Annotated in this window: 58 protein-coding genes (2 of these 58 cut by a window edge); 26 read left to right on the top strand and 32 right to left on the bottom strand. The window is 72.5% G+C overall.

Annotated features, from left to right (window positions below; all coding sequences use genetic code 11):
* Positions 1-1671, top strand: the 3' portion of a protein-coding gene (locus tag ABD126_RS13430) for an LCP family protein (protein ID WP_343934104.1). It extends 1863 nt beyond the left edge of the window; the window shows 1671 of its 3534 coding nt (coding positions 1864-3534); its start codon lies beyond the left edge, outside the window; its stop codon occupies positions 1669-1671.
* Positions 1672-1752: 81 nt separating this feature from the next.
* Positions 1753-2418, top strand: a complete 666-nt coding sequence (gene phoU / locus ABD126_RS13425) for a phosphate signaling complex protein PhoU (protein ID WP_343934103.1) — start codon at positions 1753-1755, stop codon at positions 2416-2418.
* A gap of 86 nt (positions 2419-2504) precedes the next feature.
* On the opposite strand, the gene ABD126_RS13420 is transcribed toward phoU, so the two are convergent.
* The 10 genes from ABD126_RS13420 to ABD126_RS13375 all read right to left on the bottom strand — a co-directional run bounded on the left by ABD126_RS13420 (position 2505) and on the right by ABD126_RS13375 (position 12026).
* Entirely contained in the window at positions 2505-3302 is a 798-nt protein-coding gene (locus tag ABD126_RS13420; RefSeq protein WP_343934102.1) for an ESX secretion-associated protein EspG, read from the bottom strand.
* Complete coding sequence (locus ABD126_RS13415) at positions 3299-4810, bottom strand: hypothetical protein (RefSeq protein WP_343934101.1); 1512 nt, start codon at positions 4808-4810, stop codon at positions 3299-3301. Before ABD126_RS13415 ends, ABD126_RS13420 begins: the two co-directional genes overlap by 4 nt.
* Before the next feature lie 15 nt (positions 4811-4825).
* The gene (locus tag ABD126_RS13410; protein WP_343934100.1) at positions 4826-5389 is read right to left on the bottom strand and encodes a DUF3558 family protein; all 564 of its coding nucleotides are present in this window, start codon (positions 5387-5389) and stop codon (positions 4826-4828) included.
* Between the two features lie 7 nt (positions 5390-5396).
* Complete coding sequence (locus ABD126_RS13405) at positions 5397-5744, bottom strand: hypothetical protein (RefSeq protein WP_343934099.1); 348 nt, start codon at positions 5742-5744, stop codon at positions 5397-5399.
* Between the two features lie 262 nt (positions 5745-6006).
* A complete protein-coding gene (gene pstB, locus ABD126_RS13400; RefSeq protein WP_343934098.1) occupies positions 6007-6783 on the bottom strand; it encodes a phosphate ABC transporter ATP-binding protein PstB in 777 nt (258 codons plus the stop codon).
* Positions 6784-6793: 10 nt separating this feature from the next.
* The gene (gene pstA / locus ABD126_RS13395; RefSeq protein WP_343934097.1) at positions 6794-7708 is read right to left on the bottom strand and encodes a phosphate ABC transporter permease PstA; all 915 of its coding nucleotides are present in this window, start codon (positions 7706-7708) and stop codon (positions 6794-6796) included.
* The gene (gene pstC, locus ABD126_RS13390) at positions 7705-8763 is read right to left on the bottom strand and encodes a phosphate ABC transporter permease subunit PstC (RefSeq protein ID WP_343934096.1); all 1059 of its coding nucleotides are present in this window, start codon (positions 8761-8763) and stop codon (positions 7705-7707) included. The genes pstA and pstC overlap by 4 nt, the downstream gene beginning before the upstream one ends.
* Before the next feature lie 34 nt (positions 8764-8797).
* Positions 8798-9919, bottom strand: coding sequence for a phosphate ABC transporter substrate-binding protein PstS (gene pstS / locus ABD126_RS13385; RefSeq protein ID WP_343934095.1), 1122 nt, complete (start codon positions 9917-9919; stop codon positions 8798-8800).
* Between the two features lie 194 nt (positions 9920-10113).
* Positions 10114-10995 carry a mycothiol synthase gene (gene mshD, locus ABD126_RS13380; protein WP_343934094.1) on the bottom strand — a complete coding sequence of 294 codons (882 nt, stop codon included), beginning with the start codon at positions 10993-10995 and terminating at the stop codon, positions 10114-10116.
* Between the two features lie 278 nt (positions 10996-11273).
* A complete protein-coding gene (locus ABD126_RS13375; protein ID WP_343934093.1) occupies positions 11274-12026 on the bottom strand; it encodes a winged helix-turn-helix domain-containing protein in 753 nt (250 codons plus the stop codon).
* 82 nt (positions 12027-12108) lie between these two features.
* On the opposite strand from ABD126_RS13375, the gene ABD126_RS13370 reads away from it, so the two are divergent.
* From ABD126_RS13370 to ABD126_RS13325, 11 genes are all read left to right on the top strand, one after another.
* Positions 12109-12924: an alpha/beta hydrolase family protein gene (locus ABD126_RS13370; RefSeq protein ID WP_343934092.1), complete on the top strand. Its 816-nt coding sequence runs from the start codon at positions 12109-12111 to the stop codon at positions 12922-12924.
* Between the two features lie 10 nt (positions 12925-12934).
* Complete coding sequence (locus ABD126_RS13365) at positions 12935-13741, top strand: LmeA family phospholipid-binding protein (RefSeq protein ID WP_343934091.1); 807 nt, start codon at positions 12935-12937, stop codon at positions 13739-13741.
* The gene (locus ABD126_RS13360; RefSeq protein WP_343934090.1) at positions 13738-14166 is read left to right on the top strand and encodes a TlpA family protein disulfide reductase; all 429 of its coding nucleotides are present in this window, start codon (positions 13738-13740) and stop codon (positions 14164-14166) included. Before ABD126_RS13365 ends, ABD126_RS13360 begins: the two co-directional genes overlap by 4 nt.
* 66 nt (positions 14167-14232) lie before the next feature.
* Positions 14233-14310, top strand: a complete 78-nt coding sequence (locus ABD126_RS38795) for a putative leader peptide (RefSeq protein WP_358256176.1) — start codon at positions 14233-14235, stop codon at positions 14308-14310.
* Between the two features lie 105 nt (positions 14311-14415).
* Positions 14416-14853 (top strand): DUF4395 domain-containing protein, encoded by a 438-nt coding sequence (locus tag ABD126_RS13355; protein WP_343934089.1) that lies wholly within the window; start codon positions 14416-14418, stop codon positions 14851-14853.
* 27 nt (positions 14854-14880) lie between these two features.
* Positions 14881-15726, top strand: a complete 846-nt coding sequence (locus tag ABD126_RS13350) for a sulfurtransferase (RefSeq protein ID WP_121224447.1) — start codon at positions 14881-14883, stop codon at positions 15724-15726.
* 3 nt (positions 15727-15729) lie between these two features.
* A complete protein-coding gene (locus tag ABD126_RS13345) occupies positions 15730-16029 on the top strand; it encodes a DUF1416 domain-containing protein (protein ID WP_343934088.1) in 300 nt (99 codons plus the stop codon).
* 366 nt (positions 16030-16395) lie between these two features.
* The gene (locus tag ABD126_RS13340) at positions 16396-17031 is read left to right on the top strand and encodes a heme-binding beta-barrel domain-containing protein (RefSeq protein ID WP_309109727.1); all 636 of its coding nucleotides are present in this window, start codon (positions 16396-16398) and stop codon (positions 17029-17031) included.
* 240 nt (positions 17032-17271) lie between these two features.
* A complete protein-coding gene (gene pxpB / locus ABD126_RS13335) occupies positions 17272-17877 on the top strand; it encodes a 5-oxoprolinase subunit PxpB (RefSeq protein WP_343934087.1) in 606 nt (201 codons plus the stop codon).
* Positions 17878-18188: 311 nt separating this feature from the next.
* Positions 18189-19019 (top strand): 5-oxoprolinase subunit C family protein, encoded by an 831-nt coding sequence (locus ABD126_RS13330; RefSeq protein ID WP_343934226.1) that lies wholly within the window; start codon positions 18189-18191, stop codon positions 19017-19019.
* A gap of 108 nt (positions 19020-19127) precedes the next feature.
* Positions 19128-21683 (top strand): glycosyl hydrolase family 18 protein, encoded by a 2556-nt coding sequence (locus tag ABD126_RS13325; RefSeq protein WP_343934086.1) that lies wholly within the window; start codon positions 19128-19130, stop codon positions 21681-21683.
* 39 nt (positions 21684-21722) lie between these two features.
* On the opposite strand, the gene ABD126_RS13320 is transcribed toward ABD126_RS13325, so the two are convergent.
* Positions 21723-22565: an aminodeoxychorismate lyase gene (locus ABD126_RS13320; protein ID WP_343934085.1), complete on the bottom strand. Its 843-nt coding sequence runs from the start codon at positions 22563-22565 to the stop codon at positions 21723-21725.
* Between the two features lie 34 nt (positions 22566-22599).
* Here ABD126_RS13320 and ABD126_RS13315 point away from each other — a divergent pair, with 34 nt between their 5' ends.
* From ABD126_RS13315 to ABD126_RS13295, 5 genes are read left to right on the top strand one after another with little or no spacing between them, the layout of a single operon-like run.
* Positions 22600-23037 (top strand): Fur family transcriptional regulator, encoded by a 438-nt coding sequence (locus ABD126_RS13315; protein ID WP_425542798.1) that lies wholly within the window; start codon positions 22600-22602, stop codon positions 23035-23037.
* Entirely contained in the window at positions 23034-24125 is a 1092-nt protein-coding gene (ygfZ, locus tag ABD126_RS13310) for a CAF17-like 4Fe-4S cluster assembly/insertion protein YgfZ (protein WP_343934084.1), read from the top strand. Before ABD126_RS13315 ends, ygfZ begins: the two co-directional genes overlap by 4 nt.
* Before the next feature lie 40 nt (positions 24126-24165).
* Positions 24166-25014 carry a beta-keto acid cleavage family enzyme gene (locus ABD126_RS13305; protein WP_343934083.1) on the top strand — a complete coding sequence of 283 codons (849 nt, stop codon included), beginning with the start codon at positions 24166-24168 and terminating at the stop codon, positions 25012-25014.
* A 60-nt stretch (positions 25015-25074) separates the two neighbouring features.
* Positions 25075-25656, top strand: coding sequence for an RsiG family protein (locus ABD126_RS13300; protein WP_343934082.1), 582 nt, complete (start codon positions 25075-25077; stop codon positions 25654-25656).
* A 57-nt stretch (positions 25657-25713) separates the two neighbouring features.
* Positions 25714-26868, top strand: coding sequence for an MFS transporter (locus ABD126_RS13295; RefSeq protein WP_343934081.1), 1155 nt, complete (start codon positions 25714-25716; stop codon positions 26866-26868).
* Positions 26869-26967: 99 nt separating this feature from the next.
* Here the strand turns inward: ABD126_RS13295 and ABD126_RS13290 are convergent, their stop codons facing one another.
* On the bottom strand, positions 26968-27849 hold the full coding sequence (locus ABD126_RS13290) for a DUF8083 family protein (RefSeq protein WP_343934080.1): 882 nt from the start codon (positions 27847-27849) through the stop codon (positions 26968-26970).
* Between the two features lie 162 nt (positions 27850-28011).
* Here ABD126_RS13290 and ABD126_RS13285 point away from each other — a divergent pair, with 162 nt between their 5' ends.
* Positions 28012-28203, top strand: a complete 192-nt coding sequence (locus tag ABD126_RS13285; RefSeq protein WP_309109738.1) for a DUF3073 domain-containing protein — start codon at positions 28012-28014, stop codon at positions 28201-28203.
* Between the two features lie 66 nt (positions 28204-28269).
* Here ABD126_RS13285 and ABD126_RS13280 read toward each other — a convergent pair whose 3' ends face one another.
* Positions 28270-29334, bottom strand: a complete 1065-nt coding sequence (locus ABD126_RS13280) for an NADH:flavin oxidoreductase/NADH oxidase (RefSeq protein WP_343934079.1) — start codon at positions 29332-29334, stop codon at positions 28270-28272.
* A 351-nt stretch (positions 29335-29685) separates the two neighbouring features.
* Between ABD126_RS13280 and ABD126_RS13275 the strand changes: the two genes are divergently transcribed.
* Both ABD126_RS13275 and ABD126_RS13270 read left to right on the top strand, forming a co-directional pair.
* Positions 29686-30372, top strand: a complete 687-nt coding sequence (locus ABD126_RS13275; protein ID WP_343934078.1) for a Crp/Fnr family transcriptional regulator — start codon at positions 29686-29688, stop codon at positions 30370-30372.
* A 100-nt stretch (positions 30373-30472) separates the two neighbouring features.
* Entirely contained in the window at positions 30473-31366 is an 894-nt protein-coding gene (locus ABD126_RS13270) for a hypothetical protein (protein WP_343934077.1), read from the top strand.
* 105 nt (positions 31367-31471) lie between these two features.
* On the opposite strand, the gene iolD is transcribed toward ABD126_RS13270, so the two are convergent.
* The 9 genes from iolD to ABD126_RS13225 are packed head-to-tail and all read right to left on the bottom strand — an operon-like array spanning position 31472 to position 40756.
* Positions 31472-33328: a 3D-(3,5/4)-trihydroxycyclohexane-1,2-dione acylhydrolase (decyclizing) gene (gene iolD, locus ABD126_RS13265; protein ID WP_343934076.1), complete on the bottom strand. Its 1857-nt coding sequence runs from the start codon at positions 33326-33328 to the stop codon at positions 31472-31474.
* Entirely contained in the window at positions 33325-34209 is an 885-nt protein-coding gene (gene iolB / locus ABD126_RS13260; protein WP_343934075.1) for a 5-deoxy-glucuronate isomerase, read from the bottom strand. The genes iolD and iolB overlap by 4 nt, the downstream gene beginning before the upstream one ends.
* Positions 34206-35120: a Cgl0159 family (beta/alpha)8-fold protein gene (locus ABD126_RS13255; RefSeq protein ID WP_343934074.1), complete on the bottom strand. Its 915-nt coding sequence runs from the start codon at positions 35118-35120 to the stop codon at positions 34206-34208. Before ABD126_RS13255 ends, iolB begins: the two co-directional genes overlap by 4 nt.
* Positions 35117-36043, bottom strand: a complete 927-nt coding sequence (gene iolC, locus ABD126_RS13250) for a 5-dehydro-2-deoxygluconokinase (RefSeq protein WP_343934073.1) — start codon at positions 36041-36043, stop codon at positions 35117-35119. The genes ABD126_RS13255 and iolC overlap by 4 nt, the downstream gene beginning before the upstream one ends.
* On the bottom strand, positions 36040-36819 hold the full coding sequence (locus tag ABD126_RS13245; RefSeq protein ID WP_343934072.1) for an ATP-binding cassette domain-containing protein: 780 nt from the start codon (positions 36817-36819) through the stop codon (positions 36040-36042). The genes iolC and ABD126_RS13245 overlap by 4 nt, the downstream gene beginning before the upstream one ends.
* Entirely contained in the window at positions 36816-37862 is a 1047-nt protein-coding gene (locus ABD126_RS13240; RefSeq protein ID WP_343934071.1) for an ABC transporter permease, read from the bottom strand. The genes ABD126_RS13245 and ABD126_RS13240 overlap by 4 nt, the downstream gene beginning before the upstream one ends.
* Before the next feature lie 10 nt (positions 37863-37872).
* On the bottom strand, positions 37873-38874 hold the full coding sequence (locus tag ABD126_RS13235; RefSeq protein WP_343934070.1) for a sugar ABC transporter substrate-binding protein: 1002 nt from the start codon (positions 38872-38874) through the stop codon (positions 37873-37875).
* Positions 38875-38876: 2 nt separating this feature from the next.
* Entirely contained in the window at positions 38877-39758 is an 882-nt protein-coding gene (locus ABD126_RS13230; RefSeq protein WP_343934069.1) for a TIM barrel protein, read from the bottom strand.
* The gene (locus ABD126_RS13225) at positions 39755-40756 is read right to left on the bottom strand and encodes a Gfo/Idh/MocA family protein (protein ID WP_343934068.1); all 1002 of its coding nucleotides are present in this window, start codon (positions 40754-40756) and stop codon (positions 39755-39757) included. Before ABD126_RS13225 ends, ABD126_RS13230 begins: the two co-directional genes overlap by 4 nt.
* Positions 40757-40895: 139 nt before the next feature.
* On the opposite strand from ABD126_RS13225, the gene ABD126_RS13220 reads away from it, so the two are divergent.
* A complete protein-coding gene (locus ABD126_RS13220) occupies positions 40896-41897 on the top strand; it encodes a LacI family DNA-binding transcriptional regulator (RefSeq protein ID WP_343934067.1) in 1002 nt (333 codons plus the stop codon).
* Complete coding sequence (locus tag ABD126_RS13215) at positions 41894-43384, top strand: CoA-acylating methylmalonate-semialdehyde dehydrogenase (RefSeq protein ID WP_343934066.1); 1491 nt, start codon at positions 41894-41896, stop codon at positions 43382-43384. Before ABD126_RS13220 ends, ABD126_RS13215 begins: the two co-directional genes overlap by 4 nt.
* Here the strand turns inward: ABD126_RS13215 and ABD126_RS13210 are convergent, their stop codons facing one another.
* On the bottom strand, positions 43385-43696 hold the full coding sequence (locus tag ABD126_RS13210; RefSeq protein ID WP_343934065.1) for a DMT family transporter: 312 nt from the start codon (positions 43694-43696) through the stop codon (positions 43385-43387).
* Positions 43696-44427 (bottom strand): SDR family NAD(P)-dependent oxidoreductase, encoded by a 732-nt coding sequence (locus ABD126_RS13205; protein ID WP_343934064.1) that lies wholly within the window; start codon positions 44425-44427, stop codon positions 43696-43698. Before ABD126_RS13205 ends, ABD126_RS13210 begins: the two co-directional genes overlap by 1 nt.
* A gap of 98 nt (positions 44428-44525) precedes the next feature.
* Between ABD126_RS13205 and ABD126_RS13200 the strand changes: the two genes are divergently transcribed.
* Positions 44526-45074 carry a TetR/AcrR family transcriptional regulator gene (locus tag ABD126_RS13200; RefSeq protein ID WP_343934063.1) on the top strand — a complete coding sequence of 183 codons (549 nt, stop codon included), beginning with the start codon at positions 44526-44528 and terminating at the stop codon, positions 45072-45074.
* Between the two features lie 179 nt (positions 45075-45253).
* Here the strand turns inward: ABD126_RS13200 and ABD126_RS13195 are convergent, their stop codons facing one another.
* The 4 genes from ABD126_RS13195 to ABD126_RS13180 form a co-directional block, all read right to left on the bottom strand.
* The gene (locus tag ABD126_RS13195) at positions 45254-48313 is read right to left on the bottom strand and encodes an RNA polymerase sigma factor (protein ID WP_343934061.1); all 3060 of its coding nucleotides are present in this window, start codon (positions 48311-48313) and stop codon (positions 45254-45256) included.
* 91 nt (positions 48314-48404) lie between these two features.
* On the bottom strand, positions 48405-49934 hold the full coding sequence (locus ABD126_RS13190; RefSeq protein WP_343934060.1) for a tripartite tricarboxylate transporter permease: 1530 nt from the start codon (positions 49932-49934) through the stop codon (positions 48405-48407).
* Positions 49934-50449, bottom strand: a complete 516-nt coding sequence (locus tag ABD126_RS13185) for a tripartite tricarboxylate transporter TctB family protein (protein ID WP_343934059.1) — start codon at positions 50447-50449, stop codon at positions 49934-49936. Before ABD126_RS13185 ends, ABD126_RS13190 begins: the two co-directional genes overlap by 1 nt.
* The gene (locus ABD126_RS13180; protein ID WP_343934224.1) at positions 50446-51462 is read right to left on the bottom strand and encodes a Bug family tripartite tricarboxylate transporter substrate binding protein; all 1017 of its coding nucleotides are present in this window, start codon (positions 51460-51462) and stop codon (positions 50446-50448) included. The genes ABD126_RS13185 and ABD126_RS13180 overlap by 4 nt, the downstream gene beginning before the upstream one ends.
* A gap of 133 nt (positions 51463-51595) precedes the next feature.
* Here ABD126_RS13180 and ABD126_RS13175 point away from each other — a divergent pair, with 133 nt between their 5' ends.
* Positions 51596-53134 (top strand): sensor histidine kinase, encoded by a 1539-nt coding sequence (locus ABD126_RS13175; protein WP_343934058.1) that lies wholly within the window; start codon positions 51596-51598, stop codon positions 53132-53134.
* On the top strand, positions 53131-53799 hold the full coding sequence (locus ABD126_RS13170) for a response regulator (protein ID WP_343934057.1): 669 nt from the start codon (positions 53131-53133) through the stop codon (positions 53797-53799). The genes ABD126_RS13175 and ABD126_RS13170 overlap by 4 nt, the downstream gene beginning before the upstream one ends.
* Before the next feature lie 46 nt (positions 53800-53845).
* On the opposite strand, the gene arfB is transcribed toward ABD126_RS13170, so the two are convergent.
* The 4 genes from arfB to purM all read right to left on the bottom strand — a co-directional run.
* Complete coding sequence (arfB, locus tag ABD126_RS13165; protein WP_343934056.1) at positions 53846-54271, bottom strand: alternative ribosome rescue aminoacyl-tRNA hydrolase ArfB; 426 nt, start codon at positions 54269-54271, stop codon at positions 53846-53848.
* A 9-nt stretch (positions 54272-54280) separates the two neighbouring features.
* A complete protein-coding gene (locus ABD126_RS13160) occupies positions 54281-55060 on the bottom strand; it encodes a hypothetical protein (protein WP_343934055.1) in 780 nt (259 codons plus the stop codon).
* Complete coding sequence (locus ABD126_RS13155; RefSeq protein WP_343934054.1) at positions 55057-55551, bottom strand: SigE family RNA polymerase sigma factor; 495 nt, start codon at positions 55549-55551, stop codon at positions 55057-55059. Before ABD126_RS13155 ends, ABD126_RS13160 begins: the two co-directional genes overlap by 4 nt.
* A 153-nt stretch (positions 55552-55704) precedes the next feature.
* Positions 55705-55821 carry the 3' portion of a phosphoribosylformylglycinamidine cyclo-ligase gene (purM, locus tag ABD126_RS13150; protein WP_380567169.1) on the bottom strand. The gene runs 960 nt beyond the window's last position, so 117 of the gene's 1077 nt are visible here — the last part of the coding sequence; its start codon lies beyond the right edge, outside the window; the stop codon is at positions 55705-55707.

Genomic DNA, 55821 nt, shown 5'->3' with positions numbered 1-55821 from the left:
CGGTTCTCCGCCGTCCACGACGAGTTGGCCGAGCAGGAGCGCCAGAAGAAGGAACGCCGGCAGAAGCTCCTGCCCTGGAAGCAGGACCACGACGAGGACGCCACCGTCTTCGCCGAACCCCTGGACGACGCCGACGACGCCGACCTCCCGCGCCGCCGCCGCGCGCGCACGGCCAAGCACAGCAAGATCGTGCGGACCGTGAAGGTGCTCTCGCTGACCGGCGCGGTGCTCGTCTTCGTCGCGACCGGCATCGGGTGGGGCGCGATGCAGTACATCGACAGCAAGTTCACCGAGATCGACGCGCTCAACACGAACTCCGCCGCGGTGCACGAGGCGGAGAAGCAGTTGGGTGACGAGAACTTCCTCATCGTCGGCTCGGACACCCGCGCGGGCGCCAAGCCCGAGGACGGTGTCGGTGACGCCGACAAGGAGCCGGGTGCGCGGTCGGACGTGCTGATGCTCGCCCACATCCCGGCGGACCGGAAGCGGGTCGTCGTGGTGTCCGTGCCGCGCGACCTGGAGATCACCCGGCCCGAGTGCGAGAAGTGGGACTGGAAGACCGGCGAGTACACCGGCGAGGTGCTCCCGAAGGCCAAGGGCGTCAAGGCCAACGAGGCCTACGCCGACGGCGGCCCGCGGTGCGTCAGCACGTTCATGACGGAGCTGACCGGCCTCACCATCAACCACTTCATCTCCGTGGACTTCAACGGCTTCAAGGGCATGGTCGACGCCGTCGGCAAGATCAAGGTCTGCGTGCCGAAGGTCATGGAGGACGAAGAGCTCGGCGTGATCTTCGACAAGCCGGGCCAGTACGAGATCAACGGCGAGAAGGCGCTCGACTACGTGCGGGCCCGCAAGGTCACCAACGAGCCGCTCGGCGACTACGACCGCGTGAAGCGGCAGCAGAAGTTCCTGTCCTCGTTGCTGCGCACGGCCCTGTCGTCCGAGATGCTGCTCAACCCCGGCAAGCTGAACAACTTCCTCAACGCGTTCGCCTCGTCCACCGTCGGCCAGAACATCGGCGTGAAGGACATGTTGACGCTGGCGCAGTCGTTGCAGGGCATCGAGGCCGGCCGGGTCAGCTTCGTCACCGTGCCGCACCGCACGGACGAGGGCCCGACGAAGTCCAACCACGACAACATCGAGCTGTTGCTGGAGGACGAGACCAAGGCGCTGTTCCAGGCGATCATCGACGGCACGCCGCTGCCGGGCGAGACGCCGGACGCCACCCCGACCACGCCGGCCCAGTCCGCGCCGACGTCCAACGCGCCCGCCCAGCCCAAGCAGGGCCAGGTGATCGACCCCAAGGGCCTGAAGATCCAGGTGTTCAACGGCGAGGGTGGCCGCGACGGCGCGGCGAAGCTCGCCAAGGACAGCCTGGAGGAGCTCGGGTTCAGCGTCGTCAACTGGGGTGGCGGCGAGGCCACGCCCAAGACGGTCATCCGGTACGGCATCGGCGGCGAGGACGCCGCCGCCACGCTGGCCGCCGCGGTCCCCGGCGCGACGCCGGAGTTCCGGCCGGAGATGGGCGGCTCGGTGCTGCTGCTGCTCGGGCCCGAGTGGGACCGCAAGGTCGTCGCCCCCCAACCGGGTGGCACGGCGGCCCAGCCGGGCAAGACGGCGACGCCGCCGGTCGACGTGGTCAACGCCGGCGTGGACCCGTGCGCGTGACGTGGACTGGTCGTCCCGGGTTCACCTCGGGTTCACTGGGGAATGTCGCCGCCGCGACCACCTGCACGTAGGCTGACGCCCATGCGTGAGGCCTACCACGACCAGCTCGGACAACTCGCCGACCGGCTCGCCGACATGTGCTCGATGGCCGGTGACGCCATGGAGCGCGCCACCGCGTCGCTGCTCCAGGCGGACCTCGCGGTCGCGGAGCAGGTGATCGGTGACGACGCCAAGATCGACGACGCGCGGGCGAGCATCGAGGAGCAGGCCTACGCGTTGCTGGCGCTGCAGGCCCCGGTGGCGACCGACCTGCGCATCGTGCTGGCCGTGATCCACGCGGCGGAGAGCGTCGAGCGCATGGGCGACCTGGCGCTGCACGTGGCCAAGGCCGCGCGCCGCCGGCACCCCAACCGCGTGCTCGCGGACACCGTGGAGCCGTACTTCGCGGAGATGGGCCGCATCGCGGTCAACCTGGCGCGCGAGGCCACCGAGGTCATCCGCACGCAGGACGTCGAGCGCGCGCGTTCCATGGAGGACGCGGACGACGCCATGGACGACCTGCACCGGCACCTGTTCACGGTGATCATGGACAAGGAGTGGCCGCACGGCGTGCCGTCCGCCGTGGACACCACCCTGCTCGGCCGGTTCTACGAGCGCTTCGCCGACCACGCGGTGTCGGTCGCCAAGCGCACGGTCTTCGTCGTCACCGGCCGGATGCCCGGCTACGGCGGCGACATCGACGACTGACCCGCCCCGAACGCGGCTGACCCGCTGGAACGCGACGCGCGCCCTGGTCCGAGGACCGAGGGCGCGCGTTTCGTGCGTTGTGGGGCCTAGTTGAGCAGGGCGTTCAGTTCCTGGGCGAGCTGGCCCGCGATGCGCGCGTTGTCGGCGGGGGCGTGGGTGAGCCACTTCTGGCCGTCCTGGCCCTGCCGGGTCTGCGACATGTAGCGGCCCTGGTCGTTGTCGAACCAGGCGATCTGCGGGGCGCGCTGCTCCCGGCCGTGCCGGCCGCGCACCGTGACGCCGAACTGGCCGGCGCGCAGGCGGGGGCGTTCGAACACCGCTTCCAGCGCCCGGACCTGGGAGCCGCCGGTGGAGCGGGGCGCCATCGCCTGGGTGAAGGTGGCGTTGCCGAAGTCCTCGTCCTGGCGCGGGCGGGGCGGCGGGGCCGCGGACGGCATCGCCACGGTGACCGACTGGCCGGGGCCGGGGCGTTGCGGCGGGATCAGATCCACGACGGCGCGCAGCAGCGACGACGACCGCATGGTCTCGACCTTGAGCTGCCGGTCGTCGAGGACGGCGAGGACCGCCAGCTCACCCTGCGCGCCGCTGCGGGCGAGGAGCTGGCGCTCCACGTTGCGGGCGTCCAGCGAGGCGACCGCGTTGAGCGAGTAGTCGAAGCGCACCAGGAGGTTCAGCGCCTCCTCGACCTCGGCCGAGACCCGACCCCGCGACGCGAGGCCGCGGGACTCCAGGTCCTTGTAGACGGCGTTGCGGATGCCGCGCCGCTCGTCGATCGTCTGGCCGAGGTACGGGAACTCGAACGGGTAGGGACGGCTGCCGAGCTTGAGGTCCTCCCACAGGATGTCGGCCGCCGCGTGGGACAGGGCGAACGAGAACACGCTCACCCGCCGATGACCGGGGGCGCGACCATCGTGCCGTCACCGAAGACGTCCTCGGTCTCGACCAGGTACGACGCGGACTTGTGCTCCTTGTCCTCGTCCCCCTGGCCCTTGCCGGCGCCGGCGCCCATGCCGCCCATGCCGGCTCCCATGCCCGCGCCGCCACGACCACCGGCGCCACCGCCGAGGCCACCCGCGCCGGCCGGCCCGAAGCCGCCCGCGCCGGCCTTGCCGGACTCGCCGAGCAGCCCCGCGGAACCGCCGGGCCCGAACCCGCCGGGCCCGAAGCCGCCACGACCGGCCGCCGCCATGCCGCCGGGCCCCATGCCGCCACCGCGTCCGCCGCCGGGCAGCCCACCGGGACCGCCGCCGGGGCGTCCACCGGGGCCGCCACCGGGCAGGCCGGGCCGTCCGCCGGGACCGCCGGGCGGGCGCGCACCGGGCGGCAGCGGGCCGCCGGGCGGGTAACCGGGACCGCCGGGGTACCCGGGACCGCCCGGGTAGCCGGGCCCACCGGGTCCGCCGGGCAGGCCGGGACCACCGCCGGGCGGAATGCCGGGACCACCCGGTCCGCCGGGGATGACGCCGGACTGGTTGAGGTTGCCGCCGGAGCCGCCACCGGGCATCGAGCCACCGGGCATGCCGGAGCCGCCGATGCCGCCGGGCCCGTCGGGGACGGTGGGCCGGCTGCCGATGCCGGGTGGGTTGCCGCCGGGGTCGCCGCTGCCGCCGCTGCCCTCCATCGGGGGCGGCGGGACGAACGCGGGCATCGTCGAGCCGGACTGCTGGAAGCTCGTCGACATGGACGTCATGACCTCGGCCGCACGCTCGTGCGCCTGCTGCTTCTCCTCGAACTTCTGCTCGATCTTGTCGATCGTCTCGGCCCACTTGAACGGGTTGGGCTCGGAGAAGAACATCTTGTAGGCGTCGGCCGTGGAGAACTGCACCGGCTCGGGCATGCTCGTCTTGGCCGTCTCCGCGGCCTGGCTCTGCTCGTAGAGCTTGTTGCCGGTGAGCTGCGCGCCCTGGGCGGCGTTGCCGGACCAGGCGGCCATGTTGGTGAAGTAGCCCTGGGCGGCCTCGGCGGCCTTGCCCTGCCACTCGCCCTTGCTCGCCTCGGTGGCCTTGGTGAGGTTGTTCTGCAGGTCGACCAGCGTGTTGCCGATCTTGGTCCAGGCCTCGCCCTGCTCGTTGGCGGTGGAGGGGGCCATGTTGTCGGTGACCATCGACTTGAGCTGGTCGTGCGAGTAGCCCATGTAGAAGGAGCCGGCCGTGGACATCGGCGGCCGGTAGTTCTCGACGACCTTCTCCAGGTCCTGCTTCTGCTGCTGCTGGTTCTGCGCGGACTGCGTCTTCCAGCGCAGGTAGTCGTCGATGGTGGCGAAGACGCCGAAGAACCCGCCGTTCTTCTCGGCTTCCCGCCGGTACTCGGCCTCCAGCTCGGCGTCCGTCTGCCCGGCGTAGGTGACCTTGGTCGCGTTGGGGTTCTGCTGCTGAGTGTTCGGCGGTGCCACGACTGTCCTCCTGTCCTACTTCGGCAGCTTGGGCTCGATGGCCTTCGCGACCTTCTCGGCCGCGTCACACGCTTCGTCCTGCGACGCGTTGGCGGAGGCGACGACGTCGACGCGCGACTTGGCGGTGACCTCGATCGTCACCGCGCAGGAGCTGGACGTACCGCCACCGGGCGCGGCGACCTTGCGCGCTTTGTGGCTTCCGACCGTGATGTCGGAAGGCTTCGAATCCGGACCCATGACGAAGTCGGCGACACCCAGGCTCGGGTAGGCCTTGACGCCCACGGACACCGTCGTGCCGAACTCGGCGTCACAGCCCGCCTTGCCGTTGGGCTCGATCTCGGTGAGAGGCAGTTGGCCGACAGCGGCCTGCACCGCGGCGCAGGCGTCGAAGGACTCCAAGCCACCGCCGGTGCCCGACGAGGACGTCGTGGTCGGCTTCGCGGAGGTGCCGGTCGTGGTCGGGGTGTCGCTACCGGCGGTGGGCGTCCCGCCCTGCTTCTCCGAGCAGCCGGTGAGCACGGCACCGAGCACCGCGATCGGCAGGATCGAACGGATCGCCAGGTTCCTGATCAACTGCATCCCCATCTCAGTAGCGGTTCAGGCCACTGGCAGCGGAGCCGTCGACCTGGTCGTAGTTCTCGATCGCCTTCTTCATCGCGAGCTTGGCGTCTTCGAGCGCCATCTTCAACTGGTTCAGCGCCGGCACGATGCCCGTGGTCCCGGCACCGCCGTTCGCGCTTTCCGCGTTGTAGCGGCTCATCGCTTGGGCGTCGGGACTGGTGCCGAGCTTCGTCTCCTGCGACAACTGGACGTTGTACTTGTCCAGTTGGCGGAGTTCCTTCTGGGCGTCCTCGATGGCCTTGACGTAGGCCTCGGCGCCTTCCTTGCTGATGGCGAACGAGCCGGACTCCGCGGCCTGCTTCAAGCCACGCATGCTGGTCGTCATAGCGCTCATGGATTCAGCGCTCCACGCACCCTGTGGCGCCACCACTACCCCCTGCGATCACTCAATTCCTGCCAAGCACGTTACCGCGCACGTCAGACCGTGTCCCGGCTATGACGTGATCGGAACACGCCGGGTTCCAGCGCCGCACGTCGCAGCCGCGTAGCCACCCGAACGGGTGACACATACCACAACGCGAAGGGGCCCTCCCGCCTACAGGCGGAAGGGCCCCTCTCCCCGAGGCGTGGTCGGGTCAGCCGAAGCGGCCGGAGATGTAGTCTTCCGTCGCCTTCTGGCTGGGGTTGGAGAAGATCTTCTCCGTGTCGTCCACCTCGATCAGCCGGCCCGGCTGGCCGACGCCCAGCAGGTTGAAGAACGCCGTCTGGTCGGAGACGCGCGCCGCCTGCTGCATGTTGTGGGTCACGATGACGATCGTGTACTCCTTCTTCAACTCCGTGATCAGGTCCTCGATCGCCAGCGTGGAGATCGGGTCCAGCGCGGAGCACGGCTCGTCCATCAGCAGCACGTCCGGCTGCACGGCGATGGCTCGCGCGATGCACAGGCGCTGCTGCTGACCACCGGACAGGCCGCCGCCGGGGCGGTCGAGGCGGTCCTTCACCTCGTTCCACAGGTTGGCGCCGCGCAGGGAGCGCTCGGCCACCTCGTCCAGCTTCTTCTTGTTGCGCTCGCCCGCCAGCTTGAGCCCCGCCACGACGTTGTCGCGGATGGACATGGTCGGGAACGGGTTCGGGCGCTGGAACACCATGCCGATGGTGCGCCGCACCTGCACCGGGTCCACCGACGGGGCGTAGATGTCCTCGCCGTCGAGCAGCACCTTGCCCTCGACCCGCGCGCCCGGCGCCACCTCGTGCATGCGGTTGAGCGAGCGCAGCACGGTGGACTTGCCGCAACCGGACGGTCCGATGAACGCGGTCACGTTCTTCGGCGGCACGGACAGCGAAACCCCGTCGACGGCGTGGAACTTGCCGTAGAACAGGTTGAGGTCTTTCACGTCGATGCGCTTGGCCATAACCGCCCGCTCACTTGGTCTTCGGGGCCAGCCACCGCGAGATCACGGTCGCCAGCAGGTTGAACAGCGTGATGATGAGGACCAGGGTGATCGCCGCACCCCAGATGCGCTCGAAGCCCGCCTGCGTCGGGTTGTTCCGCTCGGTGGTCATCAACAACGGCAGCGACGCCATCGGGCCGTCGAACAGGTTGTAGTTGATGAACGGCGCGTACGCCGCGAGCACGAGCACCGGCGCGGTCTCGCCCATGACGCGGGCCAGGGCCAGCATGATGCCGGTCAGGATGCCGGACAGGGCTGTCGGGATGACGATCTTGACGATGGTCTTCCACTTCGGGATGCCCAGCGCGTAGGAGGCCTCGCGCAGCTCGTCGGGGACGATCTTGAGCATCTCCTCGGTGGTCCGCACGATCACCGGCACCATGAGCAGGACCAGCGCCAACGACACCGCGAAGCCGCTGCGGCTGAACCCGATCGTCGTGATCCACAGCGTGTAGACGAACAGCGCGGCCACGATCGACGGGACACCGGTCAGGATGTCGACCATGAACGTCGTGGCGCGGGCCAGCTTGGACCGGCCGCCGTACTCCACCAGGTAGATCGCTACGAACAGGCCGATCGGCACCGACAGCAGGCCGCACACCAGCGCCTGCACCAGGGTGCCGTAGATGGCGTGGTACGCGCCGCCGCCCTGCTGCCGGGACAGCAGTCCGGACAGCGACTTCTGCCACCAGTCGGCGTCGAGGACGACCGGGAAGCCCCGCTCGATCACGGTGTAGAGCACCCAGACCAGCGGGATGATGGCGACGCCGAACGCCAGGTACACCAGCGCGGTCGCCACGCCGTTCTTGAACTTGCGGGCGCCGCTGACGCTCTGGAACGTCGGCGGCGTCGCGAGGCGGTTCAGGTCCGCCGTCTCGGTCGTCATTCGTACTCCTTGTGACCGGCGACGATGGACCGGGCGATGGCGTTGACGACGAAGGTCAGCACGAACAGCACGAGGCCGGCGGCGATGTAGGCGCCCGCCGACTTCGGGTCGTTGAACTCCGGCGCGGCGAGCGCGATCTTGGAGGCGAACGTGGCGCCGCCGTCGAACAGGCTCCAGCCGAACGCGGCGCTGGTGGTGCTGAGGATGATCATCAACGCGATGGTCTCGCCGAGCGCGCGGCCGAGGCCGAGCATCGAGGCGCTGACGTAACCGGCCTTGCCGAACGGCAGGACGGTGGTCCGCACGACCTCCCACTTGGTGGCGCCCAGCGCGATGGCGCCTTCGACGTGGGTGACGGGGGTGCGGTCGAACACCTCGCGGCTCACGGCGGTGATGATCGGCAGGATCATCACGGCGAGCACGATGCCGGCGGTGAAGATGGTGCCGCCCAGCTCGATGCTCACGTTGCCCTTGGCGAACAGCGGGATCCAGCCGAGCTTGTCCATCAGCCACTCGGCGAACGGCGTCAGCACCGGGCCGAGGACGAACAGGCCCCACAGGCCGAAGATGATCGACGGCACGGCGGAGAGCAGGTCCACCACGTACGCGAACGGCCGCGCGAGGCGGCGCGGCGCGTACTGGGTGAGGAACAGCGCGATGCCCAGGGCGATCGGCATGGCGAGGAGCAGGGCCAGCGCCGACGACACCACGGTGACCAGCAGCAGGTCGAGGATGCCGAAGCGCAGGTTGGTCACGTCGCCGGTGGACCACTCGCGGCTGGTCAGGAAGTTGACCTGGTCCAGGGCGAGCGACGGGACGGCCTGGAGGAGCAGGAACAGGCCGATGGCGCCGATCAGGACGACGATGAAGATGCCCGAACCGGTGGCGAGGCCGCGGAAGATCCGGTCACCCGGCCGGACGTGGGGTGCTGTGTTCTCGGCTTCCGTGGTCGGGGGAATCGGAGCCTCCGAGTCGGGTCGAGCGGCCGGAACGCCCTCGCGGGCACCGGGGGTTCCGGTGCCCGCGAGGCGCTGGGCCACGATGTTCTCGTTCATCGCGTTGCCGCTTGCGGGAAGTGTGCCGGCCCGCTCAGGCGATCGCCTTGATGGCGGTCAGCAGCTTGTCCTGGAAGGCCTTCGGCAGCGGAGCGTAGCCCGCCTCCTTCAGACCGGCCTGGCCGTCGGTCGCGGCCACGGTCAGGAACGCCTTCACGGCCTTCGCGGTGTCGGCGTCGTAGCCCGCGGAGCACACGATCTCGTAGGTGGCCAGCAGCAGCGGGTAGGCGCCCGCGGTGGTGGTGCCGTAGATCGAGTTCAGGTCGAGGACCAGGTCGTTGCCGGTGCCCTTGATGGTGGCGCCGTCGATGGCCTTGCCGACCGACTCGTCGTTCAGGGCGACCGCGCCGGAGCCGGTGTCGATCTTGGCGATCGACAGCTTGTTCTCCTGCGCGAAGGACAGCTCGACGTAGGTCACCGCGCCGTCGATGGAGCCGACGGCCTGCGCGACACCCGCGGACTTCTCCTTGCCCTCGCCGACGCCGCCCTTGAAGGTCTTGCCCTCGCCCTGGGTCCACGCGCCCTTCGAGGCGGCCTTCAGGTAGAGCTGGAAGTTGTCCGTCGTGCCCGACTCGTCGGAGCGGTAGACGACCTTGATGTCCTTGTCCGGCAGGGTGGCGCTGCCGTTGAGGGCCTTGATGGCCGGGTCGTTCCACTTCTTGACGGTGCCGTTGAAGATCTTGGCGGCGACCTCGCCGGTCAGGGTCAGGTCGGTGACGCCGTCGAGCTTGTAGCCGATGGCCACCGGGCCGAAGACCAGCGGCAGGTTCCACGCCGGGTTGCCCTTGCAGCGCTCGGCCGCCTTGGCGACCTCGCCCTTGCTCTCCGACAGCGGGGAGTCCGAGCCGCCGAAGTCGACCTGGCCCGCGAGGAAGTTCTTGACGCCCGCGCCGGAGCCGGAGGCGTTGTAGGCGAGGTCGGAGCCCGCGCACTTCTGCTGGTAGGCCTGGACGAACGTGTCGATCGCGTTCTTCTGGGCCGAGGAGCCCTCAGCGTTCAGCTTGGACTTGCCACCGCACTCGACCGCCACGCCGGACGCGTTGCCCGACGTCGTGCTGCCGCCCGCGGGGGCGTTGTTGTCGCTGCCACATGCGGTGAGCAGAAGCGCACCGGCCGCGATAAGGCCTGCAACGGCACCGTGCCGCTTGGTCTTCACCTGGGTCCTCCACCTGACGGAAGCGGGATCGGGCGGCGAGCACCGCCGCACGACACGGACGGTAGGCAGCGATGGTGGACAAGCGCCCAGGAGAAGATGAACGGGGGGTGAACTCCACACGGGAGGTGACCGGTGACACCGCCCTTCGGGTGATCCCGTGACCTGCACGTTTGCGTGACGTGACCGGTCTGTCACTACTTGGCGTACTGAACGTCCGAGTCCCATTTCTCGAACCCCAACCGGGTGTACACGGCCAGTGCCGGAGCGTTGTCGGACTCGACGTAGAGCATCACCTCGCGCCGGCCGGTGGACCGGAGGTGGTCCAGCCCGGCGAGGGTGAGGGCCTTGCCGAGGCCGCCGCCCTGGGCGTCCGGGTCGACGCCCACCACGTAGACCTCGCCCAGGTCACCGGTGTGCGTCTTGGTCCAGTGGAACCCGAGCAGCCGCTCCTCGGCGTCCACGGCGAGCAGGAAGCCCTTGGCGTCGAACCAGTGCTCGTGCTCCTTCTCGCGGACGTCCTCGATGCTCATCGCGCCCTGCTCGGGGTGCCAGGAGAACGCGCGGTGGTTGACGTAGACGACGGCCGCCTCGTCGCGGCCCGGCTCGAACGGGCGCAGGCGGACGCCGTCGGGCAGCTCGGGCCGGGGCAGGGTGTCGTCCAGCGGGCGGCGCAGGCGCAGCAGCTCGCGGACCTTGTGGTAGCCGAGCTTGGCGGCCAGGGCCTGCGCGCCGGGGTGGCCGCCGTGCGACCAGATGCGCAGCGGGTTGGCGCGTTCGGCGACGGCCTCGACCAGGGCGGTGCCCACGCCCTTGCGGCGGTGGTCGGGGTGGACGGCGAGTTCGGCGACCTTGTTGCCATCGGCGTCGCCGAAGAGGTCCAGGTGGAGGTAACCCACCAACGTGTGGTCTTCGCGCACGAGCAGGTGATTGCTGCCGCGGGCCCCCGGCCGGAGCCGCAGGACGACCGCCTCACCGACGGGCGCGACGCCGCCGTCGGCGTACTGAGCGGCTTCGAGCAGGTCCGCGACCTCACGGGCCTGCTCGTCGGTCAGCTCCTCAAGCCAGGTCGATTCCACACCGCCGAACCTACTAGGTGATCACCAAACCGTCAGCGGACACGGGCCGCCCACGCGCGAGGCCGCCGTCGGCTTGTCGCGCCGCCTTTGCGCGAGGCCGCGTCGGCTTGTCGCGCCGCCTTTGCGCGAGGCCGCGTCGGCTTGTCGCGCCGCCTTTGCGCGAGGCCGCGTCGGCTTGTCGCGCCGCCTTTCCCGCCGATCACGCTTTCCGATCGGCGGGAAAGGCGACGCGATGAGCCGACTCCCAGGCGGCCGAGCCGCGCGACGGAGTCGCGCCATCAGGCACGGAAGATCAGCTCCGCCTCGTCCACCGGGGCGTCCATGTCCACCACGTGCTCGACGCGGCGGGAGGCGCCCGGGCGCGGCGGGCGGACGAACTTGTAGCCCACGTTGCGGACGGTGCCGATCAGGGACTCGTGCTCGGGGCCGAGCTTCGCGCGCAGGCGTCGGACGTGCACGTCGACCGTGCGGGTGCCGCCGAAGAAGTCGTAGCCCCACACCTCCTGGAGCAGCTGGGCGCGGGTGAAGACGCGGCCCGCGTGCTGGGCCAGGTACTTCAGCAGCTCGAACTCCTTGTAGGTGAGGTCGAGCGGACGGCCGCGCAGGCGCGCCGTGTAGGTCGCCTCGTCGATGACCAGCTCGCCGAGCTGCAGCGAGCCGTCGCCGCCGGGCTGGGTGGCGCCGCGCCGCGAGCGCACCAGGCGCAGCCGGGCGTCCACCTCGGCCGGGCCGGAGGTCGGCAGCAGGATCTCGTCCACGCTCCAGTCCGAGTTCACCGCCACCAGGCCGCCCTCGGTGACCACGGCCACCACGGGCACGTCCACACCGCTGGAGTCGAGCAGGCGGCACAGGCTGCGCGCGCCGACCAGGTCGGTGCGGGCGTCCACCAGGACGACGTCGTGCGGACCGGCCTCCAGCAGCGCCGAGACCTCGGGGCGCAGCGGGCGCACGTCGTGCGGCAGCAGGGAGAGCGCGGGCAGGACCGCCTCGGGATCGGAGTCGGTGGTCAGCAGCAGCACGTCGATGCTCATCGCGGCGCCCTCTCGTTCGGCCGGTGTCTGGTCACCGGACCAGGCAGCGCGAAGTACGGTGACCGGGCCCCGTTGCCTGCGGATGTCGGAGACGATACCGGTGCTCGGCACGAAAGGCCCAGGTCAGCCGGCCAGGGTCACAGTTGTTTCCACAAGCGTCACGCGTGTTACACGCATGTCACACGACGCCGTCCTCCTGAGCGGTGTCCACGTGAGCCCCGCTCACGGGGGCTCCGACCTGGCGTTCGTCGTGGGCCACGGCTTCACCAACCACGTCGGCAAGCCGTTCGTGGCCCGCGTGCTGCGCCGCTTCGCGCGGCACGGCGGGGTGGTCGCGCTCGACTTCCGGGGTCACGGGCGTTCCCAAGGGCTGAGCACGGTCGGCCACGACGAGGTGCACGACCTCGCCGCCGGTGTTTCGCTGGCCCGCGAACTCGGGTACCGACGCGTCGTGACCGTCGGGTTCTCCATGGGCGCCTCCATCGCGCTGCGCCACGCCGCCCTGCACGCGGAGCACCCGGACGCCGTCGCCGCGGTGAGCAGCCCGTCGCGGTGGTGGGTGCGCGAGACGCCGGCCATGCGGCGGGTCCACTGGTTGCTCGAACAGCCGCACGGCAGGCTGGCGGCGCGGGCGCTGGGCGTCCGGCTGGGGCCGCCGTGGCGGACGACGCCGGAGAGCCCGCTGGAGGTGGTGCACCGCATCACGCCCACCCCACTGCTGATCGTGCACGGTGAGGACGACCACTACTTCGACCCCGCGCACGCGCGCGCGTTGCACCGGGCGGCGGGTGGCGACGCCGTCCTGTGGGTGGAACCACGGATCCGCCACGCGGAGTCGGCGATGACGCCCGCTCTGGTAGACCGGATCGCGACCTGGCTGGACCACGAGTCTTCGTAAAGGGAAGTCGATGACCGTCACGCAGACCAAGCGCCGCCCGACGCGGGGCCGCAAGCTGATCGTCGCGGGCCTGGTGGTGGTCGGCCTGCTGGTGGCGGCCGACTTCGGCCTCGCGGCGGCGGGCGAGTACCAGATCGCGCAGCGCATGCGGGACAAGCTGAACCTCAGCGAGGACCCGTCGGTGCGGATCAACGGGTTCCCGTTCCTCTTCCAGGCGGTCGCCGGCGACTACCGGGACGTCGAGATCACCGCGACCGGCGTGCCGGTGCGCGACGACCTGCGCGACCTGGAGGTGCGGGCGAACCTCTACCACACCCGCATCGGCCTGTCGGACCTGTTGGCGGGCGACACGTCCAACGCCACCATCGACCAGGTCACCGGCAGCGTGAAGATCAAGGCCGCCGACCTGAACCGGCTGGTCAACAACGTCACGCCGTTCACCGACATGGCGATCGAGCCGGACACGCGGCCGGAGGCGACGCCCACGCAGGCGTCGGGGAAGCCGGACCCGACGCGGGCCGCGGTCAAGCTCAGCGGCAACACCACGGTCGCCGGCCGCAAGCTGCGCATCACCGCCTACGGGTCGGTGTCGCTGGTGGACGGGCAGGTCGCGGTGGCGGTGCAGGACGTCGAGCTGGACGACACGTCGCTGGCGGGCCTGGCGGAGGTGCTGGGCGCGGTGCGGTCGGCGTTGAGCGTCACCATCGACCCGGGCCGGCTGCCCTTCACCGTGACGCCGACGGCTGTCAAAGTGGAGAGCGGGGCCTTCACCGTCGAGGGCACGATCAACAACATCCCACTTGATGGAGTCCGATGACCGGGGCGTGGGCGTTGCTGGGGGCGGTCGCCGTGGTGGCGGTCGTCGGGGTGCTGCTGCGCCGGCACGGCGGGAGGGTTCGGGTGACGGCGAAACCACGCGACGACCTGCCCGGCCCGGTGCGCGACCTGCTCGACCCGGCGACTCCGGTGACCCTGCTCCAGATCTCCACGACGTTCTGCGCGCCGTGCCGCCACACCCGCGTGCTCCTGGCGGACCTCGCGGACCGCACCGACGGACTTCGGCATGTCGAACTCGACGTCACGAACCTGCCCGAAGTCGCCAAGGGGCTCGGCGTCCTGCGCACGCCGACCACGCTCGCCCTCGACGCCTCGGGTGCCGAGCTGCTCCGGGTCGGGGGCGTCCCGAAGCGCGACACGCTCATTGCGGCTTTGCGGCCTCATCTGCCTCGACCGATCGGGTGAACCTGGGAACTCCCACGTTGTGGACGCCACTCCCGGCATGGGGGACGAGCGGCTAGTCTCGTGCCCATGAACAGCCTGCTGACCAAGCGACTCGCGGTGGACCTGTGCCGCGTCCGCAGCAGCCTGTGTCGCGCGGCGAGCTGACCGGGCGGAGCACCGGCCGCCGGACGCCCTTGACGGGTGGGTCCGACTGCCCCTAACACCGCCTGAAGACGGACTGCCCAGTCATGTCACCGTCAGGAGGTCGCCGTGCCGAAAGATGCCCCCGTAGATCCCCGAGGTCCCCGCTTCAGCGCCTGGATCACCGCCGCCATCCTCGCGGTCGTGCTGCTGACCGGGTCGTGGCGGCTCCTCGCGGCGCAGACCCTCTTGTTCGGTCTGTGCGCGTTCATCTCGCTCAAGCTCAACCCGTGGGGCCACGTGTACCGGTTCGCCCTCCAGCCGAGGCTGACCCCCACGTCCGAGCGCGAGGAGGCCGCCCCGCTGCGGTTCGCGCAGGGCGTCGGGTTCGTCTTCGCCCTGGTCGGCACGATCGGGTACGCCACCGGTCTCACCGCGCTCGGAGTCGTCGCCACGTCCGCCGCCCTGGTCGCCGCGCTGCTCAACGCCGCGCTCGGCCTGTGCCTGGGCTGCGAGATGTTCCTGCTCCTGCGCCGCTACGCCCCAGTCCTCGCACGCCCGCAGTAAGAAACGCAAAGAAACAGGAGCCGCTCGATGAGCCGTGAAGACGTCCTGGTCTCGGCCGCTTGGTCCGAGGAGAACCTCGACACGCCCGGCGTGGTGTTCGTGGAGGTCGACGAGGACACCACTGCCTACGACGGGGGCCACATCCCCGGCGCGGTGAAGGTCGACTGGAAGAACGAGCTGCAGGACCCGGTCCGCCGCGACTTCGTCGACCGCGCGGGCTTCGAGAAGCTGCTGTCGGCCAAGGGGATCTCCAACGACGACACCGTCGTCCTGTACGGCGGCAACAACAACTGGTTCGCGGCCTACGCGTACTGGTACTTCAAGCTGTACGGCCACCAGTCGGTCAAGCTGCTCGACGGCGGTCGCAAGAAGTGGGAGCTCGACGGCCGCCCGCTGGACAAGGAGCCGGTCGAGCGCCCGGCGACCGAGTACAAGGCGCAGGAGCAGGACCTGTCGATCCGGGCGTTCCGCGACGAGGTCGTGGAGTCCATCGGCAACCGCAACCTGGTCGACGTGCGCTCGCCCGACGAGTTCTCCGGCAAGCTGCTCGCGCCGGCGCACCTGCCGCAGGAGCAGGCGCAGCGCGCGGGCCACATCCCCGGCGCGATCAACGTGCCGTGGAGCAAGGCGGCCAACGAGGACGGCACGTTCAAGTCCGACGAGGAGCTGGCCGAGATCTACGGCGAGGCCGGCTTCGACGGCTCCCGCAAGACGATCGCCTACTGCCGCATCGGCGAGCGCTCGTCGCACACCTGGTTCGCGCTGCACGAGCTGCTGGGCCACCAGGACGTGAAGAACTACGACGGTTCGTGGACCGAGTACGGCTCGCTGGTCGGCGTGCCGGTCGAGCTCGGCAGTGGCAAGGAGGCCTGAGGTATGAGCGACGGTTGCGGCGCGCCCGTGCAGGGTGTCGAGGTCGAGGTCGGTTCGGGCGAGGTCGTGCTGACCGGCAAGGTCAGCGACTCGTCGGGCCCGGTGGGCGGCGCGTTCGTGCGCCTGCTGGACGCGTCCGGCGAGTTCACGGCCGAGGTGGTGTCCTCGCCGCAGGGCGACTTCCGCTTCTACGCGGCCCCGGGCACGTGGACCATCCGCGCCCTGCACCGGTCGGGCAACGGCCAGGCCTCGGTGTCGGCGGAGGGTCCGGGCGTCCACCCGGTCGAGGTCGCGGTGGCGTGAGTTTCGGGAGTGCACGGACGGGTTCCGGCGCTACCCCCGCAAGGCCCCGGTGGCACCTGCCACCGGGGCCTTCGCTTTGAGCGGTGAGCGCGGCGGCGGCGCGGGCGGTGGTGAGCGCGCGGCGCGGCGGCGAGGAGTTGGGTGGGCCGGCTGCGGCGGTGCGGGTGGCTGGTCGGGGGAGTCGGCAGCCGTCGGGTGGGGTTCGGCGGGTCGTGGCGTTGACCACCGTGGTCGGTGTGGGTCGCCGGCCGGGCGATAAACTCGGCGGGTGGAACACTTCTTCACAGGCCTGTTGGTCTTCGTGTCGTTGCTCGTCGTGTGGTTCGCCGGGTACGTCGTCTACCGGCTGTACTCCGACCAGCGCTGATGACCGAGAACGCACCCGTCCCGGGCAGCGGTGACGCGGCGGTCCAGGCGGCTGCCGCGCGTGCCGAGGTGACCCGCACGCGCAACCTCCCGCAGTTCGACGACCTGCCGATCCCGGCGGACACCGCGAACCTGCGCGAAGGCCCCTCCCTGCACGACGCCTGCCTGGCGCTGCTGCCCCTGGTCGGCGTGTGGCGCGGCGAGGGCGAGGTCGTCTACCCGACGATCGACGGCCCCTACCGCTTCGGCCAGCAGATCACGTTCGCGCACGACGGCCGCCCGTTCCTCTACTACGAAGCCCGCTCCTGGCTGCTGGACGCCGACGGCAACGTCATCCGCCCCGCCGCCCGCGAGACCGGCTTCTGGCGCCCGCAGGCCGACGACACGATCGAGGTCCTGCTGACCCACAACACCGGGATCGTGGAGCTGTACTACGGCAAGCCGCGCACCCAGACGTCGTGGGAACTGGGCACCGACGCGGTCATCCGCACGGCCACCGCCAAGGAGGTCACCGGCGCGCAGCGGCTGTACGGCATCGTCAACAACGGCGACCTGGCGTACGTCGAGGAGCGCGCGATGGTCGGTCAGCCCCTCCAGCCGCACACCTCGGCCCACCTGAAGCGCGTCGTCGGCTGACACCGGCCCTCGGGCGGCTGTACCCGGCCGGTGGCGTCACGCCGCCAACCCGGCTGGGCGTGCCGGCGGTGGCGACGGGCGGCCGGCCCAGTTCGCCGTACCGGCCGGTGGCGTCGGGCGGCCAGTCCGGCTGGCTGTACCGGCCGGGCCGGCGTTGTGGTTCGCCCGATCGGTCGTATTGTCGAACAGTTCTCCGATTGAATTGTTCAACAATCCTCTTGTAGGCCGTATCCTGTGTTCATGCGGCTGCGGCGTTGTGGCACCGACGCGGTGCTGGTCGAGGTGGACTCCCTCGGCGAGGTGGAAGCGGTGCGCGCCGCCGTCCGGGCCGCCGACCTGCCCGACGTGGTCGAACTGGTGCCCGCCGCGCGCACGGTCCTGATCAGCACCCGGCCCGGCGGGCTGTCGTCGGTGCGGCGCGTGCTGGACACCGTCGATCTCGAACACCGCGTCGAGGTCGAGTCGCGCGAAGTCTTGATCCCGGTCATATATGACGGGCCCGACCTCGAACTCGTGGCCGAGACCGCCGGGATCGACGTTGACGAGGTGGTCCGGCTGCACACGTCCGCGACCTACTCGGTGGCGTTCTGCGGGTTCGCGCCCGGGTTCGCCTACCTCGTCGGACTGCCGAAGGCGCTGCAACAGCCCCGCCTCGACTCGCCCCGCACCAAGGTGCCGGCGGGGTCGGTCGGCGTGGCGGGCGAGTACACCGCCGCCTACCCGCGGGCCACCCCCGGCGGCTGGCGCCTGATCGGCCGCACCGACGCCCCCCTCTTCGACCCGCGCCGCGACCCCGCCGCCCTCCTCCAGCCCGGCGACCGGGTCCGCTTCGAGGCCACCGCATGACCACCAGCCCCGCGACCGGCCCGACCAACGCCACGACGAACCCCACGACGGCGCGCACCCCGACGGCCCGCACCCCGACGGCCCGGCGAACCGGCCCCGAGAGCGGAGCCCCGGCGGAGGGCGGCCGGAGCGGAGAGCCGGAGGGCGGCCCGCGCGGAGAGCCCGAGGGCAGCCGGGGCGGCGAGCCCGAGGGCGGAGAGCCGGAGGGCGGCCAGCACGGAGAGACCGAGAGCGGCCCGCGCAGAGAGCCGGTGGGCAACCCGAGCGGAGGGCCGCAGGGGCGAGAGCGGGTCGTCCGTTCGCTCACCGTCCTGCGCACCGGCCCCCAAGCGCTGGTCCAGGACCTCGGCCGGCCCGGGTACGCGCACCTCGGCGTCCCCCCGTCCGGCGCGCTCGACCAGCCCTCCCTCCGCCTCGCCAACCGCCTCGTCGGCAACCCCGACCACGCCGCCGGCCTCGAAGTCCTCCTCGGCGGCCTCCACCTGCGCGCCGACACCGCCTGCACGGTCGCCGTCACCGGCGCCGGCACGCCCACCCTGGTCAACGGCGTCCACCGCGACTCCCCGATCCACCTCCGCCCCGGCGACGAACTCGCCCTCGGCACCCCCGCCACCGGACTGCGCGCCTACGTCGCCGTCTCCGGCGGCGTCGCGCGGGACCCCGAACTCGGCAGCCAGGCCACCGACCTGCTCTCCGGCATCGGCCCCGCCCCGCTCCGACCGCACGACGTCCTCCCCCTGGGCACCCCCACCGGCATCCCGACCGGCGTTGACGTCCTCGTCCCCGTCCACGTCCCCGACGTGCTCGACCTGCCGCTCCTGCTCGGCCCCCGCGACGACTGGTTCGACGACCCCGCCACCCGGCTCCGCCAGGGCCGCTGGACCGTCTCCGACCGCAGCAACCGGGTCGGCCTCCGCCTCGACGGCACCGCCCTGCGCAGCGCCAGGACCGGGGAGCTGCCCAGCGAAGGCCTGGTCACGGGCGCGGTGCAGGTGCCGAAGGACGGGTTGCCGGTGATCTTCCTGGCCGACCACCCGACCACCGGCGGCTACCCGGTCATCGGGGTCGTCGCCCGGGAAGCGCTCCCCCTCCTGGGCCAGGCCCGCCCGGGGACCGCGGTCCGCTTCCGCCCACAGGGCTGAACGGACGCAATTGGTCTAGACCCATTGTCATTCGCGGTCGCACGACCTACGTTCGGACGTGGCCGCCGTGGTTCTCGAACGATTCCCTGTCAATCGAGAGGCACATCCATGCGCCGACTAGCCATCGCGCTGGTGGCACTCGCCACCGCAGCCCTAGCCGTCCCCGGCGCGGCGTCCGCCGCCTCCGGCCTCACCGCCACGTTCAGCAGAACCGGCACCACGGGCAAGTTCGTGGTCGCCAACGCCACCACGGCCGCCGTCTCCGGCTGGTCGATCAAGTTCGACCTGCCGGCCGGCGTCACGGTCAGCGGCGCGCAGAACGCGACGACCACCCAGACCGGCACGCGGGTGACCCTGACGCCCGCCTACTACATCAACACCATCCAGGCGGGCCGCTCCACCGAGCCGTTCAGCCCGAGCTTCACGCTCAGCGCGGCCGTCGACCCGACCACCTGCACGATCAACGGCTACAACTGCGACGGCAGCGGCGACCCGCCCCCGCCGCCGGCCCCGGTGACCGCGGACTTCAGCCTCAGCGGCAGCACCGGCAAGTTCGTCGTCAACAACAACTCCGACGCCACGCTCACCGACTGGGCGATCACGTTCACCCTCCCGAGCGGCGTCACGGCGAGCGGCGCGCAGCACGGCACCATCAGCCAGAACGGCACCGCCGTGACGCTGACCCCGGTGCACTACAACAAGTCCGTCGGCGCGCGTCGGTCCACCGAGCCCTACAGCCCGACGTTCACGTTGAGCCGCGCCGTCGAACCGGTCACCTGCCGGATCAACAACTCGAACTGCGACGGCTCGCCGGACGTCCCGCCGACGGCCCCGACGAACCTCGCGTCCCCGGTGAAGACCACGAAGACCGTGTCCCTGACGTGGAACGCCTCCAGCCCCGGCTCCCTGCCGATCGCGGGCTACGAGGTCTACAACGGCTCGGCGCTGGCCACCACGGTCACCGGCACCACCGCGACCGTCACCGGTCTCACCCCGAACACCGCCTACACGTTCACGGTGAAGGCCAAGGACACCAAGGGCACGCTGTCCGGCGCCAGCAACCAGGTCGCCGTCACCACCAACAACCCGGCCGACGACACCACCCCGCCGACCGCGCCCGGCAACCTGCGCAGCACGGCCAAGGACGCGGGCAGCGTGACGCTGACGTGGGACGCCGCCACCGACAACAAGGGCGTCGCGAGCTACGACGTCTACGTCGGCGCCACCGTCAAGACCACGGTCACCGGCACCACGGCCAAGGTCGACGGCCTGGCGCCGTCCACGGAGTACTCGTTCTCCGTTCGGGCGCGCGACCTCTACGACAACATCTCCGGGCCCAGCAACGCGTTGAAGGTGACCACTTCGGACATCGTCGGCGGGTACGCGAAGGTCGGCTACTTCGTCCAGTGGGGCATCTACGGCCGGCAGTTCTTCGTGAAGAACCTCGACACCAACGGGGCCGCCGCGAAGCTGACCCACATCAACTACGCGTTCGGCAACATCGACCCGGTCAACCTGACGTGCCTGCAGGGCGTCACCAAGGGCACCTCGCCCAACCCGCAGGACCCGAACCAGGGTGACGGCGCGGGTGACGCGGAAGCCGACTACAGCCGGCCGTTCAGCGCGGCGCAGTCCGTGGACGGCGTCGGCGACACCGGCTGGGAGCCGTTGCGCGGCAACTTCAACCAGCTCAAGAAGCTCAAGGCCAAGCACCCGCACCTGAAGATCCTGATCTCGCTGGGCGGGTGGACGTACTCGAAGTACTTCTCGGACGTGGCCAAGACGGACGCGGCGCGCAAGAAGTTCGTCTCGTCCTGCCTGGACATCTACATCAAGGGCAACCTGCCGACCTACAACGCGGCGGGCGGGCCGGGCACGGCGGCGGGCATCTTCGACGGCATCGACCTCGACTGGGAGTGGCCGGGCGCGGAGGGCCACGCCGGCAACCACATCAGCCCGGACGACAAGCGCAACAACACGCTGCTGATCGAGGAGTTCCGGCGGCAGATGGACGAGCTGAGCCAGACCACCGGCAAGCGCTACCAGCTGACCGCGTTCACCCCGGCCGACCGCGGCAAGATCGAGGCGGGCTGGGAGCTGGGCCGGGTCGCCCAGTCGATGGACATCTTCAACGTCCAGGGCTACGACTTCCACGGCTCGGGCAGCGACAACTCGTGGGAGCCCAACCGCACCGGCCACCAGGGCAACCTTTACCCGGACGCGGACGACCCGTACCCGTTCCACTTCAGCGTCGAGGACACGGTCAACGCGTACCTGGAGGCGGGCGTGCACCCGCGCAAGATCACCGTCGGGCTCGCGTTCTACGGCCGCGGCTGGCAGGGCGTGCAGGACGGCGGGAAGAAGGGCGAGTGGCAGTCCGCGACGGGCGCGGCGCCGGGGCAGTTCCAGGAGGAGGCCGGGACGCGCGGGTACTCGAACCTGATCGCGAGCGTGCCGGGCTGCACGGTCCACCACGACGAGGCGGCGGTGGCGACGTCCTGCTTCACCGGCAACGGCGGGCAGTGGTGGACGTTCGACGACGTCTGGTCGATCCAGAAGAAGACGGCGTGGATGAAGTCGCGCGGGTTGTTGGGCGCGATGATCTGGGAGATGTCCGGTGACACCGGGACTCTGATGAGTGCCGTGGACTCGGGTCTGAAGTAGCGGGTGGTCGCTCCGGGGGAGGCCCCCGGAGCGACACCGTCAGTACTCGGACTCGTACAGCTCCACCAGCTCGGCGTGGACCCCCGCCGAGTCCGGCAACGCCTTCCCGTCCAACGTGTGCACCCGGGTCAGCTTCCGCACGCTGGACGCCAGCACCACCGCGTCCGCGTCATAGAGGTCGTCCACCGCCACCGGCTCGACCTCCACCGTCCACCCGGCCCGGGCGGCGGCCCGGAACAGCGCGGCCTGCGTGGTCCCCGGCAGCAGGCCCAGGCTGTGCGGCGGCGTCGTCAGGGTCTTGCCGCGGGCCACCACCACCGTGGACGTCGGCCCCTCCAGCACCGAGCCCGACGACGTCGTGAACACGACCTCCGACGCGCCCCGGCGTTCGGCTTCCCGCAGCGCCGCCATGTTCACCGCGTACGACAGCGACTTTGCGCTCAGCAACAGCCACGGCGCGCGCTCCATCAAGCCCGGCTCGATGCCGCGGTCCAGGGTCACCGCCGCCAGGCCCTCCGCGCGCTGCGCGTGGACCTTCGGCCCGATGTCCATGCCCAGGGCGAAGGCCGTCGGGGTGCCGTCACCACCCTCGACACCGCGGGTCATGACCAGCTTCAAGGCGATCTCGCGACCACCGGACCAGTTGGCCAGCACCACGTCCACCGCGCGCTCGAAGCCCGCGCGGTCGGGGTCGGGGAGGTCCAGCAGGGCCGCCGAACGGGCCAGGCGGTCCAGGTGCGGGCCCAGCTCCCGCGGCTTGCCGTCGACGACGAGGATCGTCTCGAAGACGCCGTCGCCGCGCATGAGTCCGAGGTCGTCTACGCGGATCAGGGGTGAGTCGGGGTCGGCCTGGGTTCCGTCGAGGAGGGCGAGCACGCGCATACCGTGAGACTACTCACGCTCTACCATCGGTTTCGTGGACACCGCGAGCGGCCCGAAAGCCCTGCGCAAGACACTGCACGACCGCGGGATGCGGATGACGCCCCAGCGGCAGCTCGTGCTGGACGCCGTGCGCGACCTCGGCCACGCCACGCCGGAGCAGATCTGCCAGCGCGTGCAGGCCACCGCGCCCACGGTCAACATCACGACGGTCTACCGGACGCTCGACCTGCTCGACCGGCTCGGCATGGTCCGGCACACCCACCTGGGCCACGGGGCGCCCACGTACTCGGTGGACGAGCACGAGCACGTGCACCTCGTCTGCCACAAGTGCGGCCGGGTGGACGAGGCCCCGTGTGACCTCCTCGACGCGGCGGCCGGAACACTGCGGGAGCGGTTCGGGTTCGAACTGGATGCGAGCCACCTCGCGCTGTCGGGCACCTGCCGTGACTGCCTCAAGGAGAACGACCAGTGAACTCACCGCTGCTGACCGCACCCGGCGCCGTCGCCCCGTTCGAGGGGTCGGCCGACCCGGGCGTGCCGTGGCACTTCGGCGACCCGTTCGCCGAACAGCGGTCGGCCGCGCGGTCGGTGGCCGTGTTCGACCGGTCGCACCGGGCCGTGCTCGCGGTCCCCGGTGAGGACCGGCTCAAGTGGCTGCACTCGCTGACCAGCCAGCACTTCGAGGGGCTGGGCGAGGACCGGGCGACGGAGATGCTGGTCCTGGACGTCCAGGGCCGGGTCGAGCACCACGCCGTGGCCGCGAACGTGGGCGGCGCGGTCTACCTCGACACCGAGGCGGCCACCGCCGGTCCGCTGCTGTCCTACCTGACCAAGATGGTCTTCTGGTCCAAGGTCGAGCCGCGGGACGCGACGGCGGAGCTGGCCGTCCTGACCGTGGTCGGGCCGGAGATCGCCGGGCTGTTCGACAAGCTGGGGCTGCCGCTGCCGGCGAAGCTGGGCGTCGCGGCGCTCGACCAGGGCGGGTTCGTGCGGCGGATGCCGTGGCCCGGGCAGGACGCCGTGGACCTGGTGGTGCCCCGCGACTCGCTCGTGGACTGGTGGCAGAAGCTGACCGACGCCGGCGCGCGACCCGGCGGGAGCTGGGCGTTCGAGGCGCTGCGGGTGGAGTCCCTGCGGCCCCGGCTGGGCGTGGACACCGACGAGAAGACCATCCCGCACGAGGTGAACTGGATCGGCGCGGCGGTCCACCTGGACAAGGGCTGCTACCGGGGCCAGGAGACGGTCTCGAAGGTGCACAACGTGGGCCGGCCGCCCCGGCGGATGCTGCTGCTGCACCTGGACGGGTCGCGCGAGGTCCAGCCGGAGACCGGGGACCCGGTGGTCGTCGGGGACCGGGTGGTGGGCCGCGTCGGGTCCGTCGCGCTGCACCACGAGCTGGGGCCGATCGCGTTGGCGCTGGTCAAGCGGTCGGTGCCGGTGGAGGCGGAGCTGCTGGTCGGCGCGGAGGACCGGGTCGTGCAGGCGAAGGTCGACCCCGACTCGGTCCCGCCGGACACCCCCGGCCTCGGCCGTGAGGCCGCCCGGAACCTGGGACGTTAGAAGGGGTTCGGCGGGGGCGTTGTGTGCCAGGATCACGGACATGTCGCGACCCGGTTCACACGGCACGCTGCTCACCGTCGCCCCCACCGGGGCCGAGCACGCGAAGGCCGACGTCCCCCAGCTGCCCGTCACCCTGGACGAGCTCGTCGCCACCGCCGAGGCCTGCGAGCAGGTCGGCGCGGCGATGGTGCACGTCCACATCCGGGGCGCGGACACGCGGCCCACGCTGGACCTCGGGCTGCTCAAGGACACCGTGGCCGCGCTGCGCGAGCGGACGTCGTTGATCGTCCAGCTGTCCACCGGCGGCGCGGTGACCGACCCCGAGTCGGACCGGCTGCGGGTGCTGGACGCCCTGCCCGACTCGGCGTCCTGCACGATGGGGACGGTGAACTTCGGCGAGGACGTCTTCCTGAACCGGTGGGAGTTCGTCGTCGCGCTGCACAAGACCATGCAGGAACGCGGGATCGTGCCGGAGTACGAGATCTTCGACCTCGGCCAGCTCGCGTCCCTGAACCGGCTGCTGGACAAGCACGGCCTGCCCGCGGGCGGCAAGGTGCACGTGGACCTCGTCATGGGCGTGCCCGGCGGCATGCCCGGTGACGTGGAGACGATGGTCGCGGCGCTGCGGCTGCTGCCCGAGGGCGCGTCCTTCTCGGCCACCGGGATCGGGCGCACGTCGTTGCCGGTGATGCTGGCGGCGTTGAGCGCCGGCGGTCACCTGCGCGTGGGCATGGAGGACACCATCTCCTACGCCAAGGGGCAGCCGGTGCGGGACAACGCGCAGCTCGTGGCGCGTGCGGCGGGGCTGGCGAAGATCGCCCAGCGGCCCCCGCTGTCACCCGCCGAAGCCCGGGAACTACTCGGCGTGCGCAGTCCGGTACAGGTTTGAGACAACTTTGGAAGCAGGTTTGTGTTGGCGGGTGGGCAGGAACTACCTCAGGATGAGTACGTGATCGAGGTGCGTCCTGGCGGGCGCCGGCGGATCGACCGGGTGCTCGCCCCCGGCTACACCGAGGGGATCGAGCGGCTCCCGCTCGCCGACGTGCGCGCCCTGCGTGACGAGGCGGCTCAGGAGGAGACCGACCTGTCGTACCTGCGGCGGCTGCTGCACGCGCGGATCGACATCGTGCGGGCCGAGCAGGCGCGGCGGACGTCGGGCGGGTCGGCGGTGGTCGACCAGCTCGCGACGATCCTCGCGTCCAACGCGGTCGGTCCCGCGACCGGCCTGGGCCGCTACCAGACCCAGGAGCCGTCCCGGGCCGAGGCGCACCGGCGGCACGTCGAGGCGCTGGTCTCGGACGTGGACCTCTCGGACGTGTCGGCGCTCTCGGACGACAAGCTGGACCTGGCGCTGCGGACGTTCATCAACGAGGAGGCGTCGGTCTCCACGCGGCGGCGGGAGGTCCAGGTCGTGGTGGACCGCCTGAACGCCGAGATCGCCGGCCGCTACCAGAGCGGCAGCGCCTCGGTGGACGAACTCCTCGCCGCCGAGCGGGGCTGGCCGACGAACCCGGGCCGCACCAAGGACTGATCCCGCGATCTGGGAGCACACTCCCGGATCGTGGGCACGACCGCCTAGCGTGCCGGTATGGGTTACCGCTGGGTGGTCTTGGCCGTCGGCGCGCTGGCGCAGGGCACGAACGCGGCGGTGTTCCTCGGGCTGCCGTCGATCAGCCCGGCCCTGCGCGCGCACTTCGGCCTGACGCTGCCCGAGGTCGGGCTGCTGCTGGGCGCGGTCAACCTGGGCACGATGCTGACCCTGGTCGCGTGGGGCGCCGCCGCGGACCGCCGGGGCGAGCGCGTCGTGATGACCATCGGCGGCGTGGGCGCGGCCGGGTGCCTGGGGTTGGCGGCGCTGGGCGGTCCCGTGGTGGCCGGGCTGGCGCTGGTGGGCGTCGGGCTGTTCGGGGCCAGCGTGAACGCGGCGAGCGGCCGGGCGGTCATGACGTGGTTCCCGGCGGGGTCGCGCGGGTTGGCGATGGGCATCCGGCAGACCGCGACGCCCCTGGGCGCGGCGTTGACCGCGGCCGTGTTGCCTGTGGTGGCCGGTCGAGCCGGGGTGCCGGCGGCGTTCCTGGCGCTGGCGGGGTTCACCGGGTTCGTGGCGGTGCTGGTCGCCGTGCTGGTCCGGGAGCCGCCCGGGGCGGTGCGGGCCTCGGCCGGGCACGGCGTGGTCCTCGCGGACCGGGCGTTGCTGCGGCTGAGCGCGGCCAGCGGGCTGCTGGTGGTGCCGCAGTTCACCGCCGCCGCGCTGATGGTCGAACTGCTGCACGACCACCGCGGGCTGGCGGTCGGGCTGGCGGCGGGGCTGTTCGCCGCGGCCCAGGTGGCGGGCGGGTTCGGCCGGCTCGCGGTGGGGGTGTGGTCGGACCGGGTGCGCAGCCGGGTGGGGCCGTTGAAGGTCGTCAGCGTGCTGGTCGCCGTCGGGTTCGCGCTGTGCGCGGCGCTGGACCGGGCCCCGGTCGCGGTCCTGGTGGTGGTCCTCGTGCCCACGGCGGCGCTGGCCCTGTGCTGGAACGGCCTGGCCGTGACGGCGGCGGCCGAGATGGCTCCGGAGGGCAGCAGCGGCACGGCCCTGGGCATGCAGAACACGGCGAACTACCTCAGCGCCACGCTCACGCCGCCGGTCGCGGGGTGGGTGGCCGCGACCCTCGGCTGGCCGGTGGCCCTGCTGGTGGCCGCCACAGCGGCCGGCGCGGCCCGGTTCCTGCTGACCAGGACGCCGCTAAGCGCCGGGCGCTAGCCCCGTGGCGTTCAGGCCGGGCCGCCGGCCCCTGGTGTCGCGGCCGGCGCTAGCCGTGGCGTTCCCGGCCGGCGCTGGCCGCGGCTTTCCCGGCGGGCGCTAGCCGTGGCGTTCGCGGCGGGCCAGTTCGCCCCAGAAGTCGCGGAGCTGCTCGTAGCGCAGGGCCACCTCTTCGGCGTCCCCGGTCTCCAGGGCGTCCACGATCGCGTTCACGTCCTGCGCCGACGTGTCTTCGAGCAGCTCCTTGTCGTCCATGAGCTGCACCAGGCCGCCGTAGTCGAGTTCCACCGCCGCGTCGGCCGCGAAGTGGTCGAGCCAGCGGGCCGTGTCCGACAGGACCTTCGCCGGGCCCTCGTCGCCCAGGGAGCGGGACACGACCTTGTGGGCCCTGGCCACCCGGCGGCGGGCGTCGGGCATGGCGGCCCGCCACGAGACCTGCCGCTCCGGGTCGTCCCGGGGGGCCAGCACGATCCGGCGGGCGTCGGGGTCCACGAGGGTGAACCACGGCAGCGGGACGGTCCAGGTCGTGGAGATCACGTGGACCGCGCCCCGGGTCAGCTCGGCCATCACCGCCGACGCCCGCGACCGGATCGCCTCCGGCGGCACGGACAGGGCCGACTCCCGGAGGACCGGTGTGGACGTGGCCAGGAAGCCCACCAGGGCCGCCGCCGACCGCGCCCGGAGGTCCAGGGGGCACACCAGCGGACCCGGGCCGACCTCGCCGGGGACCTCGGCGGGGCTGAGGGTCATCACGTCGAAGGGCGCGTCGGGGGCGACGCTCCCGTCGGACCGTTCTCCGGGGAGCAACCGGGGCGGTCGGGCCAGTTGTGACCGGAGCCACAGCTCGCGTTCGCGGGGTCCCGCGTCCGCCCGGCTCAACGGCCCCGCTTCCAGGGCTTTCCGCACCTGGTCGGCCAACGGTGCGTCAAGAGCCGACAGCGGTTCGTACACCCTGAGGTAGGCGACGAACGGTCGAGGCACCCGCGCATCCTCCCACGCGGAAGATTGGCGGCACGTCTCACGCCTACCGCGTCGCGAGGAACCCCTTCGACACGGTACGGTAGTTACCAGGAACTAGTTGTCGAGACGAGTGGGGCCGCCGTTCCCCCGGCCGCCCCCGTCCCTGTGCGAGGGGGTCGAGCCATGGGGCGCGGCCGAGCGAAGGCCAAGCAGACGAAGGTGGCGCGGGAGCTCAAGTACAGCTCTCACAACACCGACTTCGAGGCCTTGCAACGCGAGCTTTCCGGCGGCAGCAATGCCGACAACGGGCACCGTCGGAGCGATGAGCCTTTCGACGACCCGTCGGACGACGAGTACGACGACTACCGTCGCTGACGCATCCACACCGCTTCGAGGGTTGGGCTGCCGGCAACCGCCGGCAGCCCGATCCTTGATGCGGCCCTAGAACGCCCTGGCGTACTGCTTCGGCGGAGTCACCCGCACCCCGAGCTCACCGGCCGCGCGCAGCGGCCAGTAGGGGTCGCGCAGCAGCTCCCGCCCGAGCAGCACCAGGTCGGCCGCCCCGTCGGTGAGCACGGCTTCCGCCTGCCGGGCCTCGGTGATCATGCCGACGGTCCCGACGGGCACCTCGGCCTTGCTCCGGACCGCCTCGGCGAACGGCACCTGGTAACCGGGCCCCAGCGGGATGTCCGCCCGGGGCACGCTGCCGCCGCTCGACACGTCGACGAGGTCCGCCCCCGCCGCGGCGAGGTCGCGGGCCAGCACGACGCTGTCCTCGACCGCCCAGCCGCCGTCGACCCAGTCGGTGGCGGAGATGCGGACGAGCACCGGCACGTCGTCGCCGACCGCCGCGCGCACCGCCGCCGTGACCTCGCGGGCCAGGCGCGTGCGGTTCGCCAGGCTGCCCCCGTACCCGTCGGTGCGGTGGTTGCTCAGCGGCGACAGGAACTGGTGCAGCAGGTAGCCGTGCGCGGCGTGCACCTCCACGACCTCGAACCCGGCCGCGACCGCCCGGCGCGCCGCCGCCGCGAAGTCCCCGACCACCCCGGCGATCTCGGGCGGCGTCAACTCGCGCGGCACCCGGTAGGTGTCGCTGAACGGGACGGCGCTCGGCGCGACCGGCGTCCAGCCGCCCTCGGCGTCCGGCACGCCGCCGTGGCGCGGGTCGAACGGCGGGTAGGTCGAGCCCTTGCGCCCGGCGTGGCCGAGCTGCACGCCCGGCACCGACCCCCGCGCCCGGACGAACTCGGCGATCGGCCGCCACGCCTCGACGTGCGCGTCGCTCCACAGCCCGGTGTCGTCGGGCGAGATCCGGCCGACCCCCGACACAGCGGTAGCCTCGGTCAGCACCAAACCCGCGCCACCGACCGCACGCGAGCCGAGGTGTACCAGGTGCCACTCGTCGGGCAGGCCGCCCCGAGCGGAGTACTGGCACATCGGGCTGACGGCGATCCGGTTCGGGAGGGTGACCGAACGAAGCGTCAACGGGCTGAACAGCGCACTCACCTGCGTCTCCTCGGGTGGTTCCGGTACGACGACGGGTCCTTCGGGCCCCACATGGGGTCCAAGGTCCCGAGTCGGACGCGTTGTTCCCCGGCGACCGGTGTCCCACCGCACGGGAGCAGCCACATTCCATTCGATTCGGTATTGCGCGTGCATTAGCACGTGATCTTGAATAGGGGGTCGGCACGCAAAACGCTTGACCAGACAGGGTCAGTTACGCCCATTCGGGTGTACTGTCCGCAGCACGTTCGGGGAGACCATCACTTGCCGCCCACTTGAGGTCGGCAGGCGAATTCGAATGTTCCCGCCGGTCACGACAGTAACAGGATCCACATGCTGCCCATGCCGACCACGATGACAACGGATCCCGGGTGGCCCAGCAACAGCCTGCTGGGTCGCCTCCGCGACAACACCCGACAAGAGCTGCTGAACATCGGCACGGTCGTGCGGTACACGGCCGACCGGGAGGTCATCGAGCAGGACGCGAAGGACACTCATGTCCTTCTGCTGCTCGACGGCGTGGTGAAGGTGCAGACCACCGACGAGACCGGCGACACCGCCCTGCTGGCGATCCGCGTCGCGGGCGACCTGGTCGGCGAGATGGCGGCGCTGGACCAGAAGCCGCGCTCGGCCACCGTGGTGACGTGCGGTGACGTGGTGGCGAAGCTGATCACCAGCGGGGAGCTGATGAGCTTCCTGCACCGCCGCAACGACGTGTTCGTGGAATTGATCGGGATGATCAACGACCGGTTGCGCTGGGCGAACCAGCGCCGCCGCGATTTCCTGTCCCACCCGGCCGCCGAACGGGTGGCCCGGGTGTTGGCCGAATTGGTGCAGACCTACGGCCGGGAAGAGGCCCACGGGTGGACGCTGGGAATTCCGCTGACCAAGGTCGAGTTGGCCTCCATCGCCGGGATGAAGCCCCGCACGGCGGAGAAGGCGTTCAGCGACCTGCGGAAGGCGGGCGTCGTGGTGAGCCACCTGCGGCGCGACGTGCTGGTGCCCGACCTGGACAACTTGCGGAAATTCGCGGGCATCTGAGGTCGAGTCCGCAGAAATGCGGTATTGGCTTCGGTGCGCTCGTCCACAGTGGCTCTGCGCGAGAACGTGGAACCGCACCGACGTCGAAAGGCCGAGCCCCATGAGTCATGCCTCTTTCCGGCGCAGCCTGCTGGTCTGCTGTGACCTGCGGCGCTACGGCGCGGCCGACGACCAGTTGCAGCGCGACCTCCAGGACCTGCTGGTCCGGAGCCTGGACCGGGCGGGCGCCGCCGCCGGGCTCGACCGGTCGTCCTGGCAGCGCCAGCCCAAGGGCGACGAGGAGTGGGCCGTCCTGCCGGCCGACGCGGACGAGCTGAAGGTCGTCGACCAGTACGTCCGCGCGCTGAACGCGGAACTGGCCGCGGTGAACCGCTACCGCGTGCCGGAGGCGCGGGCACGACTGCGCCTCGCCATCCACCACGGCGCGATCGTGGACGGCGCGAACGGATTCCCGGGGAAGGATTCCGTACTTGTTTCGCGTTTGTTGAACAGCAAGGCGGCGCACATCGCGCTGGACGAATTCCCCGACGCCGACCTGGTCGTGGTGTTGTCCGACATCGTGTATTCGACGCTCGTGCAGCCGGGGCACACGACCCTGCGCGCGACCGACTTCCGCCGGGTCGACGTGACCGAGAAGACCTTCACCGGCCACGGCTGGATGTGGATCCCGAACGGCGACGTCCACGCCCTGCACCTGCCCGCGTCAGCCGGACCCGACCCGACCGCAGCCAACCCGACCGCAGCCAACCCGACCGCCGCCAACCCGACCGCCGCCGACCCGACCGCCGCCGACCCGCTGCCGGCCGACGCCCCACCCGGGGAGCCGGCGGCCCGCACCACCCCGCCGGCGGTGCACCAGAGCGCGACGGCCTCCGGCGGGTCGACCGTGATCCAGGCCGCCCGCGACGCGCACGTGCCGACCTGGCAGCGGGCCGAGGTGATCCAGAACTTCCACAACAACGACCAACGCGGCTCCCACTTCGGCACCGGCTGACCGCCCGCGGCCGAGGAGTGGGCTCGGGCGGGTGTGGGCTCGGGCGGGTGTGGGCTCGGGCGGGTGTGGGCTCGGGCGGGTGTGGGCTCGGGCGGGTGTGGGTGGTCAAGGGTTCAGGTAGCGGACCTGGCGGGACTTGCCGGCCGCCGCCTCGGCGTGGGCTGCGGCGATCTCGGCGCGGTGCGAGGTCTCCGGTACGCCGACCTCCCACCACGCGCCGGCCTCCGTCCACGCCGCCGGGTGGGTGCGCAGGACGACCACGGCCGGTCGGTGTTCCGTGCGCGCCACCTCGCGAGCGGCTCGGTACGCCTCGGTCAGGCCTCCCAGGTCGTCCACCGGGAAGACCGCGCACCCCATCGCCGCCGCGTGCGCCGCGAAGTCGGTGCGCGGCGGCTTCGCGTGCGGGGTGCGGCAGTCGTCGTAGAGGTTGTTGAAGGCCGCGCCGCCCTGGCCCGTCTGCAAGCGGTGGATCACCGCGTAGCCGTCGTTGTCGCACACCACGGCCACGAAACCGTGCCCCGCGAACGCCGCCGAGAACAGCTCGGAGTTCAGCATCAGGTACGAGCCGTCACCCAGGAGGGTGGTGACGACGCCATCCTTCCGGGCGATCGCCGCGCCCCACGCCCCGGCCAGCTCGTACCCCATGCACGAGAACCCGTACTCGACGTCCATGGTCGCCTCGCCGACCGCGCGCCACCCGCCGATCAGCTCGCCGGGCAACCCGCCGGACGCCGTCATGACGTAGTCCTCGGGGCCGCTCGCCGCGTTCACCACGCCCACCACCTGCGCATACGTCGGCAGCCCGGTCCCGGAAGCGCGCAGGCCGTCGACGTGGGCGTCCCAGCGCGCCCGTTCGGCAGCCGCCCGGTCGGACCACGCCGACGAGGCGCGCCACGTGCCCAGGAGGTCGGTCAGCTCGCGCAGCGCCTCGTCCGCGTCGGCGACCACGGCCAGCGCGCCGTGCTTGACCGCGTCGAACCGGGCCGCGTTGAGCGACACCAGGCGGGCGTCCGGCGCGAACACCGTCCAGGACGCGGTGGTGAAGTCCTGCAACCGGGTGCCGACCGCGATCACCACGTCCGCCTCGGCCGCCAGGACGTTCGCGCTGGTCGAACCGGTGATCCCGAGCGGACCGGCGTGCAGCGGGTGGTCGTGCGGGACCAGGGTGCGGCCGGCGGTGGTCTCCACGACCGGCACGCCGTGCTGCTCGGCGAACCGCAGCGCCCGCCCGGCCGCGCCCGAGTACCGCACGCCACCCCCGAGCACCAGCAACGGCCGGCGCGCGGTGCGGACCGCGTCGGCGGCGGCGGTCAGCGCGCGCAGGTCGGGGCGCTGCCGTTGCGGGCGGTGGACGACCGGGGTGAACAGGGCGTCCGGGAAGTCGTGCGCCTCCGCCTGCACGTCCTGGGGCAGGGCGAGGACGACCGGGCCGCAGTCCGCCGGGTCGGTGAGGACGCGCGCCGCCTGCGGCAGGGTCGACAGGAGCTGCTCGGGCCGGGTGATCCGGTCGAAGTACCGGCTGACCGCGCGGAAGGCGTCGTTGACCGTGGTGGTCGGGTCGCCGAAGTGCTCGACCTGCTGGAGCACCGGGTCGGGGGCGCGGCTGGTGAAGGTGTCGCCGGGCAGGAGGAGCAGCGGCAGGCGGTTGGCGTGGGCTACGCCGGCGGCGGTGACCATGTTCAGCGCGCCGGGGCCGATGGACGACGTGGCGACGCCGACCCGGCGGCGGTGGGTGGCCTTGCCGATGCCGACGGCGGCCAGCGCCATGCCCTGCTCGTTGTGGCCGCGCCAGACCGGCAGCTCGTCCCGGTGCTCTTCCAGGGCGTTGCCCAGGCCGAGGACGTTGCCGTGCCCGAAGATCGCGAAGACGCCCGGGAACAGCGGTGCGGTGGTGCCGTCGAGCAGTTCGGTGTGCTGGGCGAGCAGCCAGCGGACCAGGGCCTGGGCCGTGGTGAGTCTCATGCCGTCCGTCCTTCGGCGGTGGTGACCGGGCAGCGCGGGTCGAGGGCCTGCGTGCGCCAGCTGTCGCGGACCCAGGTGTGGGCGGGGTCGTCGCAGAACGCCATCGAGCGGTCCGCGCCGGGCCCGGCCAGGACGTTCAGGTAGTACATCGGGTAGCCGGGGGCGGCGACGCACGGGCCGTGGTAGCCGCGCGGGATGAGGAAGACGTCGCCGTCGCGGACGGTCACGTCCTCGTCGATCGTGCCGTCGTCGGTGTAGGTGCGGTGGAAGCCGAAGCCCTCGCGGGACGGCGTCACGCCGTCGCGGCCGGCGATGCGGAAGTAGTAGACCTCCTCGTTGACCACCTCGCACGTGTCGTCGTGCTTGTGCGGCGGGTAGGACGACCAGTTGCCGTCCGGGGTGATCAGCTCGCACGCGATGAGCTTGTCGGCGTGGTCCCAGACGCCCGGGACGCCGAAGTTCGTCACCTGCCGGGTGGCGCTGCCCGCGCCCCGCACCTCGACCGGCACGTCCTCGGCCGGGCCGTACCGCGCCGGGAGCCTGCGGCCGGCGCGGGCCATCGGCAGCGCGACCTCCACGCCATCCTCGGTGGACAGCCGCACGGTGGCGTCGCGGGGGACGTAGGCGAAGTCGGTGACCCGGGTGAACACGGAGTCGCGGCCGGCGAGGTCGAAGCGCTCGCCGTCGACCTCGACGGTGCAGGAGCCGGACAGGGGCAGCACGAAGGCCTCGAACCCGCCGGTGTCGAGGGTGCGGGTGGCGCCGGGGTGCAGGAGGAGGACGCGCAGGCCGGTGTGGGTCCAGCCGGCGTCCTCGGGGTACAGCTCCACGGCGTTCTCGCCGTCGGAGAGGGTGCCCAGGGGGCGGTGCAGGTCCTTCACGCGCTCACCTCGGTCGGAGTCGTGTCGCGGGCGGCGCGGAGGACCTCGGCGGCGGCCTCCACCGCGCCCGCCACGTCGCCGTCCGGCGGGTACAGCAGGGCGCGCCCGATGACCAGGCCGCGCACGGTCGGGTGGCGCAGCGACCGGCCCCACGACGCCAGGTCGTCCTCCGGCCGCGCCGACGGCACGCCGCCCAGCACCAGCGCGGGCAGGGTGGTCGCGTCCAGCACCTCGTCGGGCGAGGCGGGCAGCTTGAGCCACGTGTACGCCGAGGTCACGCCCAGCCCCGCCGCGACGCTGCCCGCGCGGGCCAGGGCGGCGGCGTCCTTGCGCAGCACCAGGAGCCCGTCGGCGTCGCGCTCGTAGGGCAGCGGCTCGACCATGGCCATCAGCCCGCGCTCGGCCAGGGCCGACACGGCGGCGGCGCAGCTCTCCAGGGTGGGGACGGTGCCGGGGTCGGAGTCGACCAGGCGCAGCAGCATCTTGCCGCCGTCCAAGCCGCACGCGGCGATGGCGGTCGGGTCGTAGGCGGTGAACCGGTCGTCGATCTCCCAGTCCGCGCCGGCCAGGCCGCCCCGGTTCATCGAGCCGATGACGACCTTGTCGTGCAGGCCGTCGAGCAGGAGCAGCTCCTCGATGACGTCCGGGGTGCCCAGGACGCCGTCCACCGCCGGGTTGGCCAGCGCGGTCAGCAGGCGGTCCAGCAGGGACCGGCGGTCGGCCATGGCCAGCGGGTCCGCGCCGACGCCGAGCGCGCCGCGCGCCGGGTGGTCCGCCGCGACCAGGAACAGCGTGCCCCGGTCGGACAGCAGCCGGTCGCGCCGGCGGCGGGCCAGGTAGGCGCGGCGCACGCTGCCCGGGTCGGTCGCCCGGGTCTCCAGCAGGCGCCGCCACTGCTCGTCGGTGATCACAGGTGTGCCTCGATCTCGTCCGGGGTGGGCATGGCGTCGGCGCAGGCCAGGCGGGACGCGACCAGCGCGCCGGCCACGTTGGCGTAGCGGGCGGTGCGCACGGGGTCCCAGCCCGCCAGCAGGCCGTGCGCCAGCGCGCCGCCGAACGCGTCCCCCGCGCCCAGCCCGCACACCACGTCCACGGGGTGCGGCGGCACGGTCCACCGGCCGTCCGGGGTCGCCACCAGCACGCCGTCCGCGCCCTTCTTGACCACGGCCAGCGCCACGCCGCGGGCCAGCAGCCGGTCGGCGGCCCCGTCCGGGTCGGCGGTGCCCACGGCCACCTCGACCTCCGACCGGTTGCCCACGGCCACGGTGACGTGGTCGAGCATCCACCCGATCTCGCGCCGCGCACTGTCCACATCGGACCAGAACATGGGGCGGTGGTCGAGGTCCAGCACGGTGTGGGCGCGCCTCCCCCGGTGCTCCAGCAGCTTCCGCTGGGTCGTCCGGGCCGGTTCGGCGCTCACACCGGTGCCGGTCACCCACAGCAGGGGGACGTCCGCGACCAGGTCCCACGGCACGTCCGCCTCCTCCAGCGTGAGGTCGGGGGCGATCGGCGCGCGGTAGAACAGCAGCGGCGGGTCCTCCGGCGGGTCCAGGGCGCAGAACACCACCGGCGTCTGGAGCCCCTCGGCGGTGCCGACGTGCGCCGACGACACCCCGAAGCCCTCCAGCGCCGCCCGCACGTACGGCCCGAACCCGTCCGGCCCGACCTTGGTCAGCACCGCCGACGACCGGCCCAGCCGGGCGGCGGCCACCGCCACGTTGGTCGCGGTGCCGCCCAACGACTTGGCGAACGTCCGCACCCCGGCCAGCGGCACGCCGCTCTGCTCCGGGTACAGGTCCACCCCGACCCGGCCGACGGTCAGCACCTCGATCATCCGGCGACGCCCCGAAGCTCGTGCGCGAGCGCCTCCAGCTCCGCGCCGCCCGCCATCTGCCGGGTCAGCTCCTCCAGGGTGATCTCGGACTTCTCGTAGCAGCCCAGCGGACGTCCCCGCTTGAGCAGCAGGAACCGGTCGCCCACCGGGTAGGCGTGGTGCGGGTTGTGGGTGATCAGCACGACGCCGAGGCCGCGGTCGCGGGCCTGCGCCACGTACTTCAGCACCACCCCGGCCTGCTTCACGCCCAGCGCGGCGGTCGGCTCGTCCAGGATCAGCACCTTCGCGCCGAAGTGCACGGCCCGCGCGATGGCCACGCACTGCCGCTCGCCGCCGGACAGCGTGCCCACGGGCTGCTCGACGTCGCGCAGGTCGATGCCCATCTCCGCCAACGCGGACTTCGTGATCTCCCGGCCCTTCCGGCGGTCGAGGAACTTGAACGGCCCGAACCCGACCGTCGGCTCCGAGCCGAGGAAGAAGTTGCGCCACACCGACATCAGCGGCACGACGGCCAGGTCCTGGTACACCGTCGCGATGCCCCGGTCGAGCGCTTCGCGCGGCGAGGAGAACGTGATCTCCTCGCCCTCGACCAGGAACTTCCCCCGGTCGTGCCGGTGCACGCCCGCCAGGACCTTGATCAGCGTGGACTTGCCCGCGCCGTTGTCACCGAGCACGCACGTGACCTCGCCGGCGTTGACGACGGTCGAGACGTCCCGCAGCGCGATGACGCTGCCGTAGGTCTTGCCGATGTCCCGGACCTCGATGAGCGGTGTCATCGCCGCACCCTCTCCGCCCGCCGCCGCAGGGCGTTGTTGACCAGCACGGCCGCGAGCAGCATCACGCCGAGGAACAGCTGGAACCAGTCGCTGTTCCAGTTGGCGTAGACGATGCCCTGGCGGGCCATGCCGAAGATCAGCGCGCCGATCGCCGCGCCCACCGCCGACCCGAACCCGCCGGTCAGCAGGCACCCGCCGATGACGGCCGCGATGATGAACTGGAACTCCAGCCCGATGCCCTGGTTGGCCTGCACGCTGGTGAACCGCAGGATGTTGATCGATCCGACGAGCCACGCCGCGCCCGCCGTGGTCATGAACAGCAGGACCTTGGTGCGCAGCACGGGAACACCGACCGCGCGCGAGGCCTGGGCCGCCCCGCCGACCGCGAAGATCCAGTTGCCGAACCGCGTCCGCACCAGCACCAGCGACGCCACCACGGTGAACAGGACCCACCACACGATCGACACGTAGAACGACGTGCCGGCCAGGTCGAACGTCGAGGCGAACAGGAACCCGGCGGACTCGTACCCCTCGGTGGACCTCATCCCGGAGACCTGGACGGTCCCCGTGACCAGCCGCGTCACGCCGAGGTTCAGGCCTTGCAGGGCCAGGAACGTGCCCAGGGTGACGATGAAGCTGGGCAGGCCGGTCCGCATCACCAGCCACCCGTTCAGCGCGCCCACGGCCAGCGCGAACGCCAGCGACGCGAGCAGCGCGAACCAGACGTTCCAGCCCAGCCTGGTGGCGAGGATGGCCGTGACGAGCGCGGTGGACGCGGTCAGCACGCCGGCGGACAGGTCGAACTCGCCGCCGATCATGAGCAGGGCCACCGCCACCGCCATGATGCCCAGCGTGGACGCGTCGTCCAGCCAGGTCGCCACGCCGCCGGGGCTCAGGAACCGCTCGGTGACCACCGAGAAGAACACGAACACCAGCAACGCGCCGAGCAGTGCGCCGATCTCGGGCCTGACCACGAGCCGGTCGAGCAACCTCGGCGACCCGAGCCGTTCGTCCACGAGTGGTGCTTCCGCAGCCACAGCCATCCCCTGCCCCCTACCTGGTGCCGCGCTTGGCGTACTCGGCGACCTTGTCCACGTTGGACTTGTCCACGAAGCCCGGCCCGGTGAGCACCGGCTTGCCGCCGCCGACGGTGTTGGCGTTGTCCCGGTACAGCTTGAGCATCACGACCGGCAGGTAGCCCTGCTCGTACTGCTGCTGGTCGACCGCGAACAGCACGGCGCCGGACTTGATCGCGTCCGTCACGTCGGAGTTCAGGTCGAACGTGGCCACCGCCGCCTTGGCCGACGCGCCCTTGGCCGCGTTCACCGAGCTGACCGCCACCTGCGGGTTCAGGGCGAGCACCGCGTCCACCGACGGGTCGGTCTGCAACGCGCCCTTGATGCGGGACTCCACGTCGGTCGGGTTGTTGATGTCCACCTGGAGGTTGGTGACGGTGCCGCCGAAGCCCGCGCGGGCCCCGTCGCAGCGCTGGTTGAGGCCGACGTTGCCGGCCTCGTGGATCACGCAGAGCAGCTTGGTCTTGCCCGCCGCCTTGAGCTTGCGGCCGGCTTCCTCGCCGGCGACGCTCTCCTCCTGGCCGACGTGCGCGAGCGCGCCGAACGAGGCGCTCTTGTCGCCGCCGGAGTTGATGGTGATGACCGGGATGCCGGCCTTGACGGCGTTCTCGATCGAGGTCTTGAGGGCGTCCGGGTTGGCCATCGACACCACGATGCCGCCGACCTTCTGGGACACCGCGTTGTCGATGAGCGTGGCCTGGCGGCCGGGGTCGCCGTCGGAGTTGTAGTCGACGGTCACGCCGAGCTGCTTGCCCGCGTCGGTCGCGCCGTTCTTCACCACGTTCCAGAACGCGTCGCCCGCGGTGCCGTGCGAGATCACCGCGACGCGCAGGTCGCCGGAGGGCTGGGCGGCGCCGGTGCCCGGCTGGTCGGTGGTCTGGTTCGACGCGCCGGGGCCGCTGCACGCGGCCAGCAGCACGAGTCCCGCTGCCGCGAGACCCACGCGCGGGGCTTTCCAGACAGGGCGAACGGACGTCATCGTCACTCCTCGCTGGGGTTGGTCGAGCCGGTGGACTGGGTGAGGTGCGCGAGGCTGCGCGCGGTGTCCCGCACGGGGGTGTCGGCGGGGTCGGTGTCCGAGAGAGCCGTGTCCTGCTCCAGGACGAGCCAGCCGGTGTACCCCCGGTCCCGCAGGAGTGCCACCAGCGCCCGCACGTCCACGTCGCCGTCGCCCAGCGGCACGTACATGCGCTGCCGGACGGCGGCGGTGTAGCCGGTCTCCCCGGACCGCACGGTCGCGGCGATGTCCGCCCGCACGTCCTTCAGGTGCACGTGCCCGATCCGCTCGGGGTGGCGGCGGGCCAGCTCGACCGGGTCCGTGCCGCCGATGAGCAGGTGGCCGGTGTCCAGGCAGAGCGGGAGGTCGGAGTCCGCGAGGAACCGCTCGACCTCGGCGGTGCGCTCGACGTGCGTGCCCACGTGGGGGTGCAGGACGGTGCGCAGGCCGTGGCGGGCGGCGGTGTCGCGGATCTGCGCGGCGGTGGCGACCAGGGTGCGCCACTCGTCGTCGGTGAGCGCGGGGCGGTCGTCGTAGCCGTCGAGGCCGGTGGCGGCGGCCAGAACCAGCACGTCCCCGCCGGCGGCGGCGAGCAGCCGGGCGACCCGGTCGGCCTCGTCCAGGGTGGACTCGACGTCGGTGTGCAGGGTGACCGCGAGGAACCCGCCGACGAGCTGGAGCCCGTGCTCGTCCAGGAGTTTGCGCAGCTCGTCGGGATCGGAAGGCAGGTAGTCGGGCGGCCCGAGTTCCGTGGCCTTCAGGCCCAGGGACGCCATCTCGCTGAGGACTTGCGTGGGTTCCAGGACGCGGCCCCACCCCGGTACCTCGCAGACGCCCCACGAGATGGGCGCACCGGCGATCTTCACGCCGTCACCTCCTGGTCGATGCGGACCGGGGCACCAGACCGCCGCGACCGCTCGCACGCCTCGGCGAGCTGGAGGCTGATCAGACTCTCCCGCGCCGGCGACGGGTTCGCCACCCTGCCCGCCACGACGTCGGTGAACACCGCCATCTCGTTGAGGTAGGCGCGGTGGAAGCGCTCGGGGAAGCCCGGGTAGGCGTTGTGCGCGCGGGGGCCGTCGGGTTCCAGCGAGGTCAGCGGGGTGCGCGGGTCGAGGCCGGCGGCCAGGGAGTCCCTGCTGCCCAGCACCTCGATGCGGTGGTCGTAGCCCAGCGGGTCGTGCCGGCCGCCGGCCAGCGTGGCGTGCGCGCCGCCCGCGAACTTGAGCAGGACGACCGCGTTGTCCACGTCGTCGGCCTCGGCGAACGCCCGGTCGACCAGCACCGACCCGGACGCGTACACCTCCACCACGGGCTGCCCGACCAGCCACGGCACGGCGTCCAGGTCGTGGATGAGCAGGTCGCGGAAGATGCCGCCGGAGTGCGGCAGGTAGGAGAAGTCGGGTGGGTCGGCGTCGTTGCCGACGGCCCGCACGAGGTAGATGTCGCCGACCTCGCCCGCCCGGATGCGACGGTGCAGCTCGGCCACGGCCGGGTCGAAGCGGCGCTGGAAGCCGACCAGCACCTCGACGCCGGACTCCTCCACCTCCGCGACCAGCTCCTCCATCTCGGCCAGGTCGCTCGCGATGGGCTTCTCGCACAGCGTCGGCACGCCCGCCGCGATCGCCTCGCGCAGCAGCGCGGGGTGGGTGGTGGTCGGCGTGGCGAGCAGGACGCCGTCACACGCGGTGAGCAGCTCGGTCAGGTCGTCGACGCTCTTGGTGCCCGGCAGGCCGGCCGACGCCTGCGCGGCGCGGCCCGGGACCGGGTCGAACAGCAGCACCTCGTCCACCTGTGCGAGCCCGGCCAGGTTGGTGGCGTGCATGGTGCCGATCCGGCCGACTCCGGCAACTCCGATCCGCATCCGGAGGGTCTCCGTCCTGGTAGGAGGGGCTTTGCGTTAGAGCGCTCTATTGGTTGGAGCGCTCCAATGCTGTAGCCTCCGTCACACCGAAGTCAAGGGTTGGTTTTCCGGCGGTCGTCGGACGCGAGGGGAGGTGCCAGTGGTCAGGCCCACGATGGAGGACGTCGCCGCACGTGCGGGGGTGTCCCGCGCCTTGGTGTCACTGGTGATGCGGGGTTCACCCAAAGTGAGCGACCAGCGGCGCACCGCCGTCCTGAAGGCCGCCGAGGAACTGGGGTACTCGCCGCACGCGATGGCCCGCTCGCTGGCCAGCCGCACGTCCCACGTGCTCGGCGTGATGGTGTCCGACCTGCACAACGCGTTCTTCGCCGAGGTCGTGGACGGCCTCGACGCGGTGGCCCGCGAGCAGGGCTTCGACCTGATCATCAACACCGGTGGCCGCAGCCCGGCCCGGGAGCGCCGCGCGGTGCAGAGCCTGCTGTCGTTCCGGCCGGCCGGGCTCGCGCTGCTCTCGCCGGTCGTGCCGTCGGCGGCGATCAAGTCGGCGGCCGACCAGACTTCCGTCGTGCTGGTGGCGCGTTCGTCGCGACTGTCCACTGTGGACACGATCAACGACGACGGCGAGCGCGGCATCGGCTTGGCCGTGGACCACCTGGTGTCGTTGGGGCACACCAGGATCGCCCACCTCGACGGCGGCGAGGGCACGCAGGCCGCGCCGCGCCGCCGGGGTTACCTCGCCGCGGTGGAGGCGCACGGCCTGGCACCCCGGGTGGTCGCCAGCGAGTACACCGACGCGGGCGGCGCGAAGGCCGTGCAGGAGCTGCTGCGCGGCGGTGACGTGCCGACAGCCCTGGTGTGCTGCAACGACTTCAACGCGGTCGGGGCGATCTCGGCGCTGGAGGACGCCGGGTTCCGCGTGCCGCACGACGTGTCCGTGGTGGGCTACGACAACACCTCGCTGGCCGCCCTGCGGCACGTCTCGCTGACCACGATCGACCAGCCGCGCAACGAGTTCGGCCGGCTGGCCGCCGAGGCGCTGCTGCAACGCGTGCGCGGCGAGCGCACCGAGCCGGTCCGGCACCTGCTGCACCCGTCCCTCGTCGTCCGCAACACCACCGCCGCACCTGGAGGTCCGCGTTGAGCACCACCATCCCGCACTGGATCGACGGCGCCCGCACCACCGGCGTCTCCGCGCGCACGTCGGACGTGTTCGACCCGGCCACCGGGGAGGTCGCCCGGCGGGTGGTCCTGGCCGAGCAGGCCGACGTGGACGCGGCCGTGGAGTCGGCGCTGAAGGCGTCGGTCGGGTGGGGCGAGTCGTCGCTGGCCACGCGCAGCCGGGTGTTGTTCGCGTTCCGGCAGTTGGTGGACCAGCACCGCGACGAGCTGGCCGCGCTGATCACCGCCGAGCACGGCAAGGTGCTGTCGGACGCGGCGGGCGAGGTGCAGCGCGGGCTGGAGGTCGTGGAGTTCGCCTGCGGCATCCCGCACCTGCTCAAGGGCGAGCACGCCGAGCAGGTGTCGCGCGGGGTGGACGCGTACTCGCTGCGCCAGCCGCTGGGCGTGGTCGCGGGCGTCACGCCGTTCAACTTCCCGGTCATGGTGCCGATGTGGATGTTCCCGGTGGCGATCGCCGCGGGGAACGCGTTCGTGCTCAAGCCCTCCGAGCGCGACCCGTCCGCGTCGGTGCGACTGGCGGAGCTGTTCCAGGAGGCCGGGCTGCCCGACGGCGTGCTCACGGTGTTGCAGGGGGACGCGGTCGCGGTGAACGCCCTGCTGGACCACCCGGACGTGGCGGCGGTGTCGTTCGTCGGGTCCACGCCGATCGCCAAGCACGTGTACGCGCGCGGCACGGCGGCGGGCAAGCGGGTGCAGGCGTTGGGCGGCGCGAAGAACCACATGGTCGTGCTGCCGGACGCGGACCTGGACGTGGCGGCGGACGCGGCGGTGTCGGCCGGGTACGGCAGCGCGGGTGAGCGGTGCATGGCGATCTCGGTGGTCGTCGCGGTCGGGGACGTCGGGGACGCGCTGGTGGAGAAGATCGCCGCGCGCACGCGCGAGCTGGTGACGTTGCCCGGCACCGATCCGCGGGCGCAGATGGGTCCACTGGTGACGAGTGTGCACCGGGGCCGCGTTCAGTCCTATGTGGACGCGGGTGCGGCGGAAGGCGCTTCGTTGGTCGTGGACGGCCGCGGGTACGCGCCCGACGGGCACGAGGGCGGGTTCTGGCTCGCGCCGACGCTGTTCGACCACGTGACGCCGGAGATGTCGGTGTACCGGGACGAGATCTTCGGGCCGGTGCTGGGCGTGGTGCGGGTGCCGACGTTCGAGGACGCGGTGGCGCTGGTCAACGCCAACCCCTACGGCAACGGCACCGCCATCTACACCGGTGACGGGCTGGCCGCGCGCGAGTACCAGCGGCGGGTGCACGTGGGCATGGTCGGGATCAACGTGCCGATCCCGGTGCCGATGGCGTACTTCTCGTTCGGCGGGTGGAAGGACTCGCTGTTCGGCGACACCCACGTGCACGGCGCGGAAGGCGTCCGGTTCTACACGCGGGCCAAGGCGATCACCGCCCGGTGGCCGCGCCAGCACGGCGTGGACCTGGGCTTCCCGACGCACGGCTGATCACAGCACCTTGAGGCCGACCACGCCGGCGACGACGAGCGCGAGGCACGCGAGCCGCGCCGGCGAGGCGCTCTCCCCCAGCGCGAGGACGCCGACCGCCGCGACCCCGACCGCGCCCAGGCCGACCCACACGGCGTAGGCGGTGCCCAGCGGCAGGTGCCTGAGCGCGAAGGTGAGCAGGGCGAAGCTGGTCGCGGCGGTGACCAGGCCCAGCGCGGTCGGCCACGGGCGGGTGAACCCGGCGGAGTGGTGGAGGGCGGTGGCCCAGACGACCTCCAACAGGGCCGCCGCGACCAGCAGGAACCAGGCCATCAGGCGGTGACCCCGGCGTCGACGGCGAACTCCGCGCCGGTGATGCCGCGCCCGCCGGGGCCGGCGAGGTGGGCGACGGTGGCGGCGACGTCGTCCGGGTCGAGGTAGCGGCCCAGGGCGGTGTGGCGGCGCTCGGCGTCGGCGTCCGGGCCGTCCGCGGGGTTCATGTCGGTGTCCGTGGAGCCGGGGTGGACGAGGTTGACGGTGATGCCGCGCGGCCCGAGGTCGCGGGCCAGGCCCTTGGTGAGGCCGATCAGGGCGGACTTGGACATCGCGTAGAGGGTCCAGCCGGGGAGGGGCACGCGCCGCGCGAGGCTGCTCCCGACGGTGATGATCCGGCCGCCGTCGGGCAGGTGCGGTTCGGCGGCCTGGGCCAGGAGGAACGCGGCGCGGGCGTGGACGGCGAGGGTCGCGTCGAGTTCGGCGAGCGTGACGTCGCGGACCGGGCCGGAGGGCGCGACGCCCGCGTTGTTGACCACGACGTCGAGGCGGCCGAACGCGGCGAGCACGGCGGCGACGACGTGCCGGGGCGCGTCCGGATCGGCCAGGTCCGCCCGGATCGCCAGGCCCCGCACGCCCCGTGCCGTGACGTCCCGGACCACCTGGTCGGCCCGGTCGGCGGCGGCGCGGTAGGTGATCGCGACGTGCACCCCGTCCCCGGCCAGCCGACGCGCGATCGCCGCGCCGATGCCCCTGCTGCCACCCGTGACCACCGCGACTTCGCCGCGCATGACGCCCCCTCGTAAGCGGAATCAGTTCCGTTTCTGAGTTAACCGGAATCTGTTCCGCTTGTCCACCCGTTCCGCGAGCGGCCACTAGGCTGCGGTGCGTGACGCGGGAGCGAGCCGACGCGGCCCGGAACCGGGCGAGGATCCTCGCGGCGGCGGCGGACCTGGTCGCGGCCCGCGGGGTCGAGGGCCTGGGGATGGCCGAGGTCGCGGCGGCGTCGGGGGTCGGCGTCGGGACGCTCTACCGGCGGTTCGGCGACCAGTCCGGGCTGCTGCACGCGTTGATCGACCAGTCCGAGCGGGCGTTCCAGGAGAGCTTCCTGAGCGGCCCGCCGCCGCTGGGTCCGGGCGCGCCGGCGGCCGAGCGGGTGCGGGCGTTCCTGCACGCCCTGGTGGACCGCACCCTCGCCCAGCTCGACCTGCTGCTGGTGGCGGAGACCGCCGGGCCGTTCGCGCGGTTCGGCGGTGCGTACGACGCCTACCACCGGCACTTGGGCGTGTTGATCGGCCAGGCGTGGCCGGCCGCGGACGCCGCCTTCCTGGCCGACGCGCTGCTGGCACCCCTGGCCGCCAACCTGATCACCCACCGCCACCACGACGCCACCCGGCTCAAGGCCGGCCTCGACGCCCTGCTGCCGCCGCCCGGGTGAGCGGGACCGCCGGGTTGAGGGCGGCGGGTGAGCTGGACGGCGGGTGAGTCGGGCGGCGGGCGGTCGAGCGGTCAGGCAGCGGGCGGTCGGGCGGCGGGCGGTCAGGCCGCGGGCCGTCAGCGGCGGCCGGTCAGGTAGCGGGCGGTCAGGCGGTCGGACAGCGGGCGGTCAGGCGGCGGTCAGCGGTCCGGTGGGCGGACGTAGGCGAGGGCGAAGGCGGTGTCTGCCGGGCGGCCCGTGGGGTCGAAGCACCACACGCTCAGTTCGACGGCCCCGCGCGTCATGTAGCCGTTGAGCGCCGCCACCGTGCAGGTCCGCACCTCGCCGCCCAGCACGCTCACCTGCACCGTGTCCGTCGGCCACACCCTGTTCCGGAATCCGAGCGTCGTGTACTTCACCGCATACCGGCCCACGCTCGTCCGCACGACCGAAGGCACCTCGCCGGTCGTGCTGAACGACCGCGCCACCGACCCGCCCGGCTCGACCGCCAAGTGCCCGGCCGGCACGTCATCACCGTGCAGCCCGGTGTCCGTGAAGCTCACCTGCCACGTCGTGTCCCGGTCGCACGACACCCGAACCGTCCCCGCCCCCGAGGCGTGCCGGCAGCGGGCGAAGCCGCCGGTGGCCGTCAGCTGCGCGTGACCGGCGCTCGCGGGCACCTCGTACTCGCCCACGCCCAGCCGGGTCGCCTGCGCGGACGTCACGACCGGGCCGCCGCCCACGTACACGTGGAACGCGAGGTTCTTCGGCGTCCCCGTGACGCCGTAGCAGTTCACGCCGACCAGGGTGTCGTCGCCGTCCACCCGCTGGTCCCGCACCACGCACACATCGGCAGCCTGGGAGTGCGGCGTCACGTGCGCCACCGGTGAAACGGCCAGGCCCGGCATGCGCACGGTGTACTCGCCGACCCCCGTCCGCAGGACGCTCGCCTTCCGCGCCCACCAGTGGTCGTTGCCCGGCAGGTAACCACCCCACGTGGACCACTGGTGGTTCGGGTTCAGCTGCGCCGGCACGCCCAGCGTCGTCGCGTACTGGTGGACCTGCGCGTAGCCCCAGCCCGGCCGGCTCGGGCCCGGGTCCACCGGGTGCCGCGGACCGGGCTGCTCGCCGGCGGCGAACGGCGGGCGGATCGTCGCGATGCCGAAGTGCTTGTCCGCCAACGCTCCCGTGTCGTCCACGCACTGCACGTCCACCCACACCTCGCCCAGGGGGTGCGCGAACGTGTGCCACCACTGCGTGTGGCAGTACCCGGAGTCGGTCGCGCCGGAGAACGCCGTGCCGCCCCACGTCCCGACGCCCCGCACCAGCACCCGGTACTGGCCGACGCCCAAGCGGTGCAGCGTGAACGCGCCGCCGGTGCTGTTGTACGAACGGGCGGTGTCGATGCGCAGGTCCGGCGCGGTGCCCGTGGTCTGCGCGTACGCGCCCACCGCCCCGAGCGCCACGCCCTCGACGTGGGTCGCGGCCCACCGGGTGTCGCGGTCGCAGTGCACGCGCAGCGTCCGCCCCCGAACGCCCGACGACTGGCAGCGCGCGAAGTCCGGTCCGTACGGCGTGACCTGGGTATAACCGGTGCCGTTGCCGGCGGGCAGGTCCACCTCGTAGCGGCCCGCGCCGGTCCGGCGGACGGGCGCGTCCGGCCCGACGACCGCGGCGCCCGGCGCGGGTTCGGCCAGCAGCACGGTGAACCGGGTGTCGGCCGGCGTGCCGCCCTCGGCGCAGGCGACCACGACGACCTGGTCCGCGCCGTCCTCCCGGTTGTCCCGCACGACACAGCCGACCGGGCGGGCCACCGCGTAGAAGGTGACCGTGGCGTGCGCGACCGCCGTCTCCGACGCCTGCGCCGGGAACCGCAGCCGGTAGACGCCGGTGTCCTCGCGGGTGACGGTGACGGGTCGCGGCGTGCCCCACTGCCACGTGCCGGACAGCTCGGTCTCCTCGCCGATCGGCGACCGCCACGGTTCGACCCGCGCGTACGCCCACTTCGGCGCGGGCGGCGGAGGCGGCGGCAACTCGGTCGTCGTCGTGGCCGTCGTTGTCGTGGTCGTCGTGGTCGGGGCGGCGGGCGGCGCGGGCGACTCCGGGGCCGGCTCGGCGGGCGCCGGCTCGGCGGACGTCGGGCGCGTGGTGGGCGGCGGTGGAGCGGCCGTCGGGCGGGTGGTGGTGAGCGCGACGACGGGTTGCGCGCCCTGCGGCGGCGTCCCGGTCGACAGGGTGGGCACGAACGGCGCGGTGACCTGCGTCGTCGGCAGCGCCACGGTCCCGTCCCGCTCGGGCTGGGTGGCCAGCACGGCGATCACCGCCGCCGCGACGAGCCCGAGCCCGCCCGCCGCGACCCGCACGAGCGCCGGGTTCTCCTGCGCCGCGCGGACCGCCGCGTCCACGCCGGGCAGGCCCATCACGCGCGTCCCCAGCGACCCGAGCAGCCGCGGCGGCGCGGTCGCGAACTCCGTGCCCCGGCCGAAGAACGCGAGCGCCGTCCGCCGGTGCTCGTCGTCGTGCGCGACCCCGATCAGCCCCGGGCCGAGCGCCCACCGCGCGCAGTCCCGCGCGTCGGCCCGCCGCGCCCCGCAGACCGCGCACCGCGCCGCGTGGTCGAGCACGAGCGTGGACTGCTTGGCGTCGAACGGGGTCGTGACCAGCTCGGCGAGCTGCTCGCACCGGCGCGCGCCGACGTGCCCGATGACGTAGGAGGTGACGGCGTTCTCGGTGGCCCGGCGGGCGCGTTGGAGCTGCCGGTCGGCCTGGCCGCGCGGCACGCCCAGCTCCTCGGCCAGCTCCGCGCCGACCACCAGCCGGCCGCGCTGGGCGGTGAGCCGGAGGTGCGCGGCCATCACCGGGCGCAGCCCGGCCGGCACGCCGGGCAGGGCGTTGCGCAGCACGTCCATGACCCGGGCGCGGGTCATCAGGTCCTCGACGCCGGTGTCCGGTTCGACGGCCCGGTCGGGCACCTCGCGGTCGTCCCGGCGGGCCGTGTCGGTGTAGTGGGCCTTGAGCAGGTTGTGGGCGATGCCGGTGAGCCAGGCGTCCAGCTCGCGCGGCTCCTGCCCGTTGCGCAGGCCCTCCAGGGCGCGCACGACGACCTCGCCGACCAGGTCGTCCACCTCGTCGGCCCGGCGCACCCGGGCGCGGAAGAACGGCCGGACCTTGGCCTGGCAGCGCGCGAAGAGCTCGCGCCGGGCGGCCTCGTCACCGGCACGCAGTCGGTCCAGGAGCGGTGAGTCCTCGTGGGCCATCATCGACACCATCTCCACCGGTCGGGGTCGTGTTACCTCCGGTGGGGACGTGCGCGCCGGAACCGGGATCTCCCCGGTTCCGGCGAACTTCCTCCTACGCGTCCACCTTCTCCCGCTCGACCCGCGGCGACGCCTCGGCCGGCGCGGGCCGGCGGACCACGCGGCGCACCAGCGGCCACGCCAGCAGGACCACCACGACGGCGTACACCGCGATCGAGAACGGGGTGTTCACCAGCCCTTCGAGCGAACCGTCGGACAGCTGCAGCGCCCGCCGCATCTGCTGCTCGGCGGCCGGCCCGAGGATGGTGCCGATGATCGCGGGCAGCACGGGCAGCCCGTAGCGGCGCATCGCGAAGCCGAGCAGGCCGATCACGAACATCACCAGCAGGTCGAACACGTCCGCGTTCACCGCGTACGCGCCGACGCTCGCGAAGAACAGGATGCCCGCGTACAGGTACGGCCGCGGGATGCGCAGCAGCTTCGCCCACACCGGCGCGAGCGGCAGGTTCAGCACCAGTAGCAGCACCAGGCCGATGAACAGCGACGCGATCAGGCCCCAGACCAGCGCCGACTCGCGCTGGAACAGCAGCGGGCCGGGCTGGATGCCGTACTGCTGGAACGCCGCCAGCATGACCGCCGCCACCGCCGTCGTCGGCAGGCCCAGGGTCAGCATCGACACCAGCGTGCCCGCGGCCGACGCGGACGCCGTCGACTCCGGCCCCGCCACGCCCTCGATCGCGCCCTTGCCGAACTCGTCGCGGTGCTTGGAGAGCCGCTTCTCCGTCACGTACGACAGGAAGGTCGGGATCTCCGCGCCGCCGGCCGGGACCGCGCCGAACGGGAACCCGATGAACGGCCCGCGCAGCCACGGCTTCCACGCCCGCCGCACGTCCGCGCGGTGCAGCCACGGCCGACCCACGGGGATGGCCTCGCTCGCCTTGCGCCGCAGGTGCGCGGCCACCCACAGCGACTCGCCGACCGCGAACAGCGCCACCGCGACCACGACGACGTCCACGCCGTCCGCGAGGTGCAGCGAGCCGAACGTGAGCCGCTGTTGGCCGGTCATCTCGTCCAGGCCGACCAGGCCGATGGTGAGGCCGATGAGCAGGGACGCGAACCCGCGCACGCGGGACGCGCCCAGGACGGAGGTGACCGCGATGAACGCCAGCACCATGATCGCGAAGAAGTCGGGCGCGCCGATGTCCACGGCGTACTTCGCGACCGTCGGGGCGAGTAGCACCAGCAGGGTCGTGCCGATGATGCCGCCGACGAAGTGCCCGATCGCCGCCGCGGCAAGCGCTTGCGCACCCTTGCCCTTGCGGGCCATCGGGTTGCCGTCGATCGCCGCGACCACCGCCGCGCTCTCGCCCGGGGTGTTGAGCAGGATCGACGTGGTCGAGCCGCCGAACATGCCGCCGTAGTAGATGCCGGCGAACATGATGAACGCGCCGGTCGGCTCCAGCCCGTAGGTGACCGGCAGCAGCAGGGCCACCGCCATCGCCGGCCCGATCCCCGGCAGCACGCCGATCGCCGTGCCGAGCAGGACGCCCAGCGCGGCCAGCGCCAGGTGGGTCGGGGTCAGCGCGGTCGCGAACCCCTCCATGAGGTTGCCGAACACGTCCATCACAGCACCCCCACCAGCGGACCGCCGGGCAGGGGGACGCCGAGCAGGTTGTTGAACAGCACGAACGTCAGCACCGAGAGCCCGGCGGCGATCAGCGGGTCGCGCACGGGGTGGCGGCTGCCCAGCGCGTAGGCCGCGCCCCAGAACAGGACCGCGCCGGAGATCGGGAACCCGACCACGCCGATGAGCGCGGCGTTGGCCAGGAACGCCCCGCACAGCAGGAGGACCGTGCGCCAGTCGGCGGGCGCGGACAGGTCCACGTCCTCACCGCCCTCGGCCTCGCCCCGGCCGCCGCGCAGGACGTCCCGCGCGAGCAGGACCGCGACCACGACCAGCGCCACGCCGACCACGACCGGCACCGCCTTCGGGCCCACCGGGCCGCGCTGCGCGAAGTCGGTCGGGATGCGGATCGCGTCCACCAGGACCAGCCCGCCCAGCGCCACCAGGACGGCGCAGATGCCCAGTTCCGAGTGGTCCCGCCACCACGACCGGCGGGACCGCGCTTGTGTCGTCATGCCAGCCCCAAGTCCTTCAGCACCGTGGCCACTCGCTCGTTCTCCTCTCGCAGGAAGGCCCCGAACTCCGCGCCGGGCGTGAAGGCGTCGGTCCACCCGTTGCGCGCCAACGCCTCCCGCCACTGCGGGGTCCCGTGCAGGTCCGTGAACAGCTCCACCAGCCGGGCGCGGTCGGCGTCGGACACCCCCGGCGGGGCGACCACGCCGCGCCAGTTGGTGAACTCGACGTCCACGCCCGCCTCGCGCAGCGTGGGCGCGTCCACCCCGGGCACCCGCTGCCCGCTGGTCACCGCCAGCACGCGGATCTGCCCGGCCTCGATCTGGTCGCGGTACTCGCCCACCCCGGACACGCCGAACGCGACCTTCCCGCCCAGCACGGACGCGAGCAGCTCGCCGCCGCCGTCGAACGGGATGTAGTTGACCTGCTTGGGCGCCAGCCCCACGGCCTTGGCGATGAGCATCGGCGCGAGGTGGTCCGGCCCGCCCGGCGACGACCCGCCGCCGACCTGCACCGCGCCGGGGTCCGCCTTCCACGCCGCGACCAGCTCGTCCAGCGTCCGGTACGGCGAGTCCTTGCCGACCACGACGATGTCCGGCTCCTCGATGAGCTTCGCGATCGGCGTGGTGTCCAGCAGCGACGACGGCGACTTGTTGGTGTAGACGCTGCCGACGACGCCCAGGCCCATCGACATGACGAGCTTGCCGTTGCCGCGCTCGTTGACCGTCCGGCCCAGGCCGACGGTGCCGCCCGCGCCGGGCAGGTTGAACACCTCGGCGTTGCGGATCAGCTCGGCGTCCTCCATGGCCTTCGCGGCGGTGCGCGCGGTGACGTCGTACCCGCCGCCCGGCGAGTTCGGCACCAGCACGCGCAGCCCGCGCAGGGTGGTCCCGCCGCCCTCCGCGCCGGAGGTCAGCAGCGGCGGCACCAGCACGACGACCGCGAGCGCGGCGGCCACCGCGAGCCAGCCCCTCCACCGCCCCGAGGGCCGGCCGGACAGCCGCTCGGACGGCATGTCGGTGGTCGGTGACGACACTGTGATCCCCGCCTCTCTTCCGCGTGGTTGGACATGTTGCACTCGTGTAAACAGGGAAGTCCCGCTTGCGCGCCTAGAGGTTTTTTTGGTCGTTGTGGTCACGGAGGTGCCCATGGGTGGACGTGGGTCGCTGGCGCGCCAGCTGCTCGTGTGGCAACTCGTAGTGGTCGTGGCGCTGCTCTGCGCGGTCGGCGTGCTGTCCGTCGTCCAGGCGGGGGCGAACTTCCGCACGACCGAGGGACGCCGGATGCTGTCCGTGGCCGAGGACACCGCCGCCACCGCCGGGGTCCGCGCCTCGCTGGCCGACCCGCTGCGGCACTACGCGCTGGCCCCGTTCGCCACGACCGCGCAGAGCCTGTCCGGGGCGAGCTACGTGATCATCGCCGGCGCGGACCGCGAGGTGCTCACCTCACCCGACCCGGCCCAGGTCGGCGAACCGCTGGAGCTGGGCGACAGCACCGCCCTGGCCGGCCGCTCGTGGGTGGGCGAGCTGGGCGGGGCGACCGTCGCGCACGTCCCGGTCATCGGCGACGGCGGGCAGGTCATCGGCCTGGTCGCCGCCGGGCAGCAGGCCCCGGGGTTCTGGGAGGGTGTGCTGGACTCGCCGGACAACGCGCTGCGCCTGCTCGGCGTGGCGCTGGTGATCGGCGTGGCCGGCTCGCTGCTCCTGGCGCGCCGGGTGAAGAACCAGACCCTGGGCCTGGAACCGCACGAGATCACCGCCCTGGTCGAGTACCGCGAGGCGTTGCTGCACGGCATCAAGGAGGGCGTGGTGGCGCTGGACCCGCAACACCGCGTGACCCTGGTCAACGACCACGCCCGCGAGCTGCTCAACCTGCCCGACGACGCCGTGGGCCGCTCGGTGGCCGACCTGGGCGTGGACGAGCGGCTGCGCGACGTCCTGACCGGCCGCGTCACCGGAGCCGACCAGGTGGCGCTGGGCGAGGGCCGGGTCCTCACACTGAACCGCATGCCCCTCGACGTGCACGGCTCGGTCGTCACCCTCCGCGACCGGACGGAACTCAGAACGCTCCGGGACGAGCTGGACGCGAGCCGGCACGCCACCGACACCCTGCGCGCCCAGGCGCACGAGTTCAGCAACCGCCTGCACACCATCGCGGGCCTGGTGGAGCTGGGCGAGTACGACGAGGTGCGCGGGTTCATCAGCCGGATCAGCGGTGCGCAGGGCCGGTGGCGGGCGGAGGTGTCGTCCCGCGTGGCCGACCCGGCGGTGGCGGCGCTGCTGATCGCGAAGTCCAGCCTGGCGGCGGAACGCGGCATCGGCCTGCGCCTCGACCCGGCCAGTCACCTGTCCACTGTGGACGAGGTGCTGTCCACGGATCTCGTGCTGGTGTTGGGGAACCTCGTGGACAACGCCCTCGACGCGTTGACCGAGCAGGGCTGGATCGAGGTGTCCGTACGCCAGGTGGACGGCGAAGTCCTCGTGGTGGTCCGAGATTCCGGGCCGGGCGTCGCGCCGGAGCTGGCCGAGGAGGTGTTCCGCCACGGCTTCACCACCAAGGCGGCGGAACAGGGTTCCCGGGGCCTGGGCCTGGCGCTGATCCGGCAGACCTGCTTGCGGCGCGGCGGTTCCGTCCGCGTGGACGGCGCCGTGTTCACCGCGCGGCTGCCCGTGGAGGTGGCGGGGTGATCAGGGTCCTGGTGGTGGACGACGACTTCATGGTCGCGAAGGTCCACAGTGGATACGTGGCGCGGACACCGGGTTTCGAGGTCGTCGGCGTCGCGCACACCGGGGCGGACGCGCTGCGGCTGGTGCGGGAGCAGCGGCCGGACCTGGTGCTGCTGGACATCTACCTGCCGGACCTGGACGGGCTGGGCGTGCTGCGCGAGCTGCGGTCCGGGCCGGACGAGGTGGACGTCATCGTGATCACGGCGGCGACGGATGTCGAGACCGTGCGCAGCGCCATGCGCGGCGGGGTGCTGCACTACCTGATCAAGCCGTTCGAGTACGCGGCGCTGCGCGACCAGCTGGCGCACTTCGCGGCCCTGGACCGGCGGCTGGGCCGGTTGGCGTCGGCCGGGCAGGCGGACGTGGACCAGGTGTTCGGGGCGCGGCCGACGTCCGCGGCCCGGTTGCCCAAGGGGTTGAGCCCGCCGACCGCGGCGCTGGTGGAGCGGGTGCTGCGGGAGCGGCCGGGCGGGGTGTCGGCGTCGGAGTGCGCGGAGGCGACCGAGTTGGCCCGGGTGTCGGCCCGGCGCTACCTGGAGCACTTCGTGGCGATCGGCAAGGCCGAGGTGCGGCTGCGGTACGGCGGCACGGGCCGGCCCGAGCGGCAGTACGTCTGGCTCGGCTGACCGCCGACGCCGCGCGCCCCGCGGTCACTGCCGCCGCCCCGCGGGCCTAGTCCCAGCGGCCGGTGCGGCCCTGCTTGGTCTGGGCGCGGCGCTTCTTCTCCGCGATCCGGCGTTCCTGCGAGCCCTTGGTCGGCTTGGTGGGCCGCCGCTTGGGCGGCGGGGGCGCCGCCGCGTCGCGCAGCAGCCGGACCAGCCGTTCGCGGGCCGCCTGGCGGTTCTTCAACTGGGTGCGGAACTCGCTGGCCGCGATGGTCAGCACCCCGTCCACCAGCCGGTTGTCCAGCCGGGCCAGCATGCGGTTGCGCAGGTGTTCCGGGACCGCCGGCGAGGACGCCAGGTCGAACGACAGCTCGACCCGGCTGTCCGCCGTGTTCACGCCCTGGCCGCCGGGGCCGGAGGACCTGGAGAAGCGCTCGCTCAACTCGGCCGCCGGCACCACCAGCGTCCGCGTCACCACCAGGTCCTCGCCCACCCGACCAGGTTAGAACGTCAGGCCGGGGATCGTCGCGAGCTTTACCGCCTGGTCCTCGGTCAACGGCTGACCGCCGTCGCCCACGGCCTTGTCGCTGCTGTTGGACACCTGGACGTGCACCCGGCCGCCCGGGATGGCCACGTCCACCAGGGTGAGCCTGATCCCGTTCCACTCGCTGGTGCTGACGAACACCTCGCGTTCGTCGGGCTGCCGGAACACCCGGCACCCGGGCTCGCACTTCGGCGGGTTGCCCGGCATGAGGTAGATCAGCACCATGCCCCTGCCCGCCGCCGTCGTCACGTCGGTGACCGACTTGTACTGGGTGCCCGACGCGGCGAAGGTCCACGGCGTCATCGGGTCGCCGGCGATCGGGCCGACCTGCGCGCCCTCCGGCAACGCGCCCGACGCGGCGAGCAGCGCCGTGAGCTGTTCGGCCCGCTCGTCCGTCACCGGCCGCGGCGGCTGGGGGAGCGGCATGGACGGCACGTCCGCCCCCGGCTTGGTCGTGTGCGTCACCCGCGGCTCGTCCGCCGGCGACGACGGCGGGGCCGCGGTGGTCAGCGGCGGGGACGCCGAGGACGCCCCCACCTCCACCGAGCCGCCGCCCCCGCTGGACCCGAGCATGGCGGGCACGCACACGGCGGTGACGGTCACCAGGACGGCGACGCCGGTCACGGCGCGGCGCACGGCCACGCGGCGCTTGCCGGCCTTCATGATCTTCGGCACGTCGAGGGTGAGCGGGGGCTCGCCGTCGAACGCGGTTTCCAGGGCCTGCTTGATGTCGCTCATCGCTGCTCCTCGAAGACGTGGCGGCCGAGAAGTTCCCGCAGCGTGGCCAAACCCTTCGCCGCCTGGCTCTTCACGGTGCCCTCGGACCGACCGAGGAGACGGGCGGTCTCGGTGATGCTCAGGTCCTCCCAGTAGCGCAGGACCACGACAGCGCGCTGCCCCTTCGGCAGGGCCGCCAACGCCTCCCGGACGTCCAGGTCGGCGTGGCCGGCGCCGGCCACGGGCGTGTCCGGCAGCCGCTCCACCACCGTCTCCCGGCTGCGGAACCCGCGCCGCGACTCGTCGATGGCCGCGCGGACCAGGATCTTGCGCGCGTAGGCGTCCAGCCCGCCGTCCCGGCGGATCCGGGGCCACGCCACGTACAGCTTGGTCAACGCGGTCTGCACCAGGTCCTCGGCCCGGTGCCAGTCGCCGCACAGCAGGTACGCGGTCCGCCGCAGCACCAGCGCGCGGGCTGCGACGAACTCGGCGAACTCGCGGTCGCGTTCCACTCGCCCTCCCTCGGTCGCCGGTCAATACGGGACCGGGACCGCGCGGGGTTGCCTCACCCGTCGAACGACATCCAGGCGTCCACGATCACCCGCCGCAGGACCACGACGCCCCCGCCATCCAGCCGGACGACGGGGGCGGTCATGGGCGTTTCCCTAGAACCTCGGGTGGTCACCGACGAGCGCGGTCGCGCCGTCCTCGGAGCGGGTCACCTCGCCCAGCACCCAGGCGGGCACGTGGCGGGCGGTCAGCACGGCCAGGGCGCGGTCGAC

The organism is Saccharothrix mutabilis subsp. mutabilis, from assembly GCF_039521145.1.
Lineage (GTDB): Bacteria > Actinomycetota > Actinomycetes > Mycobacteriales > Pseudonocardiaceae > Actinosynnema > Actinosynnema mutabilis.
This window is presented reverse-complemented; position numbering and strand designations above follow the sequence as displayed.

Excerpts from the sequence above, each read along its gene's own strand:
- ABD126_RS13160 (WP_343934055.1), bottom strand. The coding sequence starts at position 55,060 with ATGAGCGACATCAAGCAGGCCCTGGAAACCGCGTTCGACGGCGAGCCC.
- ABD126_RS13175 (WP_343934058.1), top strand. The coding sequence starts at position 51,596 with ATGGGTGGACGTGGGTCGCTGGCGCGCCAGCTGCTCGTGTGGCAACTC.
- pstC (WP_343934096.1), bottom strand. The coding sequence starts at position 8,763 with ATGAACGAGAACATCGTGGCCCAGCGCCTCGCGGGCACCGGAACCCCC.
- phoU (WP_343934103.1), top strand. The coding sequence starts at position 1,753 with ATGCGTGAGGCCTACCACGACCAGCTCGGACAACTCGCCGACCGGCTC.
- ABD126_RS13205 (WP_343934064.1), bottom strand. The coding sequence starts at position 44,427 with ATGCGCGGCGAAGTCGCGGTGGTCACGGGTGGCAGCAGGGGCATCGGC.
- ABD126_RS13325 (WP_343934086.1), top strand. The coding sequence starts at position 19,128 with ATGCGCCGACTAGCCATCGCGCTGGTGGCACTCGCCACCGCAGCCCTA.
- ABD126_RS13375 (WP_343934093.1), bottom strand. The coding sequence starts at position 12,026 with ATGAGCATCGACGTGCTGCTGCTGACCACCGACTCCGATCCCGAGGCG.
- pxpB (WP_343934087.1), top strand. The coding sequence starts at position 17,272 with ATGCGGCTGCGGCGTTGTGGCACCGACGCGGTGCTGGTCGAGGTGGAC.
- ABD126_RS13285 (WP_309109738.1), top strand. The coding sequence starts at position 28,012 with ATGGGGCGCGGCCGAGCGAAGGCCAAGCAGACGAAGGTGGCGCGGGAG.
- ABD126_RS13180 (WP_343934224.1), bottom strand. The coding sequence starts at position 51,462 with ATGCCGTCCGAGCGGCTGTCCGGCCGGCCCTCGGGGCGGTGGAGGGGC.
- ABD126_RS13410 (WP_343934100.1), bottom strand. The coding sequence starts at position 5,389 with ATGCAGTTGATCAGGAACCTGGCGATCCGTTCGATCCTGCCGATCGCG.
- ABD126_RS38795 (WP_358256176.1), top strand. The coding sequence starts at position 14,233 with ATGAACAGCCTGCTGACCAAGCGACTCGCGGTGGACCTGTGCCGCGTC.
- ABD126_RS13350 (WP_121224447.1), top strand. The coding sequence starts at position 14,881 with ATGAGCCGTGAAGACGTCCTGGTCTCGGCCGCTTGGTCCGAGGAGAAC.
- ABD126_RS13305 (WP_343934083.1), top strand. The coding sequence starts at position 24,166 with ATGTCGCGACCCGGTTCACACGGCACGCTGCTCACCGTCGCCCCCACC.
- ABD126_RS13185 (WP_343934059.1), bottom strand. The coding sequence starts at position 50,449 with ATGACGACACAAGCGCGGTCCCGCCGGTCGTGGTGGCGGGACCACTCG.
- ABD126_RS13190 (WP_343934060.1), bottom strand. The coding sequence starts at position 49,934 with ATGGACGTGTTCGGCAACCTCATGGAGGGGTTCGCGACCGCGCTGACC.
- pstA (WP_343934097.1), bottom strand. The coding sequence starts at position 7,708 with ATGACGACCGAGACGGCGGACCTGAACCGCCTCGCGACGCCGCCGACG.
- iolC (WP_343934073.1), bottom strand. The coding sequence starts at position 36,043 with ATGATCGAGGTGCTGACCGTCGGCCGGGTCGGGGTGGACCTGTACCCG.
- pstB (WP_343934098.1), bottom strand. The coding sequence starts at position 6,783 with ATGGCCAAGCGCATCGACGTGAAAGACCTCAACCTGTTCTACGGCAAG.
- ABD126_RS13210 (WP_343934065.1), bottom strand. The coding sequence starts at position 43,696 with ATGGCCTGGTTCCTGCTGGTCGCGGCGGCCCTGTTGGAGGTCGTCTGG.
- ABD126_RS13245 (WP_343934072.1), bottom strand. The coding sequence starts at position 36,819 with ATGACACCGCTCATCGAGGTCCGGGACATCGGCAAGACCTACGGCAGC.
- ABD126_RS13405 (WP_343934099.1), bottom strand. The coding sequence starts at position 5,744 with ATGCGTGGCTTGAAGCAGGCCGCGGAGTCCGGCTCGTTCGCCATCAGC.
- ABD126_RS13275 (WP_343934078.1), top strand. The coding sequence starts at position 29,686 with ATGACAACGGATCCCGGGTGGCCCAGCAACAGCCTGCTGGGTCGCCTC.
- ABD126_RS13240 (WP_343934071.1), bottom strand. The coding sequence starts at position 37,862 with ATGGCTGTGGCTGCGGAAGCACCACTCGTGGACGAACGGCTCGGGTCG.
- ABD126_RS13195 (WP_343934061.1), bottom strand. The coding sequence starts at position 48,313 with ATGATGGCCCACGAGGACTCACCGCTCCTGGACCGACTGCGTGCCGGT.
- ABD126_RS13340 (WP_309109727.1), top strand. The coding sequence starts at position 16,396 with ATGACCGAGAACGCACCCGTCCCGGGCAGCGGTGACGCGGCGGTCCAG.
- iolD (WP_343934076.1), bottom strand. The coding sequence starts at position 33,328 with ATGAGACTCACCACGGCCCAGGCCCTGGTCCGCTGGCTGCTCGCCCAG.
- ABD126_RS13320 (WP_343934085.1), bottom strand. The coding sequence starts at position 22,565 with ATGCGCGTGCTCGCCCTCCTCGACGGAACCCAGGCCGACCCCGACTCA.
- ABD126_RS13360 (WP_343934090.1), top strand. The coding sequence starts at position 13,738 with ATGACCGGGGCGTGGGCGTTGCTGGGGGCGGTCGCCGTGGTGGCGGTC.
- ABD126_RS13295 (WP_343934081.1), top strand. The coding sequence starts at position 25,714 with ATGGGTTACCGCTGGGTGGTCTTGGCCGTCGGCGCGCTGGCGCAGGGC.
- ABD126_RS13235 (WP_343934070.1), bottom strand. The coding sequence starts at position 38,874 with ATGACGTCCGTTCGCCCTGTCTGGAAAGCCCCGCGCGTGGGTCTCGCG.
- ABD126_RS13270 (WP_343934077.1), top strand. The coding sequence starts at position 30,473 with ATGAGTCATGCCTCTTTCCGGCGCAGCCTGCTGGTCTGCTGTGACCTG.
- ABD126_RS13225 (WP_343934068.1), bottom strand. The coding sequence starts at position 40,756 with ATGCGGATCGGAGTTGCCGGAGTCGGCCGGATCGGCACCATGCACGCC.
- ABD126_RS13345 (WP_343934088.1), top strand. The coding sequence starts at position 15,730 with ATGAGCGACGGTTGCGGCGCGCCCGTGCAGGGTGTCGAGGTCGAGGTC.
- ABD126_RS13370 (WP_343934092.1), top strand. The coding sequence starts at position 12,109 with ATGTCGGAGACGATACCGGTGCTCGGCACGAAAGGCCCAGGTCAGCCG.
- ABD126_RS13365 (WP_343934091.1), top strand. The coding sequence starts at position 12,935 with ATGACCGTCACGCAGACCAAGCGCCGCCCGACGCGGGGCCGCAAGCTG.